This is a genomic window from Allobosea eneae (genome assembly GCF_042657265.1).
In the GTDB taxonomy this organism is placed as follows: Bacteria; Pseudomonadota; Alphaproteobacteria; order Rhizobiales; family Beijerinckiaceae; genus Allobosea; species Allobosea eneae.
The window spans coordinates 54,570-109,751 of the sequence record NZ_JBHSLW010000008.1 but is presented as its reverse complement, the minus strand read 5'-3'; the positions used below and the strand labels follow the sequence as shown (position 1 = coordinate 109,751).

At 66.8% G+C, this 55,182-nt stretch carries 53 protein-coding genes and 1 tRNA gene (1 of these 54 cut by a window edge); 27 read left to right on the top strand and 27 right to left on the bottom strand.

All coding sequences use genetic code 11. From position 1 onward, the window contains the following. Positions 1-57 precede the first annotated feature (57 nt). Complete coding sequence (locus ACFPOB_RS05795; protein ID WP_377796639.1) at positions 58-780, bottom strand: cytochrome c biogenesis CcdA family protein; 723 nt, start codon at positions 778-780, stop codon at positions 58-60. A 10-nt stretch (positions 781-790) separates the two neighbouring features. Beyond that, the gene (locus ACFPOB_RS05790; protein WP_377796637.1) at positions 791-1,183 is read right to left on the bottom strand and encodes a thioredoxin family protein; all 393 of its coding nucleotides are present in this window, start codon (positions 1,181-1,183) and stop codon (positions 791-793) included. 182 nt (positions 1,184-1,365) lie between these two features. Here ACFPOB_RS05790 and mutY point away from each other — a divergent pair, with 182 nt between their 5' ends. Further along, the gene (mutY, locus tag ACFPOB_RS05785; RefSeq protein ID WP_377796635.1) at positions 1,366-2,436 is read left to right on the top strand and encodes an A/G-specific adenine glycosylase; all 1,071 of its coding nucleotides are present in this window, start codon (positions 1,366-1,368) and stop codon (positions 2,434-2,436) included. Here the strand turns inward: mutY and ACFPOB_RS05780 are convergent. The 3 genes from ACFPOB_RS05780 to ACFPOB_RS05770 all read right to left on the bottom strand — a co-directional run bounded on the left by ACFPOB_RS05780 (position 2,433) and on the right by ACFPOB_RS05770 (position 5,984). Beyond that, on the bottom strand, positions 2,433-3,635 hold the full coding sequence (locus tag ACFPOB_RS05780; RefSeq protein WP_377796633.1) for a site-specific DNA-methyltransferase: 1,203 nt from the start codon (positions 3,633-3,635) through the stop codon (positions 2,433-2,435). The two genes, mutY and ACFPOB_RS05780, sit on opposite strands and share 4 nt — an antisense overlap. 314 nt (positions 3,636-3,949) lie before the next feature. After that, positions 3,950-4,561 (bottom strand): ribonuclease HII, encoded by a 612-nt coding sequence (locus tag ACFPOB_RS05775; protein WP_377796631.1) that lies wholly within the window; start codon positions 4,559-4,561, stop codon positions 3,950-3,952. A gap of 235 nt (positions 4,562-4,796) precedes the next feature. Beyond that, positions 4,797-5,984 carry a PA0069 family radical SAM protein gene (locus ACFPOB_RS05770; protein WP_377796630.1) on the bottom strand — a complete coding sequence of 396 codons (1,188 nt, stop codon included), beginning with the start codon at positions 5,982-5,984 and terminating at the stop codon, positions 4,797-4,799. 116 nt (positions 5,985-6,100) lie between these two features. On the opposite strand from ACFPOB_RS05770, the gene ACFPOB_RS05765 reads away from it, so the two are divergent. Then, the gene (locus tag ACFPOB_RS05765) at positions 6,101-6,601 is read left to right on the top strand and encodes a glycosyltransferase family A protein (RefSeq protein WP_377796628.1); all 501 of its coding nucleotides are present in this window, start codon (positions 6,101-6,103) and stop codon (positions 6,599-6,601) included. A gap of 12 nt (positions 6,602-6,613) precedes the next feature. On the opposite strand, the gene ypfJ is transcribed toward ACFPOB_RS05765, so the two are convergent. The 4 genes from ypfJ to ACFPOB_RS05745 all read right to left on the bottom strand — a co-directional run bounded on the left by ypfJ (position 6,614) and on the right by ACFPOB_RS05745 (position 11,103). Further along, positions 6,614-7,501 carry a KPN_02809 family neutral zinc metallopeptidase gene (gene ypfJ / locus ACFPOB_RS05760; protein WP_377796626.1) on the bottom strand — a complete coding sequence of 296 codons (888 nt, stop codon included), beginning with the start codon at positions 7,499-7,501 and terminating at the stop codon, positions 6,614-6,616. Between the two features lie 73 nt (positions 7,502-7,574). Further along, complete coding sequence (gene cydB, locus ACFPOB_RS05755) at positions 7,575-8,579, bottom strand: cytochrome d ubiquinol oxidase subunit II (RefSeq protein WP_377796624.1); 1,005 nt, start codon at positions 8,577-8,579, stop codon at positions 7,575-7,577. 152 nt (positions 8,580-8,731) lie between these two features. Next, positions 8,732-10,162, bottom strand: coding sequence for a cytochrome ubiquinol oxidase subunit I (locus ACFPOB_RS05750; protein ID WP_377796622.1), 1,431 nt, complete (start codon positions 10,160-10,162; stop codon positions 8,732-8,734). A 140-nt stretch (positions 10,163-10,302) separates the two neighbouring features. Beyond that, positions 10,303-11,103, bottom strand: a complete 801-nt coding sequence (locus ACFPOB_RS05745) for a uracil-DNA glycosylase (RefSeq protein ID WP_377796620.1) — start codon at positions 11,101-11,103, stop codon at positions 10,303-10,305. A gap of 178 nt (positions 11,104-11,281) precedes the next feature. On the opposite strand from ACFPOB_RS05745, the gene ACFPOB_RS05740 reads away from it, so the two are divergent. The 3 genes from ACFPOB_RS05740 to ACFPOB_RS05730 all read left to right on the top strand — a co-directional run bounded on the left by ACFPOB_RS05740 (position 11,282) and on the right by ACFPOB_RS05730 (position 16,248). Beyond that, entirely contained in the window at positions 11,282-12,961 is a 1,680-nt protein-coding gene (locus ACFPOB_RS05740; protein WP_377796617.1) for an electron transfer flavoprotein-ubiquinone oxidoreductase, read from the top strand. A gap of 460 nt (positions 12,962-13,421) precedes the next feature. Beyond that, complete coding sequence (locus ACFPOB_RS05735; protein WP_377796614.1) at positions 13,422-15,182, top strand: tetratricopeptide repeat protein; 1,761 nt, start codon at positions 13,422-13,424, stop codon at positions 15,180-15,182. A gap of 184 nt (positions 15,183-15,366) precedes the next feature. Then, positions 15,367-16,248, top strand: coding sequence for a 4-(cytidine 5'-diphospho)-2-C-methyl-D-erythritol kinase (locus ACFPOB_RS05730; RefSeq protein ID WP_377796806.1), 882 nt, complete (start codon positions 15,367-15,369; stop codon positions 16,246-16,248). 10 nt (positions 16,249-16,258) lie between these two features. Here ACFPOB_RS05730 and ACFPOB_RS05725 read toward each other — a convergent pair whose 3' ends face one another. Next, positions 16,259-17,275 carry a polyprenyl synthetase family protein gene (locus tag ACFPOB_RS05725; RefSeq protein ID WP_377796612.1) on the bottom strand — a complete coding sequence of 339 codons (1,017 nt, stop codon included), beginning with the start codon at positions 17,273-17,275 and terminating at the stop codon, positions 16,259-16,261. A gap of 132 nt (positions 17,276-17,407) precedes the next feature. On the opposite strand from ACFPOB_RS05725, the gene ACFPOB_RS05720 reads away from it, so the two are divergent. Both ACFPOB_RS05720 and ACFPOB_RS05715 read left to right on the top strand, forming a co-directional pair. Continuing rightward, positions 17,408-17,692: a putative signal transducing protein gene (locus ACFPOB_RS05720; RefSeq protein WP_377796610.1), complete on the top strand. Its 285-nt coding sequence runs from the start codon at positions 17,408-17,410 to the stop codon at positions 17,690-17,692. Next, positions 17,689-18,468 carry a tRNA1(Val) (adenine(37)-N6)-methyltransferase gene (locus ACFPOB_RS05715; protein ID WP_377796608.1) on the top strand — a complete coding sequence of 260 codons (780 nt, stop codon included), beginning with the start codon at positions 17,689-17,691 and terminating at the stop codon, positions 18,466-18,468. The genes ACFPOB_RS05720 and ACFPOB_RS05715 overlap by 4 nt, the downstream gene beginning before the upstream one ends. Before the next feature lie 10 nt (positions 18,469-18,478). Here ACFPOB_RS05715 and ACFPOB_RS05710 read toward each other — a convergent pair whose 3' ends face one another. Next, entirely contained in the window at positions 18,479-18,760 is a 282-nt protein-coding gene (locus ACFPOB_RS05710; protein ID WP_377796607.1) for a hypothetical protein, read from the bottom strand. Between the two features lie 300 nt (positions 18,761-19,060). On the opposite strand from ACFPOB_RS05710, the gene ACFPOB_RS05705 reads away from it, so the two are divergent. The 6 genes from ACFPOB_RS05705 (at position 19,061) to upp (ending at position 26,074) form a co-directional block, all read left to right on the top strand. Then, a complete protein-coding gene (locus ACFPOB_RS05705; RefSeq protein WP_377796605.1) occupies positions 19,061-20,005 on the top strand; it encodes a glycine--tRNA ligase subunit alpha in 945 nt (314 codons plus the stop codon). Then, positions 20,005-22,314 carry a glycine--tRNA ligase subunit beta gene (gene glyS, locus ACFPOB_RS05700; protein WP_377796603.1) on the top strand — a complete coding sequence of 770 codons (2,310 nt, stop codon included), beginning with the start codon at positions 20,005-20,007 and terminating at the stop codon, positions 22,312-22,314. Before ACFPOB_RS05705 ends, glyS begins: the two co-directional genes overlap by 1 nt. 203 nt (positions 22,315-22,517) lie before the next feature. Then, positions 22,518-22,679, top strand: a complete 162-nt coding sequence (locus ACFPOB_RS05695) for a Thivi_2564 family membrane protein (RefSeq protein ID WP_091831753.1) — start codon at positions 22,518-22,520, stop codon at positions 22,677-22,679. A gap of 230 nt (positions 22,680-22,909) precedes the next feature. Next, positions 22,910-24,172 (top strand): GTP cyclohydrolase II, encoded by a 1,263-nt coding sequence (locus tag ACFPOB_RS05690; RefSeq protein ID WP_377796600.1) that lies wholly within the window; start codon positions 22,910-22,912, stop codon positions 24,170-24,172. A gap of 8 nt (positions 24,173-24,180) precedes the next feature. Continuing rightward, entirely contained in the window at positions 24,181-25,398 is a 1,218-nt protein-coding gene (locus ACFPOB_RS05685; protein ID WP_377796598.1) for a URC4/urg3 family protein, read from the top strand. 34 nt (positions 25,399-25,432) lie between these two features. After that, entirely contained in the window at positions 25,433-26,074 is a 642-nt protein-coding gene (gene upp / locus ACFPOB_RS05680; protein ID WP_092155571.1) for a uracil phosphoribosyltransferase, read from the top strand. A gap of 94 nt (positions 26,075-26,168) precedes the next feature. Here the strand turns inward: upp and ACFPOB_RS05675 are convergent, their stop codons facing one another. The 9 genes from ACFPOB_RS05675 to ACFPOB_RS05635 all read right to left on the bottom strand — a co-directional run bounded on the left by ACFPOB_RS05675 (position 26,169) and on the right by ACFPOB_RS05635 (position 34,641). Next, on the bottom strand, positions 26,169-26,615 hold the full coding sequence (locus ACFPOB_RS05675; protein WP_377796595.1) for a DUF1236 domain-containing protein: 447 nt from the start codon (positions 26,613-26,615) through the stop codon (positions 26,169-26,171). A gap of 73 nt (positions 26,616-26,688) precedes the next feature. After that, positions 26,689-27,264 (bottom strand): ureidoglycolate lyase, encoded by a 576-nt coding sequence (locus tag ACFPOB_RS05670; RefSeq protein WP_377796594.1) that lies wholly within the window; start codon positions 27,262-27,264, stop codon positions 26,689-26,691. Positions 27,265-27,342: 78 nt separating this feature from the next. Beyond that, the gene (locus ACFPOB_RS05665) at positions 27,343-28,314 is read right to left on the bottom strand and encodes a tripartite tricarboxylate transporter substrate-binding protein (RefSeq protein ID WP_377796592.1); all 972 of its coding nucleotides are present in this window, start codon (positions 28,312-28,314) and stop codon (positions 27,343-27,345) included. 61 nt (positions 28,315-28,375) lie between these two features. Next, positions 28,376-29,878, bottom strand: coding sequence for a tripartite tricarboxylate transporter permease (locus ACFPOB_RS05660; protein ID WP_377796590.1), 1,503 nt, complete (start codon positions 29,876-29,878; stop codon positions 28,376-28,378). Between the two features lie 3 nt (positions 29,879-29,881). Next, positions 29,882-30,400, bottom strand: a complete 519-nt coding sequence (locus ACFPOB_RS05655; RefSeq protein ID WP_377796588.1) for a tripartite tricarboxylate transporter TctB family protein — start codon at positions 30,398-30,400, stop codon at positions 29,882-29,884. Beyond that, positions 30,400-31,389, bottom strand: a complete 990-nt coding sequence (locus tag ACFPOB_RS05650) for a LysR family transcriptional regulator (RefSeq protein ID WP_377796587.1) — start codon at positions 31,387-31,389, stop codon at positions 30,400-30,402. The genes ACFPOB_RS05655 and ACFPOB_RS05650 overlap by 1 nt, the downstream gene beginning before the upstream one ends. Before the next feature lie 232 nt (positions 31,390-31,621). Further along, positions 31,622-32,563 carry a DMT family transporter gene (locus tag ACFPOB_RS05645; protein ID WP_377796585.1) on the bottom strand — a complete coding sequence of 314 codons (942 nt, stop codon included), beginning with the start codon at positions 32,561-32,563 and terminating at the stop codon, positions 31,622-31,624. 85 nt (positions 32,564-32,648) lie between these two features. Further along, on the bottom strand, positions 32,649-33,311 hold the full coding sequence (locus ACFPOB_RS05640; RefSeq protein ID WP_377796583.1) for a glutathione S-transferase family protein: 663 nt from the start codon (positions 33,309-33,311) through the stop codon (positions 32,649-32,651). Between the two features lie 172 nt (positions 33,312-33,483). After that, entirely contained in the window at positions 33,484-34,641 is a 1,158-nt protein-coding gene (locus ACFPOB_RS05635) for an acyl-CoA dehydrogenase family protein (protein WP_377796581.1), read from the bottom strand. A gap of 734 nt (positions 34,642-35,375) precedes the next feature. Here ACFPOB_RS05635 and ACFPOB_RS05630 point away from each other — a divergent pair. Further along, positions 35,376-35,879, top strand: a complete 504-nt coding sequence (locus ACFPOB_RS05630; RefSeq protein ID WP_377796579.1) for a GNAT family N-acetyltransferase — start codon at positions 35,376-35,378, stop codon at positions 35,877-35,879. A gap of 110 nt (positions 35,880-35,989) precedes the next feature. Here ACFPOB_RS05630 and ACFPOB_RS05625 read toward each other — a convergent pair whose 3' ends face one another. Beyond that, positions 35,990-38,977, bottom strand: a complete 2,988-nt coding sequence (locus ACFPOB_RS05625; RefSeq protein ID WP_377796577.1) for an ATP-binding protein — start codon at positions 38,975-38,977, stop codon at positions 35,990-35,992. 259 nt (positions 38,978-39,236) lie between these two features. Here ACFPOB_RS05625 and ACFPOB_RS05620 point away from each other — a divergent pair, with 259 nt between their 5' ends. The 7 genes from ACFPOB_RS05620 to ACFPOB_RS05590 all read left to right on the top strand — a co-directional run bounded on the left by ACFPOB_RS05620 (position 39,237) and on the right by ACFPOB_RS05590 (position 44,626). Then, positions 39,237-39,632 (top strand): phasin, encoded by a 396-nt coding sequence (locus ACFPOB_RS05620; RefSeq protein WP_377796575.1) that lies wholly within the window; start codon positions 39,237-39,239, stop codon positions 39,630-39,632. Between the two features lie 158 nt (positions 39,633-39,790). Next, positions 39,791-40,690 (top strand): hypothetical protein, encoded by a 900-nt coding sequence (locus ACFPOB_RS05615; RefSeq protein WP_377796574.1) that lies wholly within the window; start codon positions 39,791-39,793, stop codon positions 40,688-40,690. A 125-nt stretch (positions 40,691-40,815) separates the two neighbouring features. Further along, positions 40,816-40,892: transfer RNA gene (locus ACFPOB_RS05610), tRNA-His, on the top strand. Positions 40,893-41,226: 334 nt separating this feature from the next. Continuing rightward, positions 41,227-43,059, top strand: coding sequence for a methyl-accepting chemotaxis protein (locus ACFPOB_RS05605; RefSeq protein WP_377796571.1), 1,833 nt, complete (start codon positions 41,227-41,229; stop codon positions 43,057-43,059). A 193-nt stretch (positions 43,060-43,252) separates the two neighbouring features. Beyond that, positions 43,253-43,657, top strand: a complete 405-nt coding sequence (locus tag ACFPOB_RS05600) for a RidA family protein (RefSeq protein WP_377796569.1) — start codon at positions 43,253-43,255, stop codon at positions 43,655-43,657. A 178-nt stretch (positions 43,658-43,835) separates the two neighbouring features. Then, the gene (locus ACFPOB_RS05595; protein WP_377796567.1) at positions 43,836-44,264 is read left to right on the top strand and encodes an Hsp20 family protein; all 429 of its coding nucleotides are present in this window, start codon (positions 43,836-43,838) and stop codon (positions 44,262-44,264) included. Positions 44,265-44,371: 107 nt separating this feature from the next. Then, positions 44,372-44,626 (top strand): BQ00720 family protein, encoded by a 255-nt coding sequence (locus ACFPOB_RS05590; protein WP_377796565.1) that lies wholly within the window; start codon positions 44,372-44,374, stop codon positions 44,624-44,626. 10 nt (positions 44,627-44,636) lie between these two features. Here ACFPOB_RS05590 and ACFPOB_RS05585 read toward each other — a convergent pair whose 3' ends face one another. After that, positions 44,637-45,419, bottom strand: a complete 783-nt coding sequence (locus tag ACFPOB_RS05585) for an alpha/beta hydrolase (RefSeq protein ID WP_377796805.1) — start codon at positions 45,417-45,419, stop codon at positions 44,637-44,639. A 127-nt stretch (positions 45,420-45,546) separates the two neighbouring features. On the opposite strand from ACFPOB_RS05585, the gene ACFPOB_RS05580 reads away from it, so the two are divergent. Together ACFPOB_RS05580 and infC are read left to right on the top strand one after the other, a co-directional pair. After that, positions 45,547-46,770 (top strand): glycosyltransferase, encoded by a 1,224-nt coding sequence (locus ACFPOB_RS05580; RefSeq protein WP_377796562.1) that lies wholly within the window; start codon positions 45,547-45,549, stop codon positions 46,768-46,770. A gap of 87 nt (positions 46,771-46,857) precedes the next feature. Beyond that, positions 46,858-47,400, top strand: coding sequence for a translation initiation factor IF-3 (gene infC, locus ACFPOB_RS05575; RefSeq protein ID WP_377796804.1), 543 nt, complete (start codon positions 46,858-46,860; stop codon positions 47,398-47,400). 57 nt (positions 47,401-47,457) lie between these two features. On the opposite strand, the gene ACFPOB_RS05570 is transcribed toward infC, so the two are convergent. The 5 genes from ACFPOB_RS05570 to ACFPOB_RS05550 form a co-directional block, all read right to left on the bottom strand. Beyond that, complete coding sequence (locus ACFPOB_RS05570; protein ID WP_377796561.1) at positions 47,458-48,087, bottom strand: aspartate/glutamate racemase family protein; 630 nt, start codon at positions 48,085-48,087, stop codon at positions 47,458-47,460. After that, complete coding sequence (locus ACFPOB_RS05565) at positions 48,087-49,109, bottom strand: amino acid ABC transporter substrate-binding protein (RefSeq protein ID WP_377796559.1); 1,023 nt, start codon at positions 49,107-49,109, stop codon at positions 48,087-48,089. The genes ACFPOB_RS05570 and ACFPOB_RS05565 overlap by 1 nt, the downstream gene beginning before the upstream one ends. A 58-nt stretch (positions 49,110-49,167) precedes the next feature. Next, the gene (locus tag ACFPOB_RS05560) at positions 49,168-50,505 is read right to left on the bottom strand and encodes an aspartate aminotransferase family protein (RefSeq protein ID WP_377796557.1); all 1,338 of its coding nucleotides are present in this window, start codon (positions 50,503-50,505) and stop codon (positions 49,168-49,170) included. After that, on the bottom strand, positions 50,502-51,395 hold the full coding sequence (locus ACFPOB_RS05555) for a MurR/RpiR family transcriptional regulator (RefSeq protein ID WP_377796555.1): 894 nt from the start codon (positions 51,393-51,395) through the stop codon (positions 50,502-50,504). Before ACFPOB_RS05555 ends, ACFPOB_RS05560 begins: the two co-directional genes overlap by 4 nt. A gap of 249 nt (positions 51,396-51,644) precedes the next feature. After that, the gene (locus ACFPOB_RS05550) at positions 51,645-52,235 is read right to left on the bottom strand and encodes a TetR/AcrR family transcriptional regulator (RefSeq protein WP_377796553.1); all 591 of its coding nucleotides are present in this window, start codon (positions 52,233-52,235) and stop codon (positions 51,645-51,647) included. 116 nt (positions 52,236-52,351) lie between these two features. Here ACFPOB_RS05550 and ACFPOB_RS05545 point away from each other — a divergent pair, with 116 nt between their 5' ends. The 4 genes from ACFPOB_RS05545 to ACFPOB_RS05530 all read left to right on the top strand — a co-directional run. Beyond that, positions 52,352-53,557, top strand: coding sequence for an MFS transporter (locus ACFPOB_RS05545; protein ID WP_377796551.1), 1,206 nt, complete (start codon positions 52,352-52,354; stop codon positions 53,555-53,557). Between the two features lie 161 nt (positions 53,558-53,718). After that, positions 53,719-53,919, top strand: a complete 201-nt coding sequence (gene rpmI / locus ACFPOB_RS05540) for a 50S ribosomal protein L35 (RefSeq protein WP_137881570.1) — start codon at positions 53,719-53,721, stop codon at positions 53,917-53,919. A 28-nt stretch (positions 53,920-53,947) separates the two neighbouring features. Beyond that, on the top strand, positions 53,948-54,322 hold the full coding sequence (rplT, locus tag ACFPOB_RS05535) for a 50S ribosomal protein L20 (protein ID WP_377796550.1): 375 nt from the start codon (positions 53,948-53,950) through the stop codon (positions 54,320-54,322). Positions 54,323-54,455: 133 nt separating this feature from the next. After that, positions 54,456-55,182: the start of a DNA/RNA non-specific endonuclease gene (locus ACFPOB_RS05530; RefSeq protein ID WP_377796549.1), read on the top strand. Its footprint extends 1,301 nt past the window's final position; only the first 727 of its 2,028 coding nucleotides appear in the window; its start codon is at positions 54,456-54,458; its stop codon lies beyond the right edge, outside the window.

Genomic DNA, 55,182 nt, shown 5'->3' with positions numbered 1-55,182 from the left:
CGTTCGACCGTGATCGAGCGCGACTGTCACGGCGAGGCCTTTATGGCCGGGCCGATCTCAGAAGCGCGTGGTCAACTCGACCAGCCATTGCGGCGACGCCTCGACTAGGGCCGCTTCCAGACGCTTGTCGTAGCCGGTGAGGATCAGCCCGCCGACAACGACCAGGACGAGGCCGAGTGCGATCTTGATGCCCTTGCCGCCGCGCGCCAGCCGGTCTCGCCAGCGCATTAGCGCCTGACGCGAGAGCGAGCCCAGAATCAGCAGCGGCGTCGCCGCACCCAGTCCGAACAGCGCCATCGTCGCCGCGACCTGGCCGAGATCGCGGCCCTGCGCCGCCAGCACAGAGGCGGCGCCGAGCGTCGGGCCTACGCAGGGGCTCCAGACCGCGCCGAGCAGCAGCCCGACGCCGAACTGGCCGCCGACGCCCCGCGTCGAGAAACCGGAAAGGTTGCGTTCGGCCCAGTCGCTGACCGGTCCGCCGGCGGCCGCGACCCGGACCTGCAAGGCGGGCGAGGCCAGCACGAGCCCGATCAGGATCATCGTGATCGAGGAGGCGATCCTGAAGACGTCGGCATTCAGGCCGATGCCGAAGCCGATCGTCGCGACGAACAGGCCGATCGCGACGAAGGAGATCACCACGCCGCCGGCCAGCGCCGCCGGGGCAAGGCGGTGCTCGGCGGCGGCCGAGCCAAGCACGATCGGCAGCAACGGCAGGACGCAGGGCGAGAGGATGGAGAGGATGCCCGCGAGGTAGGCGAGGCCGAGACTGCCGATGGCCATGACGCCAGCCTCAGATCGCCCTGGCCAGCAAGCTGCCGATCGAGGCCTTGCTTGTGTCGCCGACCGAACGCCCGGTCTCGGCGCTGCCCTTGAAGGCGATCAGTGTGCTCTGCTGGCGAGCGCCGAACTGCCGGACCGCCTCCTTCTGGCTGTCGAAGTCGACGCGGAAGACGACGAGGTCCTTGAACCGCGGCTCCTTGCGCAGTTCGGAGATGATCGGCGCCTGCGCCTTGCAGGTCGGGCACCAGCCGGCATGGATCTCGACCAGGATCGGCTTGCCGGCTTTCTGCGCGGCGCCGAAATCCGCTTGCGAGAACGGCCGGATATCGTCGGCGGCGGATACGCCGATAGGCATGACGGAAATGGCGCATGCGGCGGCGAGGACGCGGCGGCGAGAAATCATGAAAGCGATCCCGAATTGGTTCGTCGGATGCGTGCCTGCGGCCCGCACTGGCCTATTCGGACCGTGACGAGCCGCCGTTACATCGGCAGGCTTCGATCACGCTCAGTTGATCGGCGTCGAACGCATCGCCCAGCAGGGTGCGCTCGTCTTGCGATGGGCGGCCTAGCCGCTAAACCATAAGCATGCACGCCTCCGCCACCCAGCCCCGCGCCGCCGATCTCCTCGCCTGGTATGACCGCCACCGCCGCGTCCTGCCCTGGCGGGCGCTGCCGGGCGAACAGGCCGACCCCTACCGCGTCTGGGTCTCCGAGATCATGCTGCAGCAGACCACGATCGCGGCGGTAAAACCCTACTTCGAGCGCTTCATGGTGCGGTTCCCCAGCGTCGAGGCGCTCGCCGCAGCGCCGTCCGAGAGCGTGATGCAGGCCTGGGCCGGGCTCGGCTATTATTCCCGCGCCCGCAATCTCCACGCCTGCGCCAAGGCGGTCGCGGACCAGCATGGCGGCCGCTTTCCCGACACGGAGGAGGGCCTGCGCGCCTTGCCGGGCATCGGAGCCTATACCTCGGGAGCCGTCGCCGCGATTGCCTTCGACCGGCCGACCGTCGCGGTCGATGGCAATGTCGAGCGGGTGATCACCCGGCTCTTCGCGATCGAGGACGAGATGCCCTCGGCCAAGCCGCTGATCCGCGAGCGGGTGCTGGCGCTGCTGTCGCTTGAGCGGCCCGGCGATTTTGCGCAGGCGCTGATGGATCTCGGCGCCACGATCTGCACGCCGCGCTCGCCGGCCTGCGGGCTCTGCCCCTGGCGCGAGCCCTGCCGGGCGCGCATCGAAGGCATGCAGGAGAGCTTTCCGCGCAAGGCGGTGAAGAAGACCGGCAAGACCCGCTATGGCGCGGCCTTCGTCACGATGCGCGAGGATGGCGCCGTGCTGGTCCGCACCCGGCCGGCCAGGGGGCTGCTCGGTGGCATGGTCGAGGTGCCCGGCAGCGACTGGCGGGCGGACTACGAGTTGGACGACGCCTTGCGAGATGCTCCGGTGTCAGCCGGTTGGCGGCGGCTGATGCTGCCGGTTCGCCACGTCTTCACACATTTCCCGCTGGAGCTGACGGTCTTCGCCGGGCGCGTGCCGCTGGAGACTGAAGCTCCGGAGGGCATGCGTTTCACGCCGTTCCACCGGCTGAAGGAGGAGGCGTTTCCGAATGTCTTCCTGAAGGCGCTCGAAGCCGGATTGGAAGAGTTGCAGCGGCCTTAGGCCGCCGCCAGCTGCGCCCGGATCTCGCCGCGCAGGGCGTCGAGCAGCAGCGCTTTCCCGTCGCGCTCGACATGCCAGAAGGTCCAGCCATTGCAGGCTGGCAGGCCCTGCGCCAGCGCGCCGACCTTATGGATCGAGCCCACGGCCGGGCCGAGCACCAGCGTGCCGTCGGCGCGGATCGTGGCGCTGTGGCGGCGCTTCTCGTCGAAGACGCGCTCGCCCGCCTTGACCAATCCGGCCTCGACCAGACTGAGGAAAGGCACGCGCGGCTCAGCTCGCTTCGACGGTGCGGTGGCGAAGGCCTCGGGCGGCAGCGGCTGGACCGCTGCGATGCGCTCGCGCGCCGCCTTGGCATAGACCTCTTCGCGCTCGACGCCGATGAAATGGCGGCCGAGCGCCTTGGCGACGGCGCCGGTCGTGCCGGTGCCGAAGAAGGGATCGAGCACGACGTCGCCGGGATTGCTGGCCGAGAGCAGGACACGGGCGAGCAGCGATTCGGGCTTCTGGGTCGGGTGGACCTTGGCGCCCTTCTCGTCCTTCAGGCGCTCATCGCCGGTGCAGAGCGGCAGGTACCAGTCCGAGCGCATCTGCAGGTCGTCATTGCCGCCCTTCAGCGCCTCGTAATGGAAGGTATATTTCGAAGCCTCGCCGCGCGCCGCCCAGATCAGCGTCTCATGCGCATTGGTGAAGCGGCGGCCGCGGAAATTCGGCATCGGGTTGGCCTTGCGCCAGACGATGTCGTTCAGCATCCAGAAGCCGAGATCCTGCAGGATCGAGCCGACGCGGAAGATGTTGTGATAGGAGCCGATCACCCAGAGCGCGCCGTCCGGCTTCAGCGCCCGGCGGCAGGCCGAGAGCCAGGCGCGGGTGAAGGCGTCGTAGTCGGCGAAGGAGGCGAACTTGTCCCAGTCGTCGTCGACGGCGTCGACGAGGCTGTCGTCTGGCCGGCGCAGATCGCCGCCAAGCTGCAAGTTATAAGGGGGGTCGGCGAAGACGAGATCCACGCTCCCCGGCGGCAGGGCCTCGATCGCGGCGACGCAATCGCCGACGATCACCTGGTCGAGCGGCAGCTCGCGAGGGAGGATCTCAGAGGGAAGAAGGCTCTTGGCCTTCATCCGGGCCCCCAGCGCGGGCCGTCCGGTACGCGAAACCTGAATCCGGACGGGAGCGCTGGCGGTCCCGGTACGCGAGGTACTCATGACGCCAAGACCGTTACGCAACTTCAACGCTCGCGATCCTGGCCGGTCAGGGTAAAGGTCGGGTTTCCAGCTTGAAAAAAATGCGTGCCATTCTGGGGCTGCAGATTTTGCCTAGCACATTGAATATGTTTGGAAAATCGTAACGGAGATTAAGGAAAGGTAAGCGGCTCGGAGTTGACCCCGGGAGAGGCGTCATGCTCGGGCTCGACCCGAGCATCTCAGGCCGGAGGAAGCTCCTGACAGCGCCTTCTCGTCATGAGATTCTCGGGTCTGCGCTGCGCTCCGCCCGGGGATGACGTGCCGGGTCGCCGGCGCTATCGCGACCAGACACCTTTGATCGGGGCGAAGGAATAGCGATGCGCAGGGCAGGGGCCATGCGTCTTCAGCGCAGCGCGATGCGCCGCCGTGCCGTAGCCGGCATGGCCAGCGAAGCCATAGGCCGGGTAGGTCAGCGAGAGCCGCGCCATCATCCGGTCGCGCATCACCTTGGCGACGATCGAGGCCGCGGCGATCGAGGCGATCAGCCCGTCGCCGCCGATGATCGCCTCACAGCCGCAGGCCAGCGCCGGCGGATCATTGCCGTCGACCAGGACGAGATCGGGAGACAGCGGCAGCGCTCCGACCGCGCGCCGCATGGATAAGAGCGTCGCCTGCCGGATGTTGATCGTATCGATCTCGGTGGCGGAGGCGCTACCGACTCCGACCGCCAGTGCGCTGGCGAGGATCAGCACGCAGAGTTCCTCGCGGCGCTGGGCGCTGAGCTCCTTCGAATCGGCGAGCCCGTCCGGGATCGCGGCGGGATCGAGGATGACGGCGGCTGCCACGACCGGGCCGGCGAGCGGGCCGCGCCCGACCTCGTCCACGCCGGCGACGCGGGCGCGCCCGGCAATCATCGCGGCCTGCTCACGGCTGAAATCGGCGGTCATGGCTTCGCTATGCCAGATCGGGATGCGCAGGTCTGCGGATCGCTTGGTCGCATCCACAATTCGCTGTGCGCCCCAGTGTCGGGCTTCTCGCATTCATAGCCCTCATCCTGAGGAGCAGCCGGAGGCTGCGTCTCGAAGGATGCTCCAGATGGTTCTTGAGCCTCTTGGAGCATCCTTCGAGACGGCCGCTGTGCGGCCTCCTCAGGATGAGGGCCGTGAATGAGACCGGGGCTTATCAGAACAGGCTCAACTGCGCCTTCTCCTTTTCCGGCTTGACGAAGAGGTCGGTGCGCAGCCTGAGCCGCGCGCTGTTGAAGCCGAGCCGCTCGGCCGCCATCTCGAAGCGCCGCCCGATCATCCAGGCATAGGGGCCGGAGCCGACCTGGCGCTGGCCCCAGGCGGCGTCGTAGTCCTTGCCGCCGCGCGTCGAGCGGATCAGCGAGACGACATGGCGCATCTTGTCGGGATGATGCGTCACCAGCCAGTCCTGCACGATGTCCTTCACCTCGAGCGGCAGCCGCAGCAGCACATAGCCGGCCTCGCGCGCGCCAGCCGCCTTAGCGGCGTCGAGGATGCGCTCGATCTCATGCTCGTTGATCGCCGGCACGATCGGCGCAACCAGCACCGTCACCGGGATGCCGGCCTCCGACAGCTTGCGGATCGTCTCGATGCGCTTGGCGGGTGCTGCGGCGCGCGGCTCCATGTTGCGGGCGAGCTTGGGATCGAGCGTCGTCACCGAGAGCGCGACCTTGACCAGCCCCTTCGCCGCCATCGGCGCGAGGATGTCGATGTCGCGCTGCACCAGCGCCGATTTGGTGACGATGCCGACCGGGTGGCTGAACTTCGCCAGCACCTCCAGGATCCCGCGCATGATCCGGAGCTTTTTCTCGATCGGCTGGTAGGCGTCGGTATTGGTGCCGATCGCGATGGTGCGCGGCTGGTAGCTCGGCGAGGACAGCTCCTTCTCCAGCAGCAGCGCCGCATCGGGCTTGGCGGTCAGCTTGCTCTCGAAGTCGAGACCGGGCGAGAGGCCGAGATAGGCATGACTGGGCCGCGCGAAGCAGTAGACGCAGCCATGCTCGCAGCCGCGATAGGGGTTGATCGAGCGGTCGAAGGAAATATCCGGGGAGTCATTGCGTGTAATGATCGTCCGGGGCTTCTCGACCGAGACCTCGGTCTTGAACGGCGGCAAGTCGCCGAGCGAGCCCCAGCCGTCATCCTCGCTGATTCGCTGCTCGGCCTCGTAGCGCCCGCCGGGATTGATCGTAGCGCCGCGTCCGCGCCGCCTGTCAGGGTCGATCTGGCTGCCGATATGGGCCAGCGGATCGACCGGGGCGAGCCGGATCGGCGCCGAGACGGTTCCCGGTTCGGTGTCGCGGCGCTTGAGCGGCTGTGTCCTGGCTGAGGGCCTAGCCTGCAGCATGGCTTCGTCTCCCGGCGGAATCGGTGGTTCCGAGACCAAGGAATGTGAACATAAAGAGAACAAAAGGCAAGTGACAGGATTGCGACATGTTGCAGTGCGTCATAAGCTGAGCGTCCATGATCACCGCCGTCATCCGGGCCAATCGTGACGCCGAGGCGCTCGCTGCGACCTTGTCCGTGCTGATTCCGGCGGTGGCGAAGGGCGTGATCGGCCATGCCGTGGTGATCGACGACGGCGACGATGCCGCGATCGCGCGCCTCGCCGAAGAAACTGGCGCCAGCTACGTCAGGGCCGAGAAACCAGCGAAGAACGGCGAGGCCTGGTCGCGCGGCGTGGCGGAAGCGCGCGGCGACTGGGTCATCCTGCTCGAGGCTGGCGACCTGCCGGAGCCGCAATGGACGCCGAGCATCGAGCGGCATCTGCTGACCGCCGCGACGCGGCCGGCGCTCATGCCGCTGCGCGGCATGGCGGCCGCCTTGCGCGAATGGGGGGCGGTTTCGCTGCGCTCCCGCGGCGTCAGGGCGGGGCTGCTCGCGCCGAAGAAGCAGATCCTCTCCGGCCGGCTGGCGCGTGCGCCGCGCCGTCTCGCGGTCCGCCGGCAGCGCGCCGAGACCTGACCGGTCGCCCCGTCAGAGCTGGTTCGTCCGGAAGGTGTCGCAGCTCTGCATCGAGCCGGATTTGAAGCCCGTGTTGAACCAGCGCGTGCGTTGCGCCGACGAACCATGCGTGAAGGAATCCGGCACGACGACGCCGCGGCCCTGCTGCTGCAGCTTGTCGTCACCGATCGCCGAGGCCGAGCGCAGCGCCTCGTCGATGTCGCCTGGCTCGATGCGATCCATCGCCTGGATGTTATGGGCCCAGACCCCGGCGAAGCAGTCGGCCTGCAGCTCGACGCGTACCGAGAGCTGGTTCGATTCGCGCTCCGAAACCCGCTGACGCAGCTCGTTGACCTTGGGCAGAATGCCGAGCAGGTTCTGGATGTGATGGCCGACCTCGTGGCCGACGACATAGGCATAGGCGAAGTCGCCGCCGCCGCCGAGCTTGCGCTGCATCTCCTGGAAGAAGGAAAGGTCGAGATAAACCCGCTGGTCGTTGGGGCAATAGAACGGCCCCATCGCCGCCTGGGCCGTGCCGCAGCCCGAGCGGTCGACGCCGCTGAACAGCACCAGCTTCGGCGGCACATATTTGCGGTTCGCCTGCTGCGGCAGGACCTTGCCCCAGATGTCCTCGTTCTGCGCCAACACGGCCGAGACGAAGCGGCCCATCTCGTCCTGCGGCGGGCCGGCCGATTTGCGCTGCTCCTGCGTCGGCGCGCTGCGCCCGCCGATGCCGCCGATCAATTCGGCGCCGCCGATCAGGAGGCGCGGGTCGATGCCGAGGGCCCAACCGAGCAGGCCGAGCACGACCATGGTGCCGATGCCGATGCCGCCGCGCCCACCGGGAAGCCCGGCGAACTCGCCGCCACCTCCGCGCCGGTCCTCGAGATTCTCGGACTGGCGGTAATCTTCCCAACGCATGGCGAGGCCCTTGTTGCAGCCTCGCCAATCTCTGCGAGCCGAGCGAGGAACTCAAGTCCCGCGACAGGAGTGCTCAATGGTAGCCGGCATCGGCTTTCACCTTGCCGCGGAACGTCCAGTAGACGAAGGCCGTGTAGAACAGGATCATCGGCAGCAGGAAGGTCACGCCGATCAGCACGAAGACATGCGAGGCCGGCGCCGCCGCCGTGTCCCAGATCGTCAGGCCGGGCGGCACGAGATAGGGATAGTTTGAGATCGCGAGTCCCAGGAAGCAGAGCAGGAAGATCGCGATGGTGAAGGCGAAGGGCGTGAACTCATGTGCTCCCTTGAGCCGTTTCCAAGCCATATAGCCGCAGAAGGCCGTCAGCACCGGGAAGGGCCAGAGCAGCACGAGGTTCGAGGGCGTGAACCAGCGCTCGGCGATGCGCGGATGGGCATAGGGCGTCCAAGCTGAGACCAGCACGGCGAAGGCGAGCAGGCCGAGGAGCAGCGTCTTCGCCTGCCGGCGGGCCCGCTCCGCGACCGGCCCTTCCGTCTTGTAGACCAGCCAGGTCGCGCCCAATGTGGCGTAGCCGATGACGACGCCGGCGCCGCACATCAGCGTGAACGGGGTCAGCCAGTCGAATGGGCCGCCGGCGAACTGCTTGTCGACGACCTTCACGCCCTGCAGCAGCCCGCCAAGGATCAGCCCTTGCGCGAAGGCGGCCACCGTCGAGCCCGCCCAGAAGGCGAAGTCCCAGACCTTGTGACGGGGCTTCGCCACCCAGCGGAACTCGAAGGCGACGCCGCGGAAGATCAGCGCCAGCAGCATCAGGATCACCGGGATGTAGAAGGCCGGCATGATGATGGCGTAGGCATAGGGAAAGGCGACCCAGAGGCCGCCGCCGCCCAGAACCAGCCAGGTTTCGTTGCCGTCCCAGAACGGTGCGACCGAGTTCATCATCTGGTCGCGCTCGCTCTCGTCCCTTGTCGTCGGGAACAGGATGGCGATGCCGAGGTCGAAACCATCGAGCACGACATAGAGCATCACGGCGGTGCCGATCAGCACGGCCCAGATCACGGGGAGATACCATTCCATCTCAAGTCTCCCGAGTTTCCACCAGGCCCTCATCCTGAGGAGGCCGCGCGAGCGGCCGTCTCGAAGGATGCTTCAGAGGGCGCTGGAACATCCTTCGAGATGCGGGCTGAAGCCCGCTCCTCAGGATGAGGGCTGTGGGTTTCATCATCGCATCAGCTCGCCGGCTGGATCTTGTCGTCGCCGGGATGGCCGTCGCCGAAGATGGCGGCGGCCGGCGCCTGCGCCGCCTTTAGCGGCCGCTTCGAGGGCTGCTCGGGCGGGTCCTCATGGCTGATCTCGTCCGGTCCCTTGTCGATCAGGCGATTGATCAGGGCGATGCCGGCGGCGAAGACGACGCAGTAGACGAAGACGAACAGCGCCAGCGAGATCGCGACCTCGGCGGTGGTGATCGGCGAGACCGCATCCTTCGAGCGCAGGATCCCGGTGGCGAGCCAGGGCTGGCGGCCGACCTCTGTGACGAACCAGCCGGAGAGGATGGCGATGAAGCCGGCCGGCCAGCTGTACTGGGCGAGCCAGAGCCAGCGGCGCGCCTCGAAGACGGTGCCGCTCTTCCACAGCCAGGCGCCGATCCAGCCGAAGACGATCATCAGCGTGCCGATACCGACCATGATGCGGAAGGCGAAGAACGGGATCAGCACCGGCGGCCGGTCTTGGACGGCAAAGTCCTTCAGGCTCGGGAACAGCGCGTCCATGCTGCCATGGGTCAGCAGGCTGGCGACGCCGGGGATCGCGATCTCGAAGCGGTTGAGCTCGGCCTTCTCGTCCGGCCAGGCGAAGAGCACGAGCGCGCCGGGCCTGGACGAATCCCAGTGCGCCTCGATCGCGGCGAGCTTGGCCGGCTGGTAGATCGCGGTCTGCTTGCCATGGAAGTCCCCGATCACGGCCTGGAGCGGCGCGGTCAGTGCGATCATCAGGATCGCCATGCGGACCATCGTCCTGGCCGATTCGGTGCGGTGGCCGGCGAGCAGATGGCGCGCGCCGGTCGCCAGCACGACGAAGGCGGTGGTGAGATAGGCCGCCGTCATCATATGGGCGAAGCGCAGGGGGAAGGTCGGGTTGAAGATGATCTTCAGCCAGTCGACCGGGTAGGCGATGCCGTCGCGGACCTCGTGGCCGGCCGGATACTGCATCCAGCTATTGGCGGAAAGAATCCAGAAGCCGGAGAGGGCGGTGCCGCCGGCGACGATCACGGCCGAGAGGAAATGCAGCCAGGCCGGCACACGCTTCCAGCCGAACAGCATCACGCCGAGGAAGGAGGCTTCGAGGAAGAAGGCGGTCAGCACCTCATAGCCGATCAGCGGGCCGATGACATTGCCGACCGCGACCGAGAAGCGGCTCCAATTGGTGCCGAACTGATAGGAGAGCACGATGCCGGAAACCACGCCCATGGCGAAGGAGACGGCGAAGATCTTGGTCCAGAACCGGGCGAGCAGATGGAATTTCTGGTCGCCCGTCTTCAGCCACAGCCCGAGCAGCGTCGCGATATAGGCGGAAAGCCCGATCGTGAAGGCCGGGAAGATGATGTGGAACGAGACGGTGAAGGCGAACTGGATGCGTGACAGCAGAAAGGCGTCGATTTCCATCGCATCGCTCCGGCGTGCCGGCCACGAATGTCATGGCCGAATGACCCTGCTGCTTGCAGGGTCTACTTTCCACTCGGAGTAATCAAGCCGACGCGATTGGGCAGCCATCTGCGGTGACGCAGTGGCATCGCGCCGCTGCGTCAAAGCGCGTCGAGGGCGGCCTTGATCGCGCGCAGATCGCGCCAGGCCAGGCGCTTCTGGAGCGGCTGGCGCAAGAGATAGGCCGGGTGCAGCGTCGCGATCGCCCGGATCATGCGCCTGCCAGTGTCGTATTCCATCCAGCGCCCGCGCGAGGCCAGGATGCCGGAGACCCCCAGCAGGCCCTGGGCCGATGGCCCGCCGACGCAGATGAGGATGTCCGGATCGGCAAGCTCGATCTGGCGCTGGATAAATGGCAGGCAGATCGCGACCTCCTGCGGCGTCGGTGTCCGGTTGCCGGGTGGGCGCCAGGGCAGGAGATTGGCGATGTAGACATGCTCCTGCCGGGTGAGGCCGATCGCCGCCAGCATCCGGTCGAGCAACTGGCCGGAGCGGCCGACGAACGGCAGGCCGGCGCGGTCCTCGTCTGCGCCGGGCGCCTCGCCGACCACCATGATCTTCCCGGCCGGGTTGCCGTCGGAAAAGACAAGGTTCTTGGCGGTCGCCTTGAGCGGGCAGCCTTCGAAGCTCGCGAGCGCCGTCTTGAGCTCGTCCAGCGTCGCTGCCTCGCGCGCCAGCGCCCGCGCAGACAGCGCCGCCTCGTCGGGTGCTGTCGCCGCAGCCGCGTCCACGGGGCGGCGCGTAGCCTGCTGCGGTGCCGAAACGAGGCGTGCGACAGGCTGTCGCGCCAGCTCTGGCGCAGCTGCGAAATGGTCGTGTGGCGTCTCGTCGAGCGCCTCGGTAACGCCCATTTCGGCGTACCAGGCAATCAGTTCGGCGGCGGAGACGGCATCAAGGGACATCAGCCCAGAATACAGCGGCACATGGAACGAAGCGAGCCCGTTCGCTGTTGCAAAATGAACGGGAGCCCCGGATAGAGGAATTCCAATCAGCCCCGGGGCAGCGCTTGGCGGGCTGATCAAGATAGTTCATATATAAACTATCTAATGATGCAGAAGACGGCGCGGGGTGGAGGGCAGCATGGATCTGAAGGAAGCACAGAGCACGCCGCGCGAGAGCATGGACTATGACGTCGTCATCGTCGGCGCCGGCCCGGCCGGGCTCGCCGCCGCGATCCGGCTGAAGCAGCTCGACGAGAGCATCTCGGTCGTCGTGGTCGAGAAGGGCTCCGAGGTCGGCGCGCATATCCTCTCCGGCGCGGTCATCGACCCCATCGGCCTCGACAAGCTCCTGCCCGAGTGGCGGCAGGACGAGGCGCGTCCGCTGCATACGCAGGTCAGCGAGGACGTCTTCTATTTCCTTGGCCCGGCCGGCGGGGCACGCCTGCCGAACTTCGCCATGCCGAAGCTGATGAACAATCACGGCAACTTCGTCGGCTCGCTCGGCCTGGTCGCCCGCTATCTCGCGGCCCGCGCCGAGGCGCTCGGCGTCGAGATCTATCCGGGCTTCGCCGCTGCCGAACTGCTCTACAACGAGGATGGCTCGGTCGCCGGCATCGCCACCGGCGACATGGGCATCGCCAAGGACGGCACGGTCTCCGACCGCTTCACCCGCGGCATGGAACTGCGCGGCCGCTACACCCTGCTCGGCGAGGGCGCCCGCGGCTCGCTCTCCAAGATCGCGATCAGGCGCTTTGCGCTGGACGAGGGGCGCGAGCCGCAGAAATACGGCATCGGCCTCAAGGAAATCTGGCAGGTCAAGCCGGAGAAGTTCAAGAAGGGGCTGGTCCAGCACTCCTTCGGCTGGCCGCTCGACATGTCGACCGGCGGCGGCTCCTTCCTCTACCATTTCGACGACAACCTGGTTTCGGTCGGTTTCGTCGTCCACCTCAACTATTCGAACCCGACGCTCTCTCCCTTCGACGAATTCCAGCGCTTCAAGACCCATCCGATGATCCGCGATGTCTTCGAGGGCGCCAAGCGCCTTTCCTACGGCTCGCGCGCCATCACCGAGGGCGGCTGGCAGTCGGTCCCGAAGCTGGTCTTCCCGGGCGGGGCGTTGATCGGGTGCTCGGCCGGTTTCGTCAACGTGCCGCGCATCAAGGGCAGCCACAACGCCATCCTGTCGGGCATGCTCGCAGCCGAGCATCTCGTGCCGGCGCTGGCGGCGGGTCGTTCGCATGACGTGGTAGACGGCATCGAGGACAGCTGGCGCGCCTCCGAGATCGGCCGCGACCTCAAGCCGGTGCGCAACGTCAAGCCGCTCTGGTCAAAGCTCGGCACGCTGGGCGGCGTCACGCTGGGCGGCGTCGACATGTGGCTGAACCAGCTCTTCGGCTGGTCACCCTTCGGCACGCTGAAGCACGGCAAGCCCGACCACGCCACGCTGAAGCCGATCGGCATGGTCACGCCGATCGTCTACCCCAAGCCTGACGGCAAGATCTCCTTCGACAAGCTCTCCTCGGTGTTCCTCTCAGCAACGAATCACGAGGAGGACCAGCCGGCGCATCTGAAGCTGACCGATCCGAACGTGCCGGTGCTGCAGAACCTGCCGATCTATGGCGAGCCGGCGCGGCTCTATTGCCCGGCCGGCGTCTACGAGGTCGTCTATGCCGATCCGGAGAAGCAGTCCCTGCCGCGCTTCGTGATCAACGCGCAGAACTGCGTGCACTGCAAGACCTGCGACATCAAGGACCCGGCCCAGAACATCACTTGGACGGTGCCGGAAGGCGCGGGCGGGCCGAACTACTCGAACATGTGACGGGGTTCGACAGCAAAGCTCAGTAATAAAGGCCGCGCCGGTCTATTCGGCGCGGCCTTTGTGTTGGTGCCGGATAAGACGACGAATCATCCCTTGCGGATGACGGGAGCGGGCTTCTCCGGCTCCTTGGTGGCGCAGCCGCCGGCAACGCCGGCGAGCGTCAGGACCGCAGCGAGAGCGAGCGAGACCTTCTTCATTTGAAGTGTCCTGAACGAATCGTCGCGAATATCCGCGACGACGCATTCTATGGCGATTTGCTTTACGGAAATCTATCGTTCTAGCTGCAGCTCAAGGCCGTCGACGGCGCTTTCACGTCAGCGTGACGTCGCTCGCGCAGCCCTGACGTCGGACTTGTCGGCAGGCCCGGAAACGGCCATGTTGGCGGCCTAATCGTTCAGGTCACGGTCCCGTCCACGGACCAGTCCCCGGCGCCGGGGCGGACCGAGGGAGAAAGTCGAACGTGACGTTTCAGATTGATGGCCGTAGCGCCGCTTTGGTGCTGGCGTTTATCGCGGGCTTGCATGTCGGCATGCCGGCGCTCGCGCAGGCGCGCCCGGTCGAGAAGTTCGAGCCGGCCGAAAGCCTCGAAGGCAATTACCTGGCTGCCGTTGTCGCCGGTTCCGCCCGCGATCTCGGCGCGGCCTCGATCTATCTGCGCGAGGCGATCAAGAACGATCCGCAGAACAGCGAGCTGCTCGAGCGCGGCTTCGTCGCCTTCCTCGCCGACGGCGCGATGAACGAGACCTTCCGCGCCGCCGAAAAGCTGATCCAGCGCGACGCCACCAATGGCCTCGCCCAGCTCGCGCTCGGCGTGCGTGCGCTGAAGCAAAAGAACTATGCCGCCGCCCGCAATCAGCTGCAGCGCGGTGGTCGCGGCCGTTCCGCCGACATCACCGCGACCCTGCTCGCCGCCTGGGCTTATTCCGGCTCCGGCGAGACGAATCGCGCGCTCGAGACGCTGGACCGGCTCAAGGGCGAATCGACCTTCGACCGCTTCCGCGATTTCCATGCCGGGCTGATCCTCGATATCGCCGGCCGCCGCAACGACGCGAATCGCCGGCTCAAGGCGGCTTATGACGCCGAGAAGACCAATCTGCGCCTCGTCGATCTCTGGGCGCGCCAGCAGGCACGCTCGGGCGACAGCGAGGCGGCCCTGGCGACGCTGAACGATTTCGAGCAGCGCGTGCGCCCGAACCACCCGGTGGTGCGCGACGCCATCGCCAAGGTCAGCAGCAAGGAGCCGCTGCAGCGCATCGTCGGCAACACCCAGCAGGGCGCGGCCGAGGTGCTCTACGGCCTCGCCAGCGCCGGCATCCTGCAAGGCGACGAGGCCACCGCGCTGCTCTATCTGCGCTTCGCCGTCTATCTCGATCCCGGCCACGACCTCGCCGTGCTGACGCTGGCCGACATCCTGGAGCGTGCCAAGCAGACCGAGGATGCCGTCCAGGTCTACCGCCGCATGCCGGAGAACTCGCCGCTGCGTCCGGTCGCCGACATCCAGATCGGGCTCGGCCTCGAACAGCTCGGCAAGACCGAGGAGGCGGTCAAGCACCTCGAGGGGATCATCGCGGCGCGGCCCGACGACATCGACGCGACCTCGGCGCTGGGCAACATCTATCGCTCGCGCAAGCGCTTCGAGGAGGCGGCTGCGACCTATGACAAGGCGGTCGCCAAGCTCGGCACGCCCGGGCGCTCCAATTGGGACCTCTTCTACTCGCGCGGCATCGCCTATGAGCGCACCAAGAAATGGCCCCAGGCCGAGGCCGACCTGCGCAAGGCGCTCGACCTGATGCCCGAGGCGCTCGGCCGCGAGCGTGCGCTGGTGCTCAACTATCTCGGCTATTCGCTGGTCGACCAGAACCTCAAGCTCGAAGAGGCGCTCGGCATGTTGCGCCGCGCCGTCGAGCTGCGGCCCCGCGACGGCTACATCATCGACTCGCTCGGCTGGGCGCATTACCGGCTCGGCCGCTATGACGAGGCGGTGACCGAGCTGGAGAAGGCGATGGAGCTGCGTCCGTCCGATCCGGTGATCAACGACCATCTCGGCGACGTCTACTGGAAGACCGGGCGCTACCTCGAGGCACGCTACCAGTGGAACTATGCCCGCGATCTCGGGCCTGAGCCGGAAGACCTGGCTCGCATCCAGCGCAAGATTGAGAAGGGTCTGGAAGATCCGGCGCCCTCGGCCAATGCGGCCGAGCCGAAGAAGGATGGCGGCTGAGCTTTCATCGCTCCGCGCTTTCTCGTCATGGTCGGGCTTGTCCCGACCCATCCACGTCTTCCTTCAGGCACGGGGGTGCTTGAGACGTGGATGCTCGCCACAAGGGCGAGCATGACGAATTGGACCAGCGTGGTGGTTCCAAGCGTCCGGGCTCACGCCCTCGGAATCATGGCGTAACGACATGCTGCTCCCATTGACGACCCGCGCCCCGGCTAAGGTCAATCTCACCTTACGTGTCCTGGGCCGCCGGGCTGACGGCTATCATGAGCTCGACAGCCTCGTCGCCTTCGCCGGTGTCGGCGACGAGCTGAGCCTGACGCCGGGCGAGCCTGCCGGGGTGCAAGTTTCCGGCCCCTTCGCCGCCGGGCTGTCGAGCGGCGACGACAATCTCGTCCTCAAGGCCGAACGCGTCCTGCGCGAGGAGATCGCCGGCCTGCGCTCCGGCCGCTTCCATCTCGTCAAGCGCCTCCCTGTCGCCTCGGGGATAGGCGGCGGCTCGGCGGATGCCGCCGCTGCCTTACGCTTGCTGGCGCGGCTCAACGATCTGCCGCCGTCGCATCCGGCGCTGCTCGCCGCCGCCGGCCGGATCGGCGCCGATGTCCCGGTCTGCCTGGAGGCGCGCGCCCGCATTATGCGCGGCATCGGCGAAAGGCTCGGTCCGCCGCTGCGCTTGCCGCGGCTGTTTGCGCTGCTGGTCAATCCCGGAATGGCGGTCGAGACGGCACCGGTGTTCCGCACGCTCGGTCTTCAGGCAGGGCAGGAATACGCGGGTGGTGTCGCGGCGTTCGATGCAGATGGGTCCTCACCTGCGACCCCAGCTTCGTTGATCGTCGCTCTGGCCGCTTCCGGCAACGATCTCCAAGCGCCGGCGCGCGCGGGCGCGCCTGTTATCGGCGAGGTGCTGTCGGCGCTGTCGGCCACGCCCGGCTGTCGCCTGGCTCGGATGTCGGGCTCGGGCGCGACCTGCTTTGCGCTGTTCGACGATTGCCGCGCCAGCGCTGAGGCGGGGAAGCTCTTGGCTAAGCAGCAGCCCGGCTGGTGGGTGAAGCCGACCGTGTTGAGATGATGCGCCCGCCTTAGTGCGCCCGCGCCACGCAGAAATCGACTGCGTCGTTGAGCGCCTGCTTCATCGGCGATGACGGGAACAGGCCGAGCGCGTCCTTCGCCATCTTGGCGTAGTGGCGGGCGCGCTCGATCGTGTCGGCCAGCGCCCCATGCTTGCGCATCAGCGCTTGCGCCTCCTCGAGGTCGCCGTCGCGGACCTCGCCCTGCTGCAGGGTGCGGCGCCAGAAGGCGCGCTCTTCCTCGTTGCCGCGGCGGAAGGAGAGCACCACCGGCAGGGTGATCTTGCCCTCGCGGAAGTCGTCGCCGACATTCTTGCCGAGCTGGCCCGAGGAGCCGCCATAGTCGAGCGCGTCGTCGACGAGCTGGAAGGCGATGCCGAGATTGAGCCCGTAGCTGCGGCAGGCGGCGGCCTCGCCCTTTGACGAGCCGGCAATCACCGGCCCGACCTCGCAGGCGGCAGCGAAGAGCTCGGCGGTCTTGCCGCGGATCACGGCGAGGTATTCGTCCTCGGTGGTCTCGGTGTTCTTGGCTGCGGCGAGCTGCATCACCTCGCCCTCGGCGATCACGGCCGCGGCGGTGGAGAGGATGTCGAGCGCGCGCAGCGAGCCGACCTCGACCATCATCTTGAAGGCCTGGCCGAGCAGGAAGTCGCCGACCAGCACGCTCGCTTCATTGCCCCAGAGCATGCGGGCGGCGGCCTTGCCGCGGCGCATATCGCTCTCGTCGACGACGTCGTCGTGCAGCAACGTCGCCGTGTGCATGAACTCGACGCTGGCCGCGAGCTTGACATGGCCCTCGCCGCGATAGCCGCACAGCGCTGCCGTCGCCAGCGTCAGCATCGGCCGCAGGCGCTTGCCGCCCGAGGAGATCAGATGGTTCGCGACCTCCGGGATCATCGTGACCTCGGAGCCGGTGCGCGACAGGATCATCGCGTTGACTCGCTCCATGTCGGCGCGCGTCAACCCCACCAGCGCCTCGATCCCGCCCTGGCCGGTGTCCTTGTCTTCGAAAGCTACGACGACGCCCACGCGCAAACTCCGGCCTTGTTCTCGCGCATTTGCGCGCTATGCCCTTGCCACAAAGCTGGCATGCGTGGCCAGCCCCGGCAATCCTGTCGCGGCGCAGCAGATTGACGCTGCGCTGCGGCGTCGCTGCCCGCAGTGACGATCTTTGCGCTTGCGCCGAACCGGCCCGCCGGGCTCCATGGCGGCATGCACGAACTCGTCCGCTCCAACGACATTGTCCTGCTCGGTGCCATCGAAGCGCTACTGGCCTCCGCCGGTCTGGGTTGCCTGATCGCCGATCAGCACATCAGCGCGCTCGAAGGCATGATCGGCGCCTTTCCACGCCGCCTGCTGGTGCGCGAGCAGGACAGCAAGCGCGCTCGCGCTCTGTTGATCGAGGCGGGCTATCGCGACGAACTGCGCCCTGCCGCTTCGTCATGACGGAATCGCCCGCGGCTGAGCCATTAGCTCTCGGGGAGATCGCTGAAGACCGCCTGCTCGGCGGCCGGCTGCGGCTGCTGCAGCCGGTGAAGGGGCATCGCGCCGGCTCGGACGCCATCCTGCTCGCCGCGGCGATCCCGGAGCTGGGCGAGGGGCCGCTCGCCGATTTCGGCGCCGGCGTCGGCACGGTCGGGCTCAGCGTCGCGCTGCGCCAGCCGGCGCTCGATGTGGTTCTGGTCGAGCGCGATCCGGAGCTGGCCGCGCTGGCGGCACGCAATGCCGGGCTGAACGGGCTGGACGGGCGTGCCCGGGCTGTTGTGGGAACGATCGGCGAGCGGAACGGCGATCTCGCACGCGCAGAGCTGTCGGCGGCATCGTTTGCCTGGGTCGCGATGAATCCGCCCTTTTTCGAAACAGGAGAGGTGCGTGCCTCTCCTGTCGCCAATCGACGCGTAGCCCATGTCGCCGGGCAATCGCTCGCTGACTGGCTGAAGGCGGCGCGTCACGTGCTGAAGCCGGACGGCGGCGTCAGCATCATCCACCGCGCCGAGGCGCTGGGCGCGATTCTCGCAGGGCTGGAGACAGGGTTCGGCGCGGTCGAGGTCCGTCCGGTCCACGGCCAGGCGGAGCGGCCGGCGATCCGGGTGATCGTCTCCGCCCGCCTCGGCAGCAAAAAGCCGGCAGCCTTGCTGCCGGCTCTGATTCTCAATGGTGCTGATGGGCGCTTCACCGCCTTCAGCGAAGCGCTCCACCGGGGCGAGGCATTGCTCGCCTAGGGGCGCCGGCTCAGCGGCAGACGCGCACCGGGCGGATCACCCAGCGATAGCCGTTCCAGACCCGGCGATCGACGAAATAGCAGCGCGGACGATAGACCGGGCGGCCATAATAACGGCGCGGGCCGTAATAGGGCCGGCCATAGTATTGGATCTGTTCGACCAGCCCGGCGCTGGTCGAGGCGGCGGGCGCGCCCGCCGCGATCGGCGCGGCACTGGCCGGGGCGGTAGCGAGGCCGGTGACAAGGAGGGCGCCGGCACCGAACAGGGCGGCGGCGATACGGTTCGACAGCATGTGCAAACTCCTGCGTGTCGCATCGGCCCGTCTCAAGCACTCGCCCCGAATGCCGCGGACCGTTCGATGAAGCGACGATAGCCGCGGCTATATGAATGCGATCCTTGCCGAAGGGTTCACGCGCCGTTCATGGCCCGAAGCAATTACAGCAGACGTGTGCAGCGGTTCTGCGGCCGGAACTGCGTCCAAAAAGGCGGCAACGCATGTCCGCCGACCGTCGGCGGACATGCGTCGCGCTTGACCATATGCGCCGCCAGCCCCTAATCACGCCGCACGTTTTCTCGACAGTTTAAAAGGCTGATGCCCTTGGCCGCGTCCTCCGACCCCATGAACCCGACCCGCTCCTTCCAGGGCCTGCTGCTGACCTTGCAGCGCTTCTGGGCCGAGCGCGGCTGCGTCATCCTCCAGCCATATGACATGGAGGTCGGTGCCGGCACCTTCCACCCGGCGACGACGCTGCGGGCGCTGGGCCCGAAGCCCTGGAAGGCAGCCTATGTCCAGCCTTCGCGCCGGCCCAAGGACGGTCGCTATGGCGAAAACCCCAACCGGCTGCAGCATTACTACCAGTTCCAGGTGATCCTGAAGCCGTCGCCGCCGGACCTGCAGCAGCTCTATCTCGACTCGCTGAAAGCGATCGGCGTCGATCTCGCTTTGCACGATGTCCGCTTCGTCGAGGACGATTGGGAGAGCCCGACGCTCGGCGCCTGGGGCCTTGGCTGGGAATGCTGGTGCGACGGCATGGAAGTCAGCCAGTTCACTTACTTTCAGCAGGTCGCCGGTGTCGAATGCGCTCCGGTCGCGGGCGAATTGACCTATGGGCTCGAACGCCTCGCCATGTATGTCCAGGGCGTGGAGAACGTATACGACCTCAACTTCAACGGCCTCGAGGGCGAGGACCGCGTCTCCTATGGCGACGTCTTCCTGCAGGCCGAGCAGGAGTTCTCGCGGCATAATTTCGAATACGCCAACACCGAGACGCTGTTCCGGCACTTCGGCGATGCTGAGGCCGAGTGCAAGGCGCTGCTCGCCGCCGGCGAGGCGGGTGAGGGCGCCAATTCCGCTCAGCACAAGCTCGCTCTGCCGGCCTATGACCAGTGCATCAAGGCGAGCCATGTCTTCAACCTGCTCGATGCACGCGGCGTGATCTCGGTCACCGAGCGCCAGAGCTACATCCTGCGCGTGCGCGAGCTCGCCAAAGCCTGCGGCGCCGCCTGGCTGCAGACCGCCGGCGGAGGAGCGAACTGATGCCCGATCTCCTGCTCGAACTCTTCTCCGAGGAAATCCCCGCCCGCATGCAGCGCAAGGCGGCGGAGGACCTGAAGAAGCTCGTCACCGATGCGCTGGTCGAGCGCGGCCTGACCTATGAGGGTGCCAAGGCCTTCGTGACGCCGCGCCGGCTCGCCCTCACCATCGCCGGCCTGCCGGTGCGCGGCCGCGATGTCCGCGAGGAGCGCAAGGGGCCGCGCGTCGGTGCGCCCGAGGCCGCCGTGCAGGGTTTCCTCAAGGCCGCCGGGCTGACCTCGCTCGCTGAGGCGACGATCGTCAGCGATCCCAAGAAGGGCGACTCTTATGTCGCCGTGATCGAGAAGCCCGGCGAGGAGACGGTTGCGGTGATCGCCGAGATCGTGCCGGCGGTGATCCGGTCCTTCCCCTGGCCGAAGTCGATGCGCTGGGGCAAGGCCTCGGCCGAGACCGGCTCGCTGCGCTGGGTCCGCCCGCTGCATTCGATCCTCTGCACCTTCGGCGCCGAGACCGAGGACCCGGAGGTGGTGCCCTTCGAGGTCGACGGCATCCAGTCCGGCAACGTCACCTATGGCCACCGCTTCCATGCGCCGGGGCCGATCACGGTGAAGCGCTTCGACGACTACGTCCCGAGCCTGGAGCGGGCCAAGGTCGTGCTCGATGCCGATCGCCGCAAGGAGATCATTCTCGCCGACGCCAGGAACCTCGCTTTCGCCGCTGGCCTCGAGCTGGTCGAGGACGAGGGACTGCTGGAGGAGGTCGCCGGCCTCGTCGAATGGCCGGTCGTGCTGATGGGCGATTTCGAGGAGCGCTTCCTCGAGATTCCCGGCGAGGCGATCCGCGCCACCATCCGCGCCAACCAGAAATGCTTCGTGCTGCGCGATCCCAATACCGGAGAACTCGCCAACCGCTTCATCCCGGTCTCGAACCTGATCGCGAGCGATGGCGGCCAGGCGATCACCGCCGGCAATGGCCGCGTCGTCCGGGCGCGCCTCTCCGACGCCGCCTATTTCTGGCAGACCGATCGCGGCCCGCTGCCTGATCTCGATACGCTGAAGGAGAGCGCCGACAAGCTCGGGCTCGACCTGTCGAAGCCGCTCGACCAGCGCATGGCCAAGCTCGACAGGCTCGGCGTCGTCTTCCACGCGAAGCTCGGCACGCAAGGTGAGCGCGTCCAGCGCATTGCCGCGCTCGCGAAGGATCTGGCCCCGATCGTCGGCGCCGATCCGGCGCTGGCCGAGCGCGCCGCCCGGCTCGCCAAGGCCGACCTGCCGACCGAAATGGTCGGCGAGTTCCCGGAACTGCAGGGCCTGATGGGCCGGAAGTATGCGGAGCTGCAGGGGGAGAACGCTTCGGTCGCCGCCGCGATCGAGGAGCATTACAAGCCGCTCGGCCCTTCCGACCGTGTCCCGACCGATCCGGTCTCGGTGGCGGTGGCGCTCGCCGACAAGCTCGACACGCTCGTCGGCTTCTGGGCGATCGACGAGAAACCGACCGGTAGCAAGGACCCCTACGCGCTGCGTCGTGCGGCGCTGGGCGTGATTCGGATCGTGCTGGAAAACGGTCTGAACTTTTCTATCGATCGGTTCAATGACGTACAGTTGCTGCGTCACCAGATCGGCACCTCACCGTCGGCACCCGAGAAGCTCGGCGCCATCTTGTCCGCAGCGGCCGCTGGCGGGATGTTCGGCGAGCAGGCGCGTGCGCTGGTCGCCGCAAGCCGGGATGAAGGGCACGAATGGCTGCGGCTCGTTGATGAGCACGACCCTGCGATCAGCGACGACCTGCGCTTGTTTCTTCAGGATCGTCTCAGGGTTTATCTCCGTGAGATCGGCACCAGACACGACATCATCGATGCCGTCATTGCGCCGGAGAGCTGCAATCTTTTCCTCATCACTCGCCGCGTCGCGGCGCTCGGCCGCTTCCTCGAGACCGAGGACGGCAAGAGCCTGCTCGCCGGCTACAAGCGCGCCGCCAATATCCTCAGGGCCGAGGAGAAGAAGGACGGCGAGGGCGCCTTCGCCGGCGCTGCCGATCTCCAGCTCATCGCCGCTGCCGGGCTGATCGAGGAGAAGGGGCTGGCGGTCGCGCTGGCCCAGGCGACGCCGAAGGCCGAGGCTGCCATCGCTGCCGAGGACTATGAGGGCGCCATGGCGGCGCTGGCCGAGCTCAGGCCGGCGGTCGACGCCTTCTTCGACAAGGTCACGGTCAACGATCCCGATCCGGCCTTGCGCGCCAATCGCCTCAGGCTGCTGAACCAGCTGCGCGAGGCGACCCGCGCCGTGGCGGATTTCTCGCGGATTGCGGGGTAGGGCGCGACGCAGAACCCCTCTCCCGGATGGGAGAAGGGTTCCCCGCACCCTCGTTCGCAAGGTTGGCTCGTCCTCAGCCAGCTACCCTTCCGGAACTTTTTCGCAGGGCTCCACGTTCTCTTGCCCGAGACAGCTTTCTGCGAATGCGTCGCAGCGAGCGTCTCGGGGGGCCGGCTTTCGGCCGCGATAAGAGGATTTGAGCCATGAGCATTCTGATTTCGCTTTTGATCACCATCCTGGTGATCGCCCTCGTGCTTTATCTGGTGCGGATGCTGCCGGTCGACGGTAACATCAAGAATATCATCCAGATCATCGTCATCATCATCGGCATCATCTCGTTGCTGCGCTATCTCGCGGTCTTCTAGCCCAAGGGGCCGCCGTCATGCCCGCCCCGTGGCGGGTGTCCATGCGAACATCGCCCGTGACCGGCGAGCACGTGGATGGTCGGGGCAAGGCCCGCCCATGACGGTGGTGACGGCTTCAACCGGCAATTGACGAAAATGCCGCGCTGATCCAGACTCTTATTGGTCCAGAGGGCCCCGGACGCGACCCGTCCCGGGGCCCTTTCCCGTTTTGAGATCGAGCGATCACCGCGATGACGTCGCAGAACCGCACCAGCCATATCCGCCTGACCTCGCATCCCGAGCCCGGCAGCGCCGCGGCGCGCTTCCCGATCCATTGGGGCGCCGCGACACCGCAGGAGCGAGGCCCGGTCATTGCCTCGACCACCAACCCGGCCGACCGCAACGTCATCGGCGCCCATGGCGGCTCCTATTCGGTCTATCGCGCGCTCGCCATCTCCGCCCGGGCGATGAACCCGGCGCAGCGTCCGGACCTGACCAACACCCATCCGACCTCCGACATCCTGCCGCAGGCGCAATGGTTCGAGCCCGGCCGGATCGTCTCGCTCGATCCGTTCGGCCATCGCGTCGCCCAGGATTTCGGCAAATGGATCGCCGAGGGCATCGACATCCGCCCGACCATCGCGGTCACCAAGGCGCGCCTCAACCTGCCCGAGATCCTCGCAGCCATGGCTGGCCACCGGCTCGCGGCCGATGGGGCCATCCTGCACGGTTCCGGCGATATCAGCGTCACCAAGATCGCGGTCGACCCGGTCTGGCATCTGCCGGGGATCGCCGACCGTTTCGGCACGACCGAGAATGAACTCCGCCGCACCTTGTTCGAGCAGACCGGCGGCATGTATCCGGAATTGGTGACGCGGCCCGACCTCAAGGTCTTCCTGCCGCCGATCGGCTCGATCACGGCCTATGTCATCGGCGAGGTCTCGGCGATTTGCGACCCCAGGAAGACGCTGGCCTGCCGCGTCCATGACGAATGCAACGGTTCCGACGTGTTCGGCTCCGACATCTGCACCTGCCGGCCCTATCTCGTTCACGGTATCGAGGAAGCCGTGAAGGAGGCGCAAGGAGGTGGCGTCGGCCTGATCGTCTACAACCGCAAGGAAGGCAGGGCGCTCGGCGAGGTCACCAAATTCCTCGTCTACAACGCCCGCAAGCGCCAGGAGGGCGGCGATTCCGCCGCGACCTATTTCGAGCGCACCGAATGCGTCGCCGGCGTGCAGGATGCCCGCTTCCAGCAATTGATGCCGGACGTGCTGCACTGGCTCGGCGTGAAGCGGATCGACCGGCTGATGTCGATGTCGAACATGAAATACGACGCCATGGTCGAGAGCGGCATCGAGATCGGCGAGCGCGTCGCGATTCCGCCCGAACTGGTCCCGCCGGATGCCTCGGTCGAGATCGAGGCCAAGAAGGCAGCGGGCTACTACTCGCCGGATGGCACGCCAGGCGACAACGCGCTCAAGGCCACCATCGGCCGCGACCTCGAGAAGTTCTGATAGCGCCTATGCCTGACTCCAATCCTGAAGCCGTCCGCTTGCTGCTGAAGCCGGCTGCCGTCCGCGAACGCGCCCATGAGATGCTGCGGCTCGGCCTTGCCGGCCGGCTGACGCATTTCAGCGTCCACCCCGAGCGATTGGCCGCCTGTGCCGCCTATGTGCTGGAGACGATCCGGCAGAACTATCCGTCGCTCGACATTCCCTTCCACGCTCGCTGGCGCCATTTCGTCATCGCCGGCGTGGATCGCTGGCAGGTTCTCGACGCGAAAGCGCAGTTCGCCGACGCCCGGGCGCGGGGCCGCGCCGCCTATGATCTCGCCGTCGTCAGCGTCCTGCTCGATGCCGGGGCCGGCGCCGACTGGCGCTATCGCGATGCGGTCACCGGCCAGAGCATCGGCCGCTCGGAGGGGCTGGCGCTGGCCTCGCTCGACATGTTCGCCGCCGGAGCCTTTTCCAGCAATTCAGCGGAGCCGCTGCGGGTGGATGTCGCTGCGCTTGAACATCTCGACGTCGAGGCATTGGCGGCAGGCTTCCAGACCTCCGATACCAACCCGCTGGTCGGTCTCGAAGGCCGTGCAGCGCTGCTCAATCGCCTCGGCGAGGAGCTGGAGAGGCACGGACTCACCCGTCCGGGCGATCTGTTCGACCGGCTGGTCGAAGCCGCCGAGGGCCGCTCGATCCGCGCCGCCTATATCCTCTCGCAGGTGCTGGAAGTGCTGGGCGGCATCTGGCCGTCGCGCCTGAGCTATGCCGGCATTGCGCTCGGCGACAGCTGGAAGCATCCGCTGATCGCCCCTGGCGAGATCACCAGGGGCATCGTGCCCTTCCACAAGCTTTCGCAATGGCTGAGCTATTCGCTGATCGAGCCGCTGCAATGGGCCGGCATCCGGGTCGTCGGCATCGACGACCTCACCGGCCTGCCGGAATATCGCAATGGCGGGCTCCTGCTCGACCTCGGGGTGCTCGAACTGAAGGACCCTGCCGATGCGGTGCGGGGCCATGAGGTCGGCTCGCAGCTCGTGGTGGAGTGGCGGGCGCTGACGGTTGCGCTGCTCGACAGGATCGGCGAACTGGTGCGCGCCGAACTCGGCCTGAGCGCCGAGCAGTTGCCGCTCGCCAAGGTGCTGGAGGGCGGGACCTGGGCTGCCGGCCGCCGCATCGCTCGCGAAAGGCGCGAAGGCGGCGGTCCGCCCTTGACCATCGTCAGCGACGGCACGGTATTCTAGACAAAGACAAGAAGACGAAGGGGATCAGGATTGCATGGCCACGAGCGCTAACGGCGTCACCGTCGTCGACCACCCGCTGGTGCAGCACAAGCTGACGCTGATGCGCGAGAAGGACCGCTCGACCAAGAGCTTCCGCCAGCTGCTGAACGAGATCGGCATGCTGCTCTGCTACGAGGTCACGCGCGACCTGCCGACCGAGATGATCGAGATCGAGACGCCGCTGCAAAAATCGATGCAGCCGGTGATCTCCGGCAAGAAGCTGGTCTTCGCCCCGATCCTGCGTGCTGGCGTCGGCTTCCTCGACGGCATGCTCGAGCTCGTGCCGGCCGCCCGCGTCGCCCATATCGGCCTCTATCGCGACCCGCAGACGCTGCAGGCGGTCGAATACTACTTCAAGGCGCCCTCCGACATCGCCGACCGCATGATCGTGGTGATGGACCCGATGCTGGCGACCGCCAACTCCGCGGTGGCGGCGGTCGATCGGCTGAAGGAGCGCGGCGCCAAGGACCTGCGCTTCGTCTGCCTGCTCGCCGCGCCCGAAGGCATCGCCCGCATGCGCGACGCCCATCCGGATGTCCGCATCTGGACGGCGGCGATCGACGAGCGCCTCAACGATCACGGCTATATCGTTCCCGGCCTCGGCGATGCCGGCGACCGCATGTTCGGCACGCGCTGACACGCGAAAAGGCCCACCCTTTTCGGGGTGGGCCCTGTGATCCGGATGGTCACTCAGGCCTTGATGACGCGAGCGAGCAGGGGATCGACTAAGATCACTCGATGATCTGGACCACGCGGCGGGTCTGCGGCTCGACCAGCACGGTGCGATTGTTCACGACCGTGTAGCGATAGCCGCTGGCGCGCTCGCCGAACTCGGCCGGCACCTCGCGATAGACCACGCCCTGCTGCGGGAGCACGGTGCCTACGGTGACCGGCTCGGCATAGGTATACGAGGGAACGCGCTGCTCGACGACATAGGTGCGGAAGCGCGGAGCGTTGTCGCCGATCACCGCGCCGGTGAAGCCGCCGACCACCGCGCCACCGACAGCACCGGCGACTGCGCCGACCGGGCCGCCGACCACGGCGCCGCCGACAGCACCCGCGGTGGCGCCGCCGACGATACCGCTGGCCGCGCCGCCCTGGGCGCCATCAGGATTCTGAGCGAAAGCCGCCGCCGGAACGATGGCGAGGGCGGTGACGAGAGCAAGCTTCTTGAACATGTCCGTTCTCCTTCCAGAGTGGAAACTTCGGCAGGAGAAACGGACGGCTCGGCTTGTAGTTCCGCCGGCCTGGTCACGAACTGTGTACAATCGTGACCGGGTATCGCCAATTCGGTTTGTCTGACAGCGCGTTGGTATCGATCACGATCTCGATGCCGGCAGCCCGAAAGTCGTGGACCCGGGTGCGCGCGGGCGTTTTTCCGGGATCGTCGAACAGCTCGTTCACCGTTGCCTCCTCCGACAGGAAGAGAAAGTCGGCATGGCCGCCGCGCTCGGGATAGGCGTCGATCGCGTGCCAGGTGCCGCGGTGGAACAGCACGCCCTCGCGATCGAGCCGGAAGGCCCGCAGAGTCTCGGGCGCCGGCGGCAGCTCCGACGGCTCGGCGACCACGATGATGGCGGGGGGGCCGCCGAGCGGCTGGCGCGCTTCGGTGACGTGGAGATGCCGTTCGATCAGGGCGACGACGAACGGACGTGCATGGTAGCGCACGATCTGCAGCCGCGGCCGGCTTTCGGCAGCGAAGGGCTGGATCCAGATGTCATAACCCTCGCGGCCGGTGTCGCGTGCTCCCGAGGGAGACAGGACGCGGCCATAGGGAGCAAAGGCCTCGGCGGTGAGCGGAAAGACGGGCAGGGCGATGCGATGCATGCCGCATCGTAGAGCGAGCTGCGCAAAAGAAAACGGCGGGCACGAGGCCCGCCGTCCATTGGTGCATGCGTTTGGCGCTTACTGCTTCGGCGCAGCCGACAGAACCGGCGAGAGCTTGTCGGCGTCGCGCTTGATCAGCGCGGCGAAGCCGGCTGGCGTGCGCTCTTCCTTGGTCGGGAGCACGGTGCCGAGGTCGAGCAGGCGCTTCTTGACGGTCTCGTCGTTCAGCGCCTTGTCGAGCGCTTCGACCAGCTTGTCGACGACATCCTTCGGCAGGCCCTTCGGCGCGGCGATGCCGTTCCAGGCCTCGATCTGGTACTCGGGGAGCCCGGCTTCCTTGGTGGTCGGGACGTCGGGCAGGGCCGGCGAGCGCTCCGCCGAGGCGACGGCGTAGGCCTTGATCGTGCCGGCCTTGATCTGCTCGGCGACGCTGACGATCTGGTCGCACATGAAGTCGACCTGGCCGGAGACAAGGTCGTTCAGGGCCGGGCCGGTGCCGCGATAGGCGACCGAGTTCAGCTTCGGCACGCCGAGCTGGCCCTTGAGCAGGGTGCAGGTCGTCCACGACACCGAGCCGACACCGGCATGGGCCTCGTTCACCTTGTCGGCGTTCGCCTTCACGAAGGTGACGAACTCCTTGAGGTCCTTCGGCGCGAAGGCCTTCTTGGCGACGATCAGGATCGGCGTGCCGCCGGCGAGGCCGATCGTCTGCATGCCGTTGATCGGATCGTATTTCAGGCCGGGATAGGTGGCCGGGGCAGCCGAGAAAGTACCCAGATGCCCCATCGCGATGGTGTAGCCATCCGGCGCCGCGGTCACCGCGCGGGTGATGCCGGTGGTCCCGCCGGCGCCGGCGACGTTCTCCACCACGATCTGTTGGCCGAGCGTCTTCGACATGTTCTCGCTGACGATGCGGGCGATGATGTCGGTGGGGCCGCCGGCAGCGAAGGGCACGATCATCGTGATCGGCCGCTCCGGGTACTTCGACTGGGCCTGCGCCGGCAGCGCGAAGGCGAGCGCTGCGGCGAGACTGAGGGCGAGCGTCTTCATGGGTAGTCCTCCCTGACTCAATACATTCAAGATGGTGGAACGGGGCTGGGTGGCAACCCCGTCATTCGGTGAAGACCTCGTCGCGCTTCTTCGACATCGACGGCAGCAGCGCGATGACGAGGATGGCGACGGCGACCAGTAGCAATCCGAGCGAGATCGGCCGCTCGATGAAGGTCATGAACGAGCCGCGCGAGATGATCAGCGCCTGGCGCAGCTTCTCTTCCATCAGCTTGCCGAGCACGAAGCCGAGCAGCATCGGAGCCGGCTCAAAGCCGAGCTTGATCAGCAGGTAGCCGAACAGGCCGAACAGCGCGGTGAAGGCGACGTCGACAGGCTGGTTGTTCACCGAGTAGATGCCGATCGAGCAGAAGATCAGGATCGCCGGGAACATGAGCCGGTAGGGCACCTGCAGCAGCTTTACCCAGACGCCGACCAGCGGCAGGTTGATGATCAGCAGCATCAGGTTGCCGATCCACATCGAGGCGATCATGCCCCAGAACAGGTCGGGGTTCTTGGTTATGACCTGCGGGCCGGGGATGATGCCGTGGATCGTCATCGCGCCGACCATCAGCGCCATCACCGCATTCGGCGGGATGCCGAGGGTGAGCAGCGGGATGAAGGCGGTCTGCGCGCCGGCGTTGTTGGCCGATTCCGGACCCGCCACGCCCTCGATCGCGCCCCTGCCGAAGCGCGAGGGGTCCTTGGCGAGTTTCTTCTCGATCGTATAGCTGGCGAAGGGGCCGAGCACGGCGCCGTTGCCGGGCAGGATGCCGAGCGTGCCGCCGATGAAGGTGCCGCGCAGGCACGGCGCTACGGACTGCTTGATGTCCTCCCAACTCGGCAGCAGGCGGCCAATCTTGGTACGAACGACATCGCGCGTCTCCGGGTTCTCCAGATTGCGCAGGACCTCGGCGAAGCCGAACACGCCCATCGCCAGCACGGCGAAGTCGATGCCGTCGGAGAGCGGCGGGAAGCCGAAGGTCATGCGCTCCTGGCCGGTCTCGAGGTCGGTGCCGACGGTCGAGAGCAGGAGGCCGAGCATGATCATGCAGAAGGCCTTGAGGATCGATCCGCGCGCCAGCACGACGGCAAAGCACAGGCCCATCACCATCAGCGAGAAGTACTCGGCTGGACCGAACAGCAGCGCCAGCTTGGTCAGCGGCGCGCCGAGCGCGGCGATGATCAGGGTCGCGAAGCAGCCGGCGACGAAGGAGCCGATCGCAGCGGTGCCGAGCGCCACGCCGGCGCGGCCCTGCTTGGCCATCTGGTGGCCGTCGAGCGTGGTGACGACGGCGGTCGCCTCGCCGGGGATGTTGACCAGGATCGCGGTGGTCGAGCCGCCATATTGGGCACCGTAATAGATGCCCGCCAGCATGATCAGCGCGCCGACGGGATCGAGCCCGAAGGTGATCGGCAGCAGCATGGCGATGGTGGCGATCGGGCCGACGCCGGGCAGCACGCCGATCAGCGTGCCGACCAGGCAGCCGGTGAAGCAGAGCGCGATGTTCTTCAGCGTCAACGCGACGCCGAAGCCGAGCGAGAGATTCGCGAACATCTCGGTCATGGCTCAGATCCCCAGCAGCCAGGGCGCCAGCGGGATCGGCAGACCCAGCGCGTATTTGAACAGGAGGGCGCAGCCGGTCGTCATCGCAATGGCGAAGATCACCAGCTCCTTGAGCCTGACATCCTCGGCCGCGAGGCCGGAGATGAGCACCACGAGCGGGCCGGAAACGAGCATGCCGAGCTGCGGCACCTTCAGCGGGCCGATCTCGAAGCCACGAATGGTCAGCCCGAAGACGACCGCAGCGCCGAGGACGAAGAGGACCCCGCGCCAGGACCAGCCGGCGAGCTTCTCGCCATTATAGCGCAGCGAGTTGAAGGCGAGCAGCGCACCGAGCCCGGCACAGATCCAGGCGAACGCCTTGGGCAGCATGCCTGGGCCGATCTGGCGCAGCGTCCCGGTCGCGAGGTCGCGGGACAGGAATAGCGCCAGCCCGGCCAGTGCGATCATGAACAGGCCGGCGGCCAGATCCTGCGTCGAACGGATGCGCCAACCTCGCGCCGCCTCGATCTTGTTCAGACTCATCAATGTCCTCCGGCTCGGATGGTTGCTGTGCGCGTGGCAGGCTTTCTGCCGCGCCCGGTTACGCTGAACGGCAGGACGTTGCCGTCGTCGATCAGGGTGACGCTCTCGCGCAGGATGGCGAGGAAGTCGTCGCGCGCCGCGAGCTTCTGGTGCGGGCGCCAGGCGACGCCGACGAGGGCGCCCGGCGGCGGCGGATCGAGCAGCGCGCCGCGCAGGCGCCGCATGGTGACGCCCGGAAAGCTCAATCGCGAGACCCAGTCCGGCGCGAGCGCCATGCCGAGCCCGGCCGCGACCGCCGACATCATCGCCGGCTTCTCGGTCGCCTCGATGGTGACGTTGGGCACCGCGCCGACGCTCTCGAAATAGGCCATGACCAGGTCATAGGCGAAGGGGCGGATACGCTTCGAGGGAACAACGAAAGGCTCGCCGACCAGATCCTGCATGGTCAGGTGTTCGCGCGCGGCGAGCGGGTGGCTCTCGCTCAGCACCACGATCGGCCGCTCGACGCGCAGGATCTCGAAGGCGCAGTCGGTCGGCTTGCGCGGCGGGCGCAGCAGAGCGAGGTCGAGCTTGCCGGCCTCCAGCATCTGCACCAGCGGCGCCGTCATCGCCTCGACGAACTTGATCTCGATGCCGGGATGGCGCGAGCGGAAGGTGACGAGCGCCTCCGGCACGAAGCTCGACGAGGCCGCGTCGATCGCGCCGACGCGCAGCACCTTGCTGGATGCGAGAGAGGCTTCGCGCACCGAACGGGAAGCCCGCTCCATCCGAACCAGGATGGCCTTGGCTTCTTCCAGCATGATCAGGCCGGCGCGGGTGAGCGCGACCTGCCGCGTGGTGCGGGTCAAAAGGCTGACGCCGAGCTCGTCCTCGAGCGCGCTGATCTGGCGTGAAAGGGCTGGTGGTGCAAGGCCGAGCCGTTCGGCCGCCCGGCCGAAGTGCAGCTCTTCCGCCACCGCGATGAAACATCGCAGTTGCCGCAAATCCATGGTTGTCGCGCTCCCCTCTGGCGTATCGCTTTTTGTGATATCTGCCAGTTGTTTCGGTTATGCCCTTTAGCGCTTGCCGCCAGTTTTGCGACCCTAGAGCAATTCATAATTTATTGGCAACAAAGCTCGTCGCCGCAGGGCGGCATCCACAGGGTGAATGTCGCTCAAGCGGAAGAGCAGAGCCGTAATGAATTGATTCTTCAGAAGGTTGTGAGCGCCGGGCCGGGCCCGGTCAAGCCGTGGGAGCGTCGGCTCGCCTCGTGCTCCACAATCCGGCGACCCGGCCGTCGATCAGGGCGAGCCCGACGAAGATCGCCGCCATGCCGGCGAAATGGCGCGGCAGCAGCTCTTCGCCGAGCAGGCCGGAGCCGAGCAGGATGGCGCTGACCGGGATCAGGAAGGTCACGAGCATGACATTGCTCGGCCCCGCAGTGCGCATGATCCGGAAGAAGATGATGTAGGCCAGCGCCGTCGAGATCAGCGCCAGGCCGATCGCCGCGAGGATCGCCTGCTGAGAGGGCACCGGCAGCGTCCACGGCGGATGCAGGAAGAAGACGATCGGGACGATCATCATGGTCGAGGCGGTGAGCTGGCCGGTGGCGGCGACGAGCGGCGGCAGGCCGCGGAAGCGGCGGCCAAACAGGCCTGAGAAGGCATAGGAGACCGCCGCCAGGACGCAGGCGAGCTGCGCCGCGAGATTTGAGCCGAGACCGCTCAGCGCATCGGGACCCATCAGGATGCCGACGCCGATGAGGCCGGCCAGCACGCCGCCGAGCTTCAGCCCGGTCGCCTTCTCATTGCCGAAGCAATGCATGACCAGAACGGCGAAGATCGGCGTCGTCGCGTTCAGGATCGAGGCGAGGCCGCTTGCGATCTGCTGCTGGCCCCAGAGGAACAGGCTGAACGGGATCAGATTGTTGAGGATGCCCATGCCGAAGAAGGCGAGCCAGATGCTGCGCCCGACAGCCATGGACTGCCCGGTGATCCGCACCACCAGCAGCAGCGCCAGCGCCGCTAGCCCGACGCGCACCTGCACCACGGCGAAGGGCGGCCACTCCGCCACGGTGAGCTTGTTGAAGAAGAACGAGCCGCCCCACAGGATCGAGAGGACGACGAGCAAGAGCCACTCGGTCGGGCCCATGCGCAGCGAGGGGGTGGGGATCGGCAGTGTCATGGCGCAATCTGTCCTCGCAAGGCGGGTCATCCTGCGTCAGTAGGCAGCCGGACCAGGCCCTACCACCCGATTTCCACCAAATGCCTTATGCCGGCTCCGCCTCGCGCGCCGCCCACATCGCCTTAAAGGCCGGGCGCTGATGCAGCTTGTCCAGCCAGGTCTTGACGTTCGGCGCGGCGTCGAAAAGCTGTGTCGCCGGCTTGGCGTAGCGGATGATCTCGGCGGTGTTGATGTCGGCCACAGTGAAGCGCCCGCCCATGACATAGCCGCCGCCTTCCGCCAGCGTCTTGTCGAGCACGGCGAACGGCGCGGCCAGGGCTGCGAGCGCAGCGCTGACCAAAGCGGGATCGCGCTTCTCCGGCGGATAGGCGGCGAGATGGTAGGTCAGGTTGAGCGCGTGGCTCTCGCATTCGGTCGCCGCCCAGAGCGCCCACATCGCGGCGAGCCCTTCCTCCTGCACATCCTTCGGCGCGACGGGCCCGCCATGCTTGCGGGCGAGATAGAGATTGATCGCCAGCGATTCGTGCAGGACGAAGCCGTCATCGTCTATCGAGGGGATATGGCCGTTCGGATTGACCTCGAGGAACTCGGCGCTGCGCGTATGCACCGGCGCATCGGCTGCCTTAGGGTCAGGCAGGCGATAGGCCTGGATCACCGGCACATGCTTGAAGGTGAGGCCGAGCTCGTTGGCGAGCCAGACATTGCGCGTCGCGCGCGAGCGATAGCAGCCATAGATGGTCAGGGACATGGGCAGGATTCCGGCGAGCGGGAAGGGGTTCCGAATCCGGCGGATGCGGAGAAGAAAATTCTATAGCATCGGGCCGAAAAGTGGAATCCACTTTCCGGACAAATCCGATGCGATAACAACGTGCTAGATCATCGTTGCCGCGTCCGTTCAGACGCGCGATGATCTAGGAAGCTCAGCCGAGCTGGCGCAAGGTCTCGCGGGCGATGATCAGGCGCTGGATCTCGGAGGTGCCCTCGTAGATCCGGGTGATGCGGGCATCGCGCGCATAGCGCTCCACCGGGAAGTCGCGGCAATAGCCGGCGCCGCCATGGATCTGGATTGCCGCGTCGGTGCAGCGATGCGCTGCTTCCGAGGCGAAGAGCTTGGCCATCGAGGCCTCCTTGGCGAAGGGCTCGCCGCGATCCTTCTTCGCGGCGGCGTCGAGGATGAGCAGCCGCGCCGCGTGCAGATCGAGCTCGCGATCGGCAATGAGCCACTGCAGGCCCTGAAACTCCGAGATCGCCTGGCCGAACTGCTTGCGCTCGCGCGCATAGGATTTTGCCGCATCCATCGCGGCCCGGGCGATGCCGAGCGAGACCGAGGCGACGCCGATGCGCCCGCCCGCGAGCTCGCCGACCGCGACGCGGAAGCCGTCATTCTCCTTGCCCATCAGATTGGCTGCCGGCACGCGCGCGCCGTCGAAATGGATGGTGTTGGTCGCCGAGCCGGTCTGGCCCATCTTCTTCTCGGCCTTGCCGACGCTGACGCCTGGCGTATCGGCCGGCACCAGAAAGACCGAGATGCCCTTGCCCTTGGGGGCATCCGGGTTGGTCACGCCCCAGACCACGAAGAGCCCGGCGTATTCGCCGGAGGTGATGTAGATCTTCTCGCCGTCGAGCACATAGTCGTCGCCGTCGCGTCGGGCGCGCAGCTTCATGCCGGCGGGGTCGGAACCGGCCCCGGACTCAGTGAGGCAAAAGGCGCCGGCCGGGTAGGTGCCGTCGGCGAGCTTGGGCAGATGGTCCGCCTGCTGTCGCGAGGTGCCGACCGCCTGGATCACCTCGCCGACCATGTTGGTGACCGAGGTGGTGACCGCGGTCGAGGCGCAGGCGGCCGCGAGCTCCTCCAGCGCCAGCGCGAAGGCGACGGTGCCGGCTTCCGTGCCGCCGAAGCCGGCCTGGATATTGAGCGCCATGAAGCCGTTTTCGGCGAGCAGCTTCAGATTGGCGAGGAACTCGCTGCGCCCCTCGCCACGGTCGAGCCGTTCTGCCAGCGGCGCCAGCCGCTCGCCGGCGAGCTTGCGTGCGCTCTCGCGAATGAGCTCTTCCTCCTCGGTCAGGGCAAAATGCATGGCGGCCGGCTCACACTGGGACAGGAACGCGAACTCTAGAGCCTGCGCCGCTGGCCGCCAATGCGCGGCTTCGCTCGTCGCGCGGTGCATAGGCGGGCTGTCCTGGCGGTCCGCTGCGGCTGCCGCCCAGGCGGCGGTGCGCGCGACGACGCGCTTGCTGCCGGCCGCTTTGGCTTCATAAAGCGCTTGGCCCGCTCTTCGACGCGGTCAAGCCAATTCCAGCCAGTAGATGCCATTGCGGTGACGCCGAAGCTCGCAGTCGCGTTCAGTGCGGCGCCGGTGTCAGAGCGTCAAAGGCGAGACGAGGAGGGCGTTGCGCGGGCGCTCGGCGATCAGGCCCGGCTTGCTGTCGGGTCGACATGAGCGTTACCGGCAAGAGATCGACGCTCGCCGGCCATGTGCGGAAGCGCACCGGCGTCGCGGATCTGCACAGACAATGCACCTGGTCGTGCGGGAGGCACTGCTGCGTGCGGCATCTCGCAAGACGTGCAATGCTTTTCCTTTAGAATCCGCTTCAGCCAGACTGTTCCAGCGCAATATGGTTTCGATCCCGGCTATGCCAGCCAAGGCTTGCTCTCGTCGAGGGGCCGCGCTCGTTGCATCCGGCCAGCGCATTTTTTGCTAGAGCATTTTCGAGCGAAGTGGATACCGGTTCGCGTGAAGAAAATACGATAAAACAAGAGCTTGGAGCATTTTCGATTCGAAGAATCGCGGAAATACGCTAGGCAATGCGAATGGAAATCCTGACCGATCGGCTCTCGCTGCGCCCTACGAAGCTCTCCGACGTCCCGGCGCTCTTCGCTGTTCTCGGCGATGCACAGGCGATGCGGCACACGGCTCATTTCGAGACGTTGCGCGCCTGCCGCCGCCACGTCGCCGGGCATGAATGGCAGCGCCGCCGGCTAGGCTATGCGCCTTGGACGATTAGAAGCCTTGCGGACGGAACGATACTGGGTTGGGGAGGTCTTTTCGAAGATCCATTCGATCCGGGCTGGGGCGTCGAGCTCGGTTACTGGTTCGCGCCCTCGGCCTGGGGCAGGGGCTATGCGAGCGAGCTGGCAGCGGCGAGCGTCGCCGAAGCGAACGACCGGCTGCGTCTACCAGAGTTGAGGGCCTTCGCCCGCCCCGAGAACCTTGGCTCTTGCCGTGTTCTCGAGAAGGCCGGCTTCATCCGCCAGCGCTATGTGCCGGAGTTGGAGCGTCACCTCTATCGGCGCGCGCTTGCCAGACAAGTCTGAGCAATTCCCGTCATTGCGAGGAACACGGCGGCGAAGCAATCCAGCAGCGGCAGCGCCTTACGTCCTCCTGGATTGCTTCGCTTACGCTCGCAATGACAGCGTTGGGCCGTTCAGCTCGCCAGCACTCGCTGCGGTGGGAAGGTGACCTCGACCAGCGTGCCTTCCTTCTTGACGCTGGTGATGGAGAGCGCCGCCCGGTTGGCTTCGACCAGCGCCTTGGTCAGCGGCAGGCCCAGGCCGGTGCCGCCGGACCGGCGCGTCGTCGGCACCTGCCGGAACGGCTCCAGCGCCAGCTTGATCTCGTCGTCGTCCATGCCGATGCCGGTGTCGCGGACCCGCAGGATCGCCTCGCCCTGGTCGCCGAGCGCCGTCGAGACGATCACCTGTCCGCCGGCATCGGTGAACTTCACCGCATTGGAGAGCAGGTTGATCACGATCTGGCGCAGCGAACGCTCATCGGCGACGACCGGCGGCAGCTTCGGCGCGAGCCCCGAGCGCAGCACGACGCGGCCGCGCTGCGCTTCCGGCTGCAACAGGTTCACGGCTGAGAGCGCGATGTCGTTGAGGTTGACGCTGCCGAAGTCGAGGTCGAGCTTGCCGGCCTCGATCTTGGCGAGGTCGAGCAGGTCGTTGACCAGGCTGATGACGTAGCCGCCGGACTGATGGATGTCGCGCAGATATTCCTTGTAGCGCTCGTTCTCGATCGGGCCGAAGCGCTCTTCGGCCATCACCTCGGCGAAACCGATGATAGCGTTGAGCGGCGTCCTGATCTCGTGGCTGATCTTGGCGAGCACGTCGGATTTCTGCGCGCTCGCCTTCTCCGCCGCCTTGCGCGCCTCGACCAGCTCGCCCTCGGTCTTCTTCCAGGCGGTGATGTCGCGCAGGACCGCGCAGAACTTGCTGTCCGGCCCCTCGGCGATGCGGCCCATGGTCATGAACAGCGGGATGCGCCCGCCCTGGCGCACGCGGCCGACGACCTCACGCCCGTCGTTCATCAGCGAGGCGACGCCGCCGCCGATCAGCCCATCCAAATAGTCGAGCGCCGGCGAATGGCTTTCCGGCGCGAAGAGCAGGGTGAAGAGCTCGCCGGCGACCTCGCGCTGGTCGTAGCCGAACAGCGCCTCGGCGCTCTTGTTGAGCGCGAGGATGCGCCCGCGCCCGTCCACGGTGACGACGCCGTCGGTGGCGGTGTCGAGCATGGCGGCGAGCTCGGAAACGCGCGATTCGTTCGCCTGCCCCTCCAGCCGCAGCTGCTCGACGCGGGCGGCAGCCTCTTCCTCTTCCGCCGCGAATTCGGCCGCGAGCTCCTGCTCCTCGGCTTCTTCGGGCGTCAGCATCTTGAGATCGCCGCCCGGCACGGTGTTGCGGAAGGCCATCAGCGTCGCGGGCTCGCCCTGCCAGCTCACGCTGGAGAGCCGGCCATCGACGCTGATCAGCCCGCCCTTGCGGTCGACCAGGATCATCGCGCCACCGGCGCTGCGGCTTGCGCCTTTGATCAGTCGGCTGATGCCGCCGGCCGAGGTCAGGTCGTCGAGGTCGGCATAGTCGAGCAGGTCGAGCAAGGTGCGGTTGGCGTAGAGCGCGGTTTCGTCGCGGTTGACCAGCACCGCGATCGGTAGCCGGTCGAGAATCTCGGCATGGGCGTTGGCGACGCGTAGGCGCGGTTCAGGCGCTGTGGGTCGCGGCGGAGCAGCGACGACGGGCTCCTCCTTCTCGGCACCGGCTTCCTTGTCGCGGACGCGCAGCGGCGCGGCGGCCGGCAGGCGCGGCTCGCCGGGTTCGTCCGCCTCGCCGGCGATGCGGGCGCCGAGCGCCTTGGCGATCTCGCGGAAGGCGCTGCGTTCGGCCGAGGACAGCAAGGTCTTGGACGGCTCCAGCACCGGGCGCACCGCGGCCAGATGGCCGTTGCGTAACGGCACGACATTGGCCGGCGGCCCTGCGGGAGGCGGTTGTGGTGGCTCGCTGGCCTCCGGTGCATCGCCCCCGTTTTCGGCTTGTGTCGTCGCGGACTCGGCATCGGAAGCCGCGGGCTCGGGATCAGCCGCTCGAGCTTCTATCGGCTGAGGAGGCTCTGGGGCATCCGCCCCAGCCTCGTGCTCATCGCTTTCGGCCTCGGCTTGGGCGAGGGGCGCGGCTTCGACAATGCTGTCCGGAGCGCGCTCGGGCGCCGGCTCTTCCGTGGCAATGGCTTCTGGGGGCTCGATCTCGGGAGCCTCGACCGCTGGAGCGGTCGAAACAATATCCTCCTGCGTGGCCTCCCGTTCTGGAAAGTCTTCGTTCTCGGGCGAGCGCACGAGGCCGAAGCCGCGGAAGCCGGCGGGATTGCGCTCGCCATCGAACAGCGGAAAGCCCGAAAGTTCGACGCGGGCGCCTTCACCGGGGCGGACCCGCCACAGCACGGCGCAGTTGCTCCAGGTCGAAGATGTCGCGAGGCGCGTCGCCAGGTCGCCGTCGAGATCGATGACGTCGCTCGCCAGCAGGGCGAACCAGCTGCGTCCTTGCGTTGCGTTCGCCGCGGTTTCGCCGACCAGCGCGGCAAAGTCCTGCGACAGGCTGACCAGCGTCCCATCCAGATCGCTTTCCCAGAGGAAGCGCAGGTTGGGGCGGCGTAGCTGCCCGGGTGATTCGGTCTCCGGTTTCGCTTCCGTTGCGGCCGGTGCCACTACACTTGGAGGGACATCGGCTCGCGCGACAGGCGTGCGCGTCTCTTCCTTCGGCACGGTGATGCCAAGGCGCCGCAGCTCCGAAGCGGTGACACCGACGGCCAGCGCCGGGCCGGCCTCGGTTTCGATGCGCTTGCAGCCGCAGGTCACCAGCCCGGCCAGGGATGCGCCGAGCCGCAATCGTTCGAGCCTGAGCGCGGTGGGCGAGGCGAGTCCGGCCGCGAGCAGCCGCAGGCGTTCGCGCGTCGCCGCGGGCAGCTTCGCCGCGCCGCCGAAGGCGTCGAGCAAGGCCCGGCCGCCGGCGTTGGCGAACGCTGGCGCATCGCCGCCGGCGGGCCAGAGCAGCAGCGCGCCTTCGCCGGCGAAGCCCGCGAGTGCAGGATCCTGCGCCAGCGCGCCGGCAAGGCCGTCCCAAACCTGTCCGGATTCGCTCATCCCGCTCCGCTCATCTGCTGGCGACTCCAGCCCGCGCGAATATGCCTAACAAATCTTTAATAACCGCGCGAGGAGCGTGAATCCATGTGGGAACCCGGCCTCTCCCCTGACGTTTCCAAACAGCGTTAATATAGCCGACGCCCTCCTTCGCCGGAGCGGCGTTGTCATTGCACTGCAATAATGATATTGCAGTGCACAATTGCGGCGTGACGTCGGAGACGGCGACGAGCGCGCTGGGCCCGGTCGCAGGAGGACCACCATGGACGGCAAGCTTCCCTACGAAGTTCCCACCGAAATGCGCGAATTCGCCGAGAAGAGCGTTGATCAGGCCCGCAAGGCTTTCGACGGTTTCATCGGTGCCGCCCAGAAGGCTGTCGACAGCGCCCACGGCTCGGCCGAATCGGCCCGCGTCAACGTTCAGGACATGACCAAGAAGGCGATGTCCTACGCCGAGAACAACATCGCCGCCGCGTTCGATCTCGCCGACAAGCTGGTCAAGTCCAAGGACATGAACGAGGTGCTCCAGCACCAGTCCGAGTTCCTCAAGGCCCAGATGGCCGCGCTGCAGGCGCAGCTCAAGGATGTCGGCACCAGCGTGCAGGACGCCGCCAAGAAGGCCGCCGAGACCGCCGCCAAGGCGACCAAGCTGAAGTGAGGCCTTGAGCGCCCCGGGCGCCGAGCGGGCTTTCACGACTAAGAGGCCGGGCCGCGCCATGGCTCCGTGACGGGTGAAAACGCCCCCTCGGAACCTGCTCGCGCCCGGTTTCGTCGATCGCGCAGGTTCGCCTGCCGGAACCGTGAAGGAGAGATCCGATGGCTAAGCAGACTATCCCCGGCAAGGCGCCGATCAGCCTCGCGCCGGTCAAGGCGCTGAGCGAGCCGCAGCCGGCCGCAGGCGCCGCGCCCGCCAAAGCTCCCGAGGCCAAGCCCGTGGACGCCAAGCCCGTAGACGCCAAGCCCGTCGCTCAAGTGAAGCCCGTTGACGCCCAGATCGCTGCTGCTCCGGTCGCCAAGGTCGAGGCCAAGCCCGCTGCCGCCGTGGTTGCCCCCAAGCCTGCCGTTTCCGTGCCGTCGGCCGCCAAGCAGGCTGTCGCTCAGCCGGTGGTGGTGAAGCCTGCCATCGTCACCGCGCCTGCAGCGAAGCCCGCCGCTAAGATCGCTGTCGAACCGGCCAAGCGGGTCGCTGCGCAGAAGACGAAGATCGCCAAGCCGGCCGCCAAGGTCGCAGCTCCGGCCGCGAAGATCGAAACCCCCAAGGCCGCCGCCGCGAAGCCCGCTGCCGCGCGGGTCGAGGCCAAGATTGCCGCCGCAAAGGTCGAGCCGGCTGCCGCCGCCAAGGCGAAGCCTGCTCCCGCTCCAGTCAAGCTCGCCGAGGCTCCCAAGCCGGTCGTGACGCCTGTTGTTGCTGTGCCGTTTGCCGCCAAGCCTGTCGCGGCGCCGAAGCCGTTTGCCGTCCCCAGCTTCTCGGCGGCTTGGCTCGAGCCGACCCTGGCACTGACGCGTGCCTTTGGCGCCGTCCAGGCCAAGGTGCTCGACCATGCCTGCGCCGAGCTGAAGGCGACGCTCGGCGAGGTCGAGACGCTGGCGCGCACGCAGAGCGCCGCCGACGCCGTCGCGCTCCAGGCCAAGGCTTTCCGTCGCAGCTACGAATCCTTCGCCGCCCATCTCGGCGATCTCGCCGCGACGGCCCGCCAGGAGATGCCGCGCCGCTGATTTTGCGAGCCGGCGCGGTTTTCTACGCGCCGGCCCGTATTTGCCGTTGCATTCGGCGGGGCGTGGCACTAGGTTCCGCGCCGTCGCGGGACCGGTACCAAGGTCGCGACATCGGCGCGAGCCGTGCAGCCATAGCTCAGTTGGTTAGAGCGCTAGATTGTGGATCTAGAGGTCCCCCGTTCAAGCCGGGGTGGCTGTACCATCGCGATATAACCGGATTGTCGTTCTGAATCGGACCGGCGTCGTTCCGACCCGGTCGCGTCCGAGGGTGGCCGGCCGGCCGCTCGATTGCCATGGCCTCGCTCATGGCTTCCGCCATCCTCCACGAAATATGCGGCGTCGGCCCGGGCAGCTGGGATTGGCTCCATCAATCCCGAGTACAACCTATAGTAGATTGTTGTACTTGATAATATCCAGAGAAACGCAAAAGCTCTGGGCGCGAGCCTCGGCCCCGTTCCGCGTAATGCTTTGCTAACGATCTTCATTAAACGTGATTGACGTTGCGGCATTAACTTCGCGGTCCAGGGGCGGCCTAAATGAATCTTTTCAAGAATAGCGGGGCACAAGCAATCGCCGAGGCAGCGTCGATTCGACGTTGGCAGGCCGTCATCGAATTTGATCTCGACGGCAAGATCATCGAGGCAAACGATCTGTTCCTGCAGGCCGTCGGCTACCACCGCTCCGAGGTCATCGGGCAGCATCATTCCATGTTCGTGCCGCCCGAGGAGAGGGCCACGGAAGCCTATCGCAGCTTCTGGCAGGACCTCAGCGTGGGCAAGGCGTTCCAGGCGCAGTTCGCGCGCGTCGCCAAGAGCGGCAAGCGGGTCTGGCTCCAGGCGACTTACACGCCGATCTGCGGAACCGACGGCAAGCGGCCGTTCAAGGTGATCAAGTACGCCAACGACATCACTGACATCAAGGAAGCGGTGTCGAATGCCGAAGGTCAGCTCGCGGCGATCAGGAAGGCGCAGGCGGTGATCGAGTTCGATCTGACGGGCAAGGTTCTCGACGCCAACGAGAATTTCCTGAGGGCGCTGGGCTATACGATCGGTGAAGTCAAGGGACAGCACCATTCGATGTTCGTGCAGCCGTTCGAGCGCGACACCGAGGCTTACGTCCGGTTCTGGCAAAAGCTCGCATGCGGCGAATACGACGAGAACCAGTATCTGCGGATCGGCAAGGGCGGCCGCAAGGTCTGGATTCAGGCGAGCTACAACCCGATCCTCGATTCGCTGGGTAAGCCCTACAAGGTCGTCAAATACGCCACTGATATCACGGCCAGCAAGCTCGCCACCGCGGCGCTCGAGACAGCGGTGGAGCAGACGCGCTCCGTCATCGTGGCCACGCAGGCGAAGGATTTGACGCAGCGCGTGCCGCGGGACGGCAAGTCCGGAGAGATCGGGGAACTGTGCAACGGCATCAACGAGCTGCTGGATACGTTCTCGAACGTGATTCAGACGGTTACCGGAATTTCCGAGCGCATCTCTGCCGGATCGCGTCGAATTGGCTCGGACAGCAAAGATCTTGCTCAGCGCACGGAAGAGCAGGCCGCGTCCCTCGAAGAGACTGCCGCCACCACGGAGGAACTCGCCGCTTCCGTGAAGCAGAGCTTCGAGCGCGCCCGCGAAGCGGCTGAGCTCGGCACTGCGGCCAATGGCGTCGCCAACCGGGGCGGAGCCATCGTGAGTGATGCGGTCATCGCGATGGAGCGGATTGAGAAGGCTTCCGACGATATCGGCAAGATCATTCGCGTCATCGACGACATCGCTTTCCAGACCAATCTGCTCGCCTTGAACGCCGCGGTCGAGGCGGCGAGGGCAGGTGATGCCGGCAAGGGCTTCGCAGTCGTCGCATCGGAGGTGCGTACGCTGGCCCAACGCTCCAGCGAAGCGGCCAACGACATCAAGAAGCTGATCACCAACTCCACTGCCGAGGTCGCAGGCGGCGTCAGGCTCGTCCAGCAGGCGGGATCGGCGCTGGGCGAGATCGTCACCTCTTCGACCAGCGTCTCTGCCGCGTTGGACGAGATCAAGAGTGCCTCGCGCGAGCAGGCGAACGGGATCGAGGAAGTGGCGAAGGTTGTCGCCCATATGGACGAGATGACCCAGCGCAATTCGTCGATGGCCGATCAGAGCGCGAGCGTCGCCGCCGAGCTGCAATTGGCAACCGACTCGCTGCAGGGGCTCGTCGGCGGCTTCCGCGTCCCGGGCGCAGCGACGAAAGGCGATCGCACGGTCGAAGGCGTGGCTCAGTTGCGGCAAGCAGCCGCCCAAATGGCGCGCCCGGCCTCAGCCCCGGTGTCCCGTCAGGCAGGTTCAAGTCAACGCCGGGTCGCCAATGGCTCTGCGGCGGGCTGGGAAGAGTTCTAAGCCGGCGACTGCACGCGCCGGCAGATTGGGCGAGCGCAACCGACTTCTGACTGTGTCGGGCTCCCAGGGCGCGCTGGCGACAGCGCGCCCTGGTCCGGTCGTGCCGCCTCCGGGCATTTGCACATGCTGCCCCGCAGCCTCTAGCTTGCGGCCGGATCGCGCGGCGACGAGTCGCGTGCCTAGGGAGCCCGCCATGCCCAGCAAGATCGATCTCCTCAATCCCGCCTCGCTCTCGCCGCCGACCGGCTATTCGCATGTCGCGATCGTCAAGGCGGAGCGGCAGATTCATGTTTCCGGCCAAGTCGCTTATGACGCGATGGGCAAGGTGGTCGGGGAGGGCGACATCGCCGCCCAGGCCGAGCAGGTCTACGCCAATCTCGCCGCGGCATTGGCCGCTGCCGGGACCGACTTTACCAAGGTGTTCAAGCTGGTGACTTATGTCGTCGACCTCTCGACCGAGAAGGCGGTCGCCGTGCGCAAGGTGCGGATGAAGTATCTCGGCGACGGCCCCTTTCCGGCAAGCACAATGGTTGGCGTCACAGCGCTCGTCGATCCGCGCTTGCTGATCGAGATCGAGGCGATCGCGGCGCTCGATTGACGTATCGCGACCTGTCCTATTCCCCACAGGGGCGGGCTCCGCACCTTACCGCTGGGACTTGCGGCAGGCTGCGCCACTCGCCATATCCCACTCACGCGGTTGGGTTCGCCTTTCGCGTGCGGGGTGCTGCGCAAGCGGGCTCCGATAGTTCCAGAGGCGCCTTTTCAAGGGCTTCGTGATGACGCGTCCGCCTAGCCTGTCGCATCCCTTCCTGCTCGGCTTCGACGATATCGAGCGGGCGCTCGACCGTGTCGCCAAAGGCGCCGGCGATGGTTATCCGCCCTATAATATCGAGCGCATGCCGCGCACGGAGGAAGAGCCTGACAAGCTCAGGATCACGCTTGCGGTGGCCGGGTTCTCGCGCGACCAGCTCGAGATCACGCTGGAAGAGAACCAGCTCACCATCCGCGGCCGGCAGATCGACGACAAGACGCGCCATTTCCTGCATCGCGGCATCGCCGCGCGGCAGTTCCAGCGCTCCTTCCTGCTCGCCGACGGCATGCAGGTCCTGGGCGCTGATCTCTCGAACGGGCTGCTTGCGATTGATTTGGCCCGTCCGGAACCGGAACGGCTCGTCCGGCGTATCGATATCATGAGCCGCGACTAGCCCCCTAAGAGCTACAGAAGGTCTTTACGAAGGGCATGCGGTTTGCCTTCCGTTCATGATCAGGAGTCACAATCAAACCGCCTCGCACTGCTCTGAAGGAGGGCGCGATGACTGAGACAAGAACCTCTCCCCTGACCACGGCCGAATTTGCCGCCCTCGGCAACGGCCAGGTCGCCTATCTCAAGCCGATCATGTCGGATGAGCTGGCCCGCATCTTTCCGCAGGCGCCCGAGATCGAGCCCGGCCTGCAGCTCTTCGCGCTGCTCGCAGCCGACGGCGCGCCGATCCTGGTGACCGATTCCCGCGAGGCCGCGACGGCCAACGCCTGGGAGCACGATCTCCGGATGGTCAGCCTGCACTGACGCGAGCTGTCTATGCCGTCGTGGGCGCGATGCCCTCGACGGCGGCAACGAGGCGCGCGATGTCCTCCGGCGTCGACAGGCGATGGTCGCCGTCCTTGATCAGGGTCAGCACGACCGGATCGTGCGGCAGATGCTCGACCAGCTTCAGCGCCTGGCCATAGGGCACGTCGGGATCCTTCATTCCCTGCAGGATATGGACGGGGCAGCCGGTTTCGATCGGATGCCCGAGCATGAGATGGCGTCTGCCGTCCTCGATCAGCGCCCGCGTGATCGGCATCGGCTCCGGCGAGTATTCCGACGGCCGCTGCCAGACGCCCTCCCGGGTGATCGTCTCGCGGATCGCTTCCGGCATCTGCGCCCACATCAGTTCTTCGGTGAAATCGACGGCCGGCGCGATCAGCACGAGGCCGGCCGGCTGCAAGTGTGGCGCCGTCTTGCGCAGCTTAAGCGTCGTCAGCAGCGCGACCCAGCCGCCCATGGACGAGCCGACCAGGACGGCAGGACCTTGCGTATGGGCGGCGAGGACAGCCTGGGCATCCTCGATCCACTGCGACATCGTCCACTGCGCGAACTCACCGCTCGATTCGCCATGGCCGGCATAGTCGAAGCGGATCAAGGCGCGCCCGGTGCGCTCGGCCCAGGCGGCCAGCGCCTCGGCCTTGGTCGCGCGCATGTCCGAGCGCAGGCCGCCGAGCCAGACCACCGGCGGGCCCTTGCCGGCCTGCGCCAGCACCGCGACATCGCGGCGTTCGCTACCGGTGCCGACGCTCAGAAATTGCGGCTGCGGCCTCATCACCCTATTCTCTCCTGTGGTGAACCGGGCGAAAGCAGGGATCGCGTGCTGCAATCCCGCCCGATTTAGTGATCATCACGAACCCGATAGCATCGGCGAGTCGCCAAGCAGAAGGCCCTTTCGAGCAGTGAACACCTCCCTGCGTTCCGGCGCGCAACTCTCCCTGCCGTCGACCGAGACGCATCCGCTGGCTGGGCGCACCGTGCTGCAGATCATCCCGGAGCTCGAGGCCGGTGGCGCGGAACGCACTGCGGTCGACATCGCCGCCGGGCTGACCGAGGTCGGCGCGCGGGCGCTGGTCGCGACCGAGGGCGGGCGGCTCGTCGCCGAGCTGCAGGCCAAGGGCGGCATCTGGCTGCCGTTCCCGGCCGCGGCCAAAAACCCGGTCTCGATGCTGCTCAACGTGCGCACCTTCGCGCTGCTCTGTAAGCGCGAGCGGGTCGATCTCGTGCATGCCCGCTCGCGGGCGCCGGCCTGGGTCGCGCTGGCGGCGACGCGGGCTCTGAAGCTGCCTTTCGTGACAACCTATCACGGCTCCTACAACGCCCGCTCGACGGTGAAGAACCTGTACAATTCGGTGATGGCGCGCAGCGACGTCGTCATCGCCAATTCCGGCTACACCGCCGACCTGATTCGGGCCCGCCATCCCTTCGCCCGCGACCGCATCCGCGTCGTCCACCGCGGCACCGACTTCTCGGCCTTCGCACCGTCGGCGGTCAGTCCGGAGCGGATCAGCGCCCTGCGCAGCGCCTGGGGCGTCGAGCCGCATCAGCGCATCGTGCTGCTGCCTGGCCGACTCACCGGCTGGAAGGGGCAGAAGGTGCTGATCGAAGCGGCGCGCCAGCTCCGCGACGCAGGCGACAGCGAGACCGCCTTCATTCTCGCCGGCGATGCGCAGGGGCGCGACGGCTATGTGCGCGAGCTCGACGATGCCATCGCCAAGGGCAAGCTCGAAGGCCGGGTCCGCCGCGTCGGCCATTGCTCGGACATGCCGGCCGCCTTTCTGGCGGCTGCGGTCGTCGCAGTGCCCTCGACCGAGCCGGAGGCCTTCGGCCGTGTCGCCGTCGAGGCTCAGGCCATGGGCACGCCGGTCGTCGTGTCCAACCTCGGCGCCGTACCGGAAACGGTGCTGGCACCGCCCCAGGTCGCGCCGCAGGAACGCTCCGGCTGGCACGTGCCGCCCGACGATGCGGCGGCGCTTGCCGAGGCCCTGCGCGAGGCGCTCGCGCTGCGGCCCTCCGCCCGCGACGCGCTGGCGCGACGGGCCCGCCTGCATGTCGAGCGCCATTTCTCGCTGGCCTCGATGGTCAACGACACACTCGATGTCTATTGCGCCCTGCTGGGGCGCTGAAATCGTCTGATCCATTGACAACGCTTCACGTTGTGCAATGTGTCTCACCAACGGCGCGATGCGCGCCATTCACAGGAGAATAAAGCCATTCGTCGTCCCTTCCGTGCCGCACCAGCCCCCGTCAAGGACGGTCCTCGCGCCAACCGTGACATTCGTGGCGTCCGCGACGTCCAGCTCATCGACGATACCGGCGCCAACCGTGGCGTGGTGTCGTTCTTCGAGGCGCTCAAGATTGCCGAGGATGCCGGACTCGACCTGGTCGAGATCGCCCCCAATTCTGTGCCGCCTGTCTGCAAAATTCTCGATTATGGCCGCTTCCGCTTTCTCGAGCAGAAGAAGGCGTCGGAGGCGCGCAAGAAGCAGCGCACCATCGAGATCAAGGAAATCAAGCTTCGTCCCGGCATCGACAAGCACGACTACGACGTGAAGATGAAGGCGATGCACGGCTTCTTCGAGGAAGGCGACAAGGTGAAGGTCACCCTGCGCTTCCGCGGCCGCGAGATGGCGCACCAGGACCTCGGCGTGAAGGTGCTGGAGCGCGTCAAGGCCGATACGGTCGACGTCGCCAAGGTCGAGAGCGACTGGCAGCTCGAAGGCCGCCAGATGGTCATGGTGCTCGCGCCGAGGTAAGGCGAGGATGGCATGAAGACGTGAAAAAGGGCGCACTGCCGGTGCGCCCTTTTTCGTTCAGCCCAGCAGGCGCTTCAACTTGCGGACCGCGCTGTCCGGCGTTGTCAGCACCGGCTTACCCGTCGCGTCCGCGACCGCTGGGGCCGCCCGCGCCAGACTGAACTGCGCCAGCGCGATCGCGTCGCAATCGGCCAGATTGCGTGCCGCCGACGCCGCCAGCCGGTCGTGCTCGGCTCCGTCGCCGCGGTCGAGCGCGGCGAGGGCGCCTTTCGCCAGCTGCGGCGTGACCGTCAGCGACGCCGGGAACTCCGGCGGCATCGATTGCAGCGTCGGTCCGAAGCTGGCGAGCAGGCCGATCCGGCCGCCGATCGCCATGGCTTCCTCGATCATCGCCTCGTTCGGTTTCAGCACCGGGAGGGGGGAAAGCGCGCGCTGCACCGCCTCGATGCAGGGGCCGAAGGCCGAGCAGGTGAAGAGGATGCCGTCGGCGCCGGTGGCCCGCGCATAGCTGGCGAGGCTGAGGAAGCGCCCGGTCATCGCCTCGGTGATCCGCCCGTCGCGGGAAAGATCGGCCGAGAGGCTGTCGTCGAGCAGGTTCATCAGCGTGGCCTCGGGCCACAGCCGCGCGAACGCCGCCTCGATTGGAGGCGGCGAATGGCGCAGCGCATGGATCAGCGCGATCCGCATCAGCGAATGGGATGCGGGTATTGCAGCCCGCCCTTGGAGGCGAGGTCGTTCAGCCCCCGCTTCAACTGCAGCTTCGATCCCCCACCGACATTGCGCTCGAAGCTCTCGCCGTAATTGCCGATGTGCTTGATGATACGGTAGGCCCAGTCATTGCTCAGGCCGAGGCCTTCGCCGAACTTGCCCTCGACGCCGAGCAGGCGCTTGACCTCGGGATTGCCCGATTTCAGCTGCTCGTCGACATTGGCCTTGGTCACGCCGAGCTCCTCGGCGTTGAGCATGGCGTAATGCACCCATTTCACCAGCGCGACCCAGCTCTCGTCGCCGCGCTTCACCGCCGGGCCGAGCGGCTCGCGCGAGATCAACGTCGGCAGGATGACGAAATCGTCGGGCTTGGAGAATTTCAGGCGTTCGGCGGCGAGGCCCGAGCTGTCGGTGGTGAACGCGTCGCAGCGCCCGGCCTCCAGTGCCTTCACGCCCTCCTCGTTGGTGGCGAAGCCGATGATCTCGTATTTCAGCTTGTTGGCGCGGAAGAAGTCGGCGAGGTTGAGCTCGGTCGTCGTGCCCTGCGTCACGCAGATCGAGGCGCCGTCGAGCCCCTTCGCCTCGGTCACTCCCAGCGATTTGCGCACCATGAATCCCTGGCCGTCGAAATAGTTGATGATCGGCCAGGACATGCCGGCCGAGGTGTCGCGCGACATCGTATAGGTCGCGTTGCGGGCGAGCATGTCGACCTCGCCGGACTGGACCACGACGAAGCGCATCTGCGGCGTCGTCGGCACGAACTTGACCTTGTTCGGGTCGTTGAAGATCGCGGCAGCGACGGCGCGGCAGAGATCGATGTCGAGCCCGTCCCAGCGCCCGTCCGGCCCCTGGATGCCAAAGCCGGGCAGGGCGATATGGTTGCCGCAGATCAGTTCGCCGCGGGCCTTGACCCGGTCGAGCGTGCTCGTCTGGGCGGCAGCAGCGCCGGCGAAGGCGAGCGCAGCGAGCCCGGCAAAAGCCAAATGTTTCAGTCGTTTCATGATCGTTCCCCTGTTGTGGAAGCACCGGGCTCTTGTCGGCCCGGATCCTGGTTGAGTCTCAGGCCGGGCGGGCCGACGCCAAACTCGCATCGAGCGCGTCGCCCAGCCGCTCGACGATGGTGTCGACGGTCGCGGCATCGATGATGAAGGGCGGCGCCAGCAGGACATGGTCGCCGGCGGTGCCGTCGGCGGTGCCGCCCATCGGGTAGATCAGGAGGCCGCGCTCCTGCGCCGCCTGCTTGATCCTGGCGTTGAGCCTGAGCGCCGGGTCGAAGGGCGTCTTGGTCGAGCGGTCGGCCACGATCTCGACGCCCCAGAAATGGCCGCGCCCGCGGATGTCGCCGACATGGTGGTGATTGCCGAAGCGCTCGCGCAGCCGCTGCTCCAACCGCGCTCCTTGCCTGCGGACATTGGCGAGCAGGTCGTCACGCTCGATCACCTGCTGCACCGCGAGCGCGGTGGCGCAGGCGAGGGGATGGCCGACATAGGTCTGGCTGTGCGGGAAGACGCCCGAGCCCTGACGGACTGCCTCGACGACCCGCTTCGAAGCCAGCATCGCGCCGATCGGCGCATAGCCGCCGCCGAGCCCCTTGGCGATCGCCATCAGATCGGGCGCGATGCCCTCCTGCTCGCAGGCATGCAGCGTGCCGGTGCGGCCCATGCCACTCATCACCTCGTCGAGGATCAGGAGCACGCAATGCCGGTCGCAGATCTCGCGGATGCGCTTGAAATAGCCGAGCGCGGCCGGTACCGCGCCGAGCGTCGCGCCAACCACGGTCTCCGCAACGAAGGCGCAGACCGTCTCCGGCCCAAGCTCCAGGATCTTGGCTTCGAGCTCGTCGGCGACGCGAAGCCCGTATTCCTCGCTGGTCTCGTCGGCTCGGCGGCCACGGTATTCGTAGCAGGGCGAGATGTGATGGCCCTGCATCAGCATCTGCTCGAACGGCGCACGGTCCTTCATCCGCCCGCCGACCGAGAGCGCCCCCAGCGTGATGCCGTGATAGCTCTGCCGGCGCGAGATGAAGTTGACGCGCCGCGTCTCACCCTTCTCGACGAAATAATGCCGGGCCAGCTTCAGGCAGGCCTCGATCGCCTCAGAGCCCGAGCTGCAGAAGTAGACACTTTCCATCCCAGCGGGCGCCCGCGCGATCAGATGGTCGGCGAGCTCCTCGGCTGCGTCGGTGGTGAAGAAGCTGGTATGGGCGTAGGCGAGCTTGTCGATCTGCGCATGCATCGCCGCCAGCACGTCGGGATGGCCATGGCCGAGGCAGGAGACGGCGGCGCCGCCCGAAGCATCGATATGCTCGCGCCCGTCGCGGTCGCGCAGCACCATGCCCTCGCCGCCGGCCGCGGTCGGATAGGTCTTGCTCAGCATGCGATGCAGGATGTGGCTCATCGATGGCCTCGCCTGGTGGATCGGGGAGTGAGGAAGGTGCCGGCCGCGTCGAGTGCAGCCTCGTGGCGGGCGATCGCGTCGAGCGCGGCCTTGCCCTTGCGCGCCGTCATCAGCGCCGCCAGGCATTCGACCGCGGCGAAGGCCGGTGTCATCGTGTGGAAAAAGGAAGGCGTCTCGGTCCTGACCAGCAGCGCCACGTCGGCAATGGCGGCGAGCGGCGAAAGCGCACTGTCGGTCAGCGCGACGACTTTTGCGCCGCGCTCCAGCGCCATCTCGGCCGCTTGCACGGTCTGGCGGGTATAAGGCGCGACCGAGACGGCGAAGAGCGCATCGCCCGGGCCGATCCGGCGCAGCGCATCGATGCCGCGCCCGCCCGCGCCGTCGGCCAGCACGGAGCTCGCTCCGATCAGATCGCGGATGTAGTCGAGCATGAAGGCGGCCGGAAAGGTCGAGCGCAGGCCGAAGCAGAACACCGTCTGCGCCTCGCTCAGCAAGTCGGCGGCCTGCTCGAAGCGGGCGAGTGCCTGTGGCTCGCGCAGCGCTTTCAGATGCTCGGCCAGCGCCGCGAACATGTCCTGCGCGATCGCGCTCGGGCCTTCCTCGCCATGGCGCTGCATCAATTCGCCGGCCCGGCCGGCAAAGCCCTCCGGACGCCGCCGGAGCGCCGCCGCATGGACGGCGCGGAGCTCGTCATAGCCCTTGAGGCCGAAGCGCTGCGCCAGTCGGGTGAGGGTGGCCGGTGACAGGCCGGCGCGCTTGGCCTGCTCGCGTGTCGTCAGCAGCGCGACATCGGCTGGATGGTCGAGCACCCAGCGCGCCGCCGCCTGCAATTGCTGCGGCAAGTGCTCGAAGCTCTCGGTGAGGCTCGCCGTCAGGCCGGGCTTGTCCATGCGCCGGACCTTAGCAGGGCAAATCGGAATGTGAAACAGAATCTCTGATTTTGATAATATGAAACATTTGTTTTATGCATGAGAAGCGCGGGGCCACTTTGCCGCCTACAGCCCTCATCCTGAGGAGGCCGCGTTAGCGGCCGTCTCGAAGGATGCTTCAGGAGGCTCCTGAGCTATCTGGAGCATCCTTCGAGACGCGATCTGCGATCGCTTCTCAGGATGAGGGTTGTGGAAAAGGGGGGCGGTCGCTCAGCTCCGAACCAGGAGCCCGTCGAGCATCAGGTTGAAGGCCTCGATCGCCTTGCGCGAGGTCGCTTCCGGCTCAGGCGCGTTCGCGATCCACTGCGCGGCATACTGCGTCGCACCGGCGATCAGGCGGGCTCCGGCCTCGGGATCGATCGGGGCGATGACGCCGCTCTCGGCCAGCTTGGTCAGGCTCTCCGTCATCGAGCGGATGCATTCGCTCAGCGTCGGCCAATCCCAGGGATCGCCGAGGACGGCAGGTCCGTCGCGCAGCATGATGCGCTGGATCTCGGGATCGAGCGCCAGCTCGATATAGGCGGTGCATTCGTCGCGGAAGCCGGTCCAGGGATCGGACGCCTTCGCCGTCACAGCCCGCATATGGGCATTCATCTCGCCATCGATCTGCGCGATCACGGCGACCAGTAGGCCCTTCTTGTCACCGAAATGATGGTAGAGTGCCCCGCGCGTCAGCCCGGCCGAGGCGGTGAGATCATCCATCGAGGTTTCGGCATAGCCGATAGTCCCGAACGCCGTTCGCGCCGCGGCTATCAGCTTGGCCCGCGTCTCTGCGATCATCTGGGCGCGCGGCTTGCGCATCAACCATGGTCCTTTCGCATACGGCGCGTATGTAAATTGACATACGTCGCGTATGTAATTACTCATGTCACATACGCCACGTATGTCAATAACGCATCGATGCGACGGAGACGTCCATGCCTAACCCCTATCGCGAGATTTTCCGGGCTCCCGGCTCGGTCGGCTTCTCGGCTGCCGGCTTCCTCGCCCGCATGCCATTCTCGATGCTCACCATCGGCATCGTCACCATGCTTTCGCAGGCGCGCGGCGAGTACTGGCTCGCCGGTGGCGTCGCCGCGACCTTTGCGCTCGCCAATGCGTTGATCGCGCCGCAGATCTCGCGGTTGGTTGATCGCCATGGCCAGAGCAAGGTGCTAATCCCGGCGACGCTCGCGACCATCGTCGCGCTGATCGGCCTGATGCTGGCCACCCGCCTCGAGGCGCCGATCTGGGTGCTCTTCCTCTTCGCCGGCCTCGCCGGGCTGGAGCCGAGCATGATGGCGATGGTGCGCGCGCGCTGGACCGAGATCTATCGCGATACGCCGCATCTGCGCACTGCCTTCGCCTTCGAGTCGGTCGTCGACGAGGTCATCTTCATGATCGGCCCGGTGATCGCGATCGGGCTCAGCGTGATCTGGTTCCCGGAGGCGGGACCGCTCGCGGCCACGATCCTGCTCGCCGTCGGCATGGCGCTGTTCGTGGCCCAGCGCGCGACCGAGCCGCCGGTGCACGCACAGGGCGTCAGCGAGGGCGGCTCGGCGATCCGCCTGGTGCCGGTGCAGATCATCGCGCTGCTGATGGTCGCGCTCGGGGTCGTCTTCGGCACCGCCGAGGTCACCGCGGTCGCCTTCGCCGAGGCGCAGGGCAACAAGGCGGCGGCGAGCCTGGCGCTCGCGGCCTATGCCGCCGGTTCCTTCATCACCGGCCTCGTCTTCGGCGCGCTGCGCCTGCGCCTGCCCCTCGCCACGCAATTGCTGCTGTCGATCAGCCTGGCCGCGGCGACGACCTTGCCGCTGCTGTTCGTGTCCTCGCTCTGGATGCTCGGCACCGTGCTCTTCATCGCCGGCGCCTCGATCTCGCCGACCGTCATCGTTGCCATGGCGCTGGTCGAGCGGCATGCGCCGGCTGCGAAGCTGACCGAGGGCATCACCTGGGTGATGACCGGCATGGGCATCGGCATGGCGGCGGGCTCGGCCGCCTCGGGCTGGCTGATCGATCTCTACGGCGCCAGCACCGGCTTCTACATGTCAGTTGCCGGCGGGTTCTCGGCGTTGGCGATCGTCGCCGTCGGGTTCTGCCTGATCGCCGAGCCCCGGCGCGAGCCCGAACCAGCAATCGCCTGAGCCGCAAAGGCATGCCGCGCTTGCAAGGGCGCGGCTTTTCTGTCATAGGCGCCACCTTCGATCGCCCGGCTGATAAGGGCTGCCGTGGCGATCGTACTTTGCTTCCCAAAGCAAAATTGAAGCGGCGCATTGTTCGCGCTCGCGACCTATGAGGAGCTCAAATGCCCAAGATGAAGACCAAATCGGCCGCCAAGAAGCGGTTCAAGATCACCGGAACCGGCAAGGTGCTCTACGCCCAGGCCGGCAAGCGTCACGGCATGATCAAGCGGACCAACAAGCAGCTCCGCAATCACCGTGGGACGAACGTTCTTTTCGAAGGCGATGCCGCCAACGTGAAGAAGTACTTCCTGCCCAACGGCTGACGCCCCCTCACTTTTCCGGAGATCGATCATGGCTCGCGTGAAACGGGGCGTTACGTCCCACGCCAAGCACAAGAAGACATTCAAGGCCGCCAAGGGTTTCTACGGCCGCCGCAAGAACACGATCCGCGCCGCCAAGGCGGCCGTCGATCGGTCGATGCAGTACGCCTATCGCGACCGCAAGAACAAGAAGCGCACCTTCCGCGCGCTCTGGATCCAGCGCCTGAACGCTGCGGTGCGCGAGCACGGCCTGACCTATTCGGTCTTCATCGGCGGTCTCGCCAAGGCGGGCCTCGAGCTCGACCGCAAGACCCTGTCGGCCCTCGCCATCGACGACGCCGCCGCCTTCGCCGCGGTGGTCGAGACGGTCAAGGGCGCGCTCGGCGCGGAAGCCAAGGCCGCCTGAGCGGACTTAGCCGATCGGAATATAGAAAGGCCGGCGGAAACGCCGGCCTTTTTGCTTTTTCCAGCGGCTTGGCCGCGCGCGTCATGGTTGTGTTGCGATTGCATGTTCCCCTTCCTGCGGGGAGGATCGCAGCATGCTCGAAATCTCGAACTTCGTCGCCGACGACCGTCTCGCCAAGGACATCGCTGCGGGCCGCAAGCTGAAGCGCCCGGCGCAGGACCCGCAACGCCTGGCTGAGCAGATCGTCCATCGCACGCGCGCCGGAGCCGGCGTCGATTTCGACGTCTTCGAAGCCCTGCTCGGCGAGAACGATCTCGTCGAGATCAACTATCTCGAGCGCGGCCTGCTCGCGGCCCGGACCGTCTGCCGCATCAACGTACCGGCGCCGGTTGGAGACGGCAGCGAATGGGGGACCGGCTTCCTGATCGGGCCACGTCTCCTCCTGACCAACAACCATGTCATCGGCTCGGTCGAGGAGGCGATGACGGCGACGGTCGAATTCGGCTACGAGCTCGATGGCGAGGGCCGGCTGAAGCGGTCAACCCGTTTCCGCCTGACGCCGCAGGACGGCTTCGTCACCAGCGACAGGAACGCGCTCGACTACACCATCGTTGCGCTGGCGCCGATGAGCGAGGACGGCGATGTCGCTCTCGCCGATCTCGGCTTCCTGCGCCTCGACCCACGTACCGGCAAGACCGAGCTCGGCCAGTACGCGACCATCATCCAGCACCCCGACGCCCGTACCAAACGCATCTCGCTGCGCGAGAACAAGATCGTCAAATATGGTGATCGCGTCGATCCGACCCGCGACAACTTCCTCTGGTATTCATCGGATACCGCGCCAGGCTCGTCTGGCGCGC

Coding starts and splice junctions, on each gene's coding strand:
- ACFPOB_RS05795 (WP_377796639.1), bottom strand. CDS start 780: ATGGCCATCGGCAGTCTCGGCCTCGCCTACCTCGCGGGCATCCTCTCC.
- ACFPOB_RS05790 (WP_377796637.1), bottom strand. CDS start 1,183: ATGATTTCTCGCCGCCGCGTCCTCGCCGCCGCATGCGCCATTTCCGTC.
- mutY (WP_377796635.1), top strand. CDS start 1,366: ATGCACGCCTCCGCCACCCAGCCCCGCGCCGCCGATCTCCTCGCCTGG.
- ACFPOB_RS05780 (WP_377796633.1), bottom strand. CDS start 3,635: ATGAGTACCTCGCGTACCGGGACCGCCAGCGCTCCCGTCCGGATTCAG.
- ACFPOB_RS05775 (WP_377796631.1), bottom strand. CDS start 4,561: ATGACCGCCGATTTCAGCCGTGAGCAGGCCGCGATGATTGCCGGGCGC.
- ACFPOB_RS05770 (WP_377796630.1), bottom strand. CDS start 5,984: ATGCTGCAGGCTAGGCCCTCAGCCAGGACACAGCCGCTCAAGCGCCGC.
- ACFPOB_RS05765 (WP_377796628.1), top strand. CDS start 6,101: ATGATCACCGCCGTCATCCGGGCCAATCGTGACGCCGAGGCGCTCGCT.
- ypfJ (WP_377796626.1), bottom strand. CDS start 7,501: ATGCGTTGGGAAGATTACCGCCAGTCCGAGAATCTCGAGGACCGGCGC.
- cydB (WP_377796624.1), bottom strand. CDS start 8,579: ATGGAATGGTATCTCCCCGTGATCTGGGCCGTGCTGATCGGCACCGCC.
- ACFPOB_RS05750 (WP_377796622.1), bottom strand. CDS start 10,162: ATGGAAATCGACGCCTTTCTGCTGTCACGCATCCAGTTCGCCTTCACC.
- ACFPOB_RS05745 (WP_377796620.1), bottom strand. CDS start 11,103: ATGTCCCTTGATGCCGTCTCCGCCGCCGAACTGATTGCCTGGTACGCC.
- ACFPOB_RS05740 (WP_377796617.1), top strand. CDS start 11,282: ATGGATCTGAAGGAAGCACAGAGCACGCCGCGCGAGAGCATGGACTAT.
- ACFPOB_RS05715 (WP_377796608.1), top strand. CDS start 17,689: ATGACGGAATCGCCCGCGGCTGAGCCATTAGCTCTCGGGGAGATCGCT.
- ACFPOB_RS05710 (WP_377796607.1), bottom strand. CDS start 18,760: ATGCTGTCGAACCGTATCGCCGCCGCCCTGTTCGGTGCCGGCGCCCTC.
- ACFPOB_RS05705 (WP_377796605.1), top strand. CDS start 19,061: ATGCCCTTGGCCGCGTCCTCCGACCCCATGAACCCGACCCGCTCCTTC.
- glyS (WP_377796603.1), top strand. CDS start 20,005: ATGCCCGATCTCCTGCTCGAACTCTTCTCCGAGGAAATCCCCGCCCGC.
- ACFPOB_RS05695 (WP_091831753.1), top strand. CDS start 22,518: ATGAGCATTCTGATTTCGCTTTTGATCACCATCCTGGTGATCGCCCTC.
- ACFPOB_RS05690 (WP_377796600.1), top strand. CDS start 22,910: ATGACGTCGCAGAACCGCACCAGCCATATCCGCCTGACCTCGCATCCC.
- ACFPOB_RS05685 (WP_377796598.1), top strand. CDS start 24,181: ATGCCTGACTCCAATCCTGAAGCCGTCCGCTTGCTGCTGAAGCCGGCT.
- upp (WP_092155571.1), top strand. CDS start 25,433: ATGGCCACGAGCGCTAACGGCGTCACCGTCGTCGACCACCCGCTGGTG.
- ACFPOB_RS05675 (WP_377796595.1), bottom strand. CDS start 26,615: ATGTTCAAGAAGCTTGCTCTCGTCACCGCCCTCGCCATCGTTCCGGCG.
- ACFPOB_RS05670 (WP_377796594.1), bottom strand. CDS start 27,264: ATGCATCGCATCGCCCTGCCCGTCTTTCCGCTCACCGCCGAGGCCTTT.
- ACFPOB_RS05665 (WP_377796592.1), bottom strand. CDS start 28,314: ATGAAGACGCTCGCCCTCAGTCTCGCCGCAGCGCTCGCCTTCGCGCTG.
- ACFPOB_RS05660 (WP_377796590.1), bottom strand. CDS start 29,878: ATGACCGAGATGTTCGCGAATCTCTCGCTCGGCTTCGGCGTCGCGTTG.
- ACFPOB_RS05655 (WP_377796588.1), bottom strand. CDS start 30,400: ATGAGTCTGAACAAGATCGAGGCGGCGCGAGGTTGGCGCATCCGTTCG.
- ACFPOB_RS05650 (WP_377796587.1), bottom strand. CDS start 31,389: ATGGATTTGCGGCAACTGCGATGTTTCATCGCGGTGGCGGAAGAGCTG.
- ACFPOB_RS05645 (WP_377796585.1), bottom strand. CDS start 32,563: ATGACACTGCCGATCCCCACCCCCTCGCTGCGCATGGGCCCGACCGAG.
- ACFPOB_RS05640 (WP_377796583.1), bottom strand. CDS start 33,311: ATGTCCCTGACCATCTATGGCTGCTATCGCTCGCGCGCGACGCGCAAT.
- ACFPOB_RS05635 (WP_377796581.1), bottom strand. CDS start 34,641: ATGCATTTTGCCCTGACCGAGGAGGAAGAGCTCATTCGCGAGAGCGCA.
- ACFPOB_RS05630 (WP_377796579.1), top strand. CDS start 35,376: ATGGAAATCCTGACCGATCGGCTCTCGCTGCGCCCTACGAAGCTCTCC.
- ACFPOB_RS05625 (WP_377796577.1), bottom strand. CDS start 38,977: ATGAGCGAATCCGGACAGGTTTGGGACGGCCTTGCCGGCGCGCTGGCG.
- ACFPOB_RS05620 (WP_377796575.1), top strand. CDS start 39,237: ATGGACGGCAAGCTTCCCTACGAAGTTCCCACCGAAATGCGCGAATTC.
- ACFPOB_RS05615 (WP_377796574.1), top strand. CDS start 39,791: ATGGCTAAGCAGACTATCCCCGGCAAGGCGCCGATCAGCCTCGCGCCG.
- ACFPOB_RS05605 (WP_377796571.1), top strand. CDS start 41,227: ATGAATCTTTTCAAGAATAGCGGGGCACAAGCAATCGCCGAGGCAGCG.
- ACFPOB_RS05600 (WP_377796569.1), top strand. CDS start 43,253: ATGCCCAGCAAGATCGATCTCCTCAATCCCGCCTCGCTCTCGCCGCCG.
- ACFPOB_RS05595 (WP_377796567.1), top strand. CDS start 43,836: ATGACGCGTCCGCCTAGCCTGTCGCATCCCTTCCTGCTCGGCTTCGAC.
- ACFPOB_RS05590 (WP_377796565.1), top strand. CDS start 44,372: ATGACTGAGACAAGAACCTCTCCCCTGACCACGGCCGAATTTGCCGCC.
- ACFPOB_RS05585 (WP_377796805.1), bottom strand. CDS start 45,419: ATGAGGCCGCAGCCGCAATTTCTGAGCGTCGGCACCGGTAGCGAACGC.
- ACFPOB_RS05570 (WP_377796561.1), bottom strand. CDS start 48,087: ATGCGGATCGCGCTGATCCATGCGCTGCGCCATTCGCCGCCTCCAATC.
- ACFPOB_RS05565 (WP_377796559.1), bottom strand. CDS start 49,109: ATGAAACGACTGAAACATTTGGCTTTTGCCGGGCTCGCTGCGCTCGCC.
- ACFPOB_RS05560 (WP_377796557.1), bottom strand. CDS start 50,505: ATGAGCCACATCCTGCATCGCATGCTGAGCAAGACCTATCCGACCGCG.
- ACFPOB_RS05555 (WP_377796555.1), bottom strand. CDS start 51,395: ATGGACAAGCCCGGCCTGACGGCGAGCCTCACCGAGAGCTTCGAGCAC.
- ACFPOB_RS05550 (WP_377796553.1), bottom strand. CDS start 52,235: ATGCGCAAGCCGCGCGCCCAGATGATCGCAGAGACGCGGGCCAAGCTG.
- ACFPOB_RS05545 (WP_377796551.1), top strand. CDS start 52,352: ATGCCTAACCCCTATCGCGAGATTTTCCGGGCTCCCGGCTCGGTCGGC.
- rpmI (WP_137881570.1), top strand. CDS start 53,719: ATGCCCAAGATGAAGACCAAATCGGCCGCCAAGAAGCGGTTCAAGATC.
- rplT (WP_377796550.1), top strand. CDS start 53,948: ATGGCTCGCGTGAAACGGGGCGTTACGTCCCACGCCAAGCACAAGAAG.